Genomic DNA, 55,562 nt, shown 5'->3' with positions numbered 1-55,562 from the left:
TCAGTTGTCACGGTTGTAGCCGTGACACCGGCTTGAGCCAGCATATCGACGATGGCCCGCCCGGCTGCCACACCAGCATCGTCGGCCGGGTCAACGGCAAATTTTAATTCCGGCAATTCTTGCTTTTCGACGCCCTCCCGCAGGATTGGGGTCGCTACGCTCAAGTTGGAGCTGCGTGCGGCGCCCAAGCGCGCGGCGAGGGGCACGTCGACAAGCGAACTTAAATAGGCACGATGCTGGGGACTTAGCCGACTGGCGTTAAATACCAGCTCAAGGGTGCGTGAGGTGTCCGAGATTCGTACCTCGGTGTCAGGCACCAGGTTGAGAGTATCAACCAGGGTTTCGGTGGGTCGCAGATTCATAAATGAGCTCTGACCTGTACGTAGGTACTCCCCAGCCTTGGAAGCTGAGGCGACACTGTGGAGGGTAAGGACCTCCACCTCAGCTGGGTTTTCGCCCCAGAAGCGATCATTGCGGGAAAGCGTAATAATGCCCCGCTGACGATCAATAGAACGCACCATATAACGCCCTGCTGAGGCGGGAATTGCATCATAAAGCGCAGTGAGGAAGTTCTTCGAACCGGCAATGAGATGGCTGGGCAAAAGATTATTAAAGAGCAAATGCCAATCTGCAACCGGCGCCGAAAAAATTACATCAACAGTTTTGCCACCGCCACTAATTCGGATCTCAGAAATATTTTCATAAGCTGCGACATTCATCGCACCCTTGGTAGCGGTAATGGATCGCCAGAGATACTCAAAATCTGAACCAGTGATCGGAGTTCCATCGCTCCACTGCGCTTCCTGAGCAATGGTATAGCGCACGGTGGTGGGATCAACCTGCTCAACATTGTCCAAGAGATCCGAATTCACCTGATTGTCCACAAAGGCACTTGGCAAAACCAAGGAGGCGATATCGCGAACGACGGCCGTGTCATCGGCGATGAGATGCGGGTTAAAGCCATTGCGCAAAGGATCAATGCCAATATTGATTGTGGTACGCGAAGCCTGGGGCTCTTCCTCTTTCACTGTTGTAGTGGTGGTCGCCGTAGTAGTACTAGGCGCAGCTTCTTCTACAGGGGCGGGGCCGGGGTTGGCTTGGCACGCTACCAGGAGAACTGAACTGGCAACGACACTTAGAATCCGCAGGCTTAATCTCACCCTGAAAATACTACTGGCCCACCGCGTCCAAAGGACACAGTGGGCCAGCGCTTGTGGCAAAAAACTTTACTTGTTCATGTTCTTTGCACGGGAGCGAGCGCGTCCACGCTCAGTAGCGTTCAAGATAACCTTGCGTACGCGCAGAACCTCAGGAGTAACCTCAACACACTCGTCAGTTCCACAGAACTCCAGAGCCTCATCCAGGGAAAGGTTGTGAGCCTTAGCCAGGGTGACGGTTGTGTCCGCGGAAGCTGCACGCATGTTGGTGAGCTTCTTTTCCTTGGTTGGGTTGATGTCCATATCTTCTTCGCGGTTGTTGGAACCAACAACGACACCTTCGTAGGTCTCGGTGCCTGGCTCCACGAAGAAGGTTCCGCGGTCTGCAAGCTGGGTCAGCGCATAAGCGGTGATCTGGCCGGAGCGGTCAGCAACCAAAGAACCGTGTGCACGGCCCTTGATTTCGCCAGCCCACAGGTCCATGCCATCAGAATAGGAGTTTGCGATACCAGTACCACGGGTTTCAGTCATGAAGGTGGTACGGAAGCCGATGAGGCCACGAGCAGGAATACGGAATTCCATGCGGATCCAGTCAGAACCTGGGGTGGTGGACATGGACTGCATGAGACCCTTACGGGTTGCCATGACCTGGGTAACGTTGCCTTGGTACTCAGCAGGAACGTCGATAACCATGATTTCATATGGCTCGTGCAGCTTGCCATCGATCATCTGGGTAACAACCTGTGGCTTACCAACGGTGAGCTCGAAGCCTTCACGACGCATGGTTTCAACCAAGATGGACAGTGCCATTTCACCACGGCCCTGAACTTCCCAAGCGTCAGGACGCTCGGTTGGAAGAACCTTGATGGACACGTTACCGATGAGCTCCTGCTCCAGGCGAGCCTTGATAACACGAGCAGTCAGCTTGTCTCCGCCGCCACGACCAGCCATTGGGGAGGTGTTAACACCAATGGTCATGGACAGTGCAGGCTCATCAACGGTGATACGTGGCAGTGCAACTGGGTTCTCCAGGTCAGCCAGGGTGTCACCAATCATGATGTCTTCAATGCCGGAGATAGCAGCGATATCGCCTGCGACAACCTCAGTTGTAGGAACACGGGTCACGCCAACGGTAGCCAGAAGTTCTGCAATCTTAGCGGTCTTGGTGTGCTGGTTGCCCTCTTCATCGTAATGAATCCAAGCAACCTGCTGGCCCTTACGCAAGGTGCCTGCGTGTACGCGGACCAGGCCGATACGACCCAAGAAGGAGGAGGAGTCAAGGTTGGTGACGTGAGCCTGCAGTGGGCCGTCGATATCGGCAGCTGGCTCAGGGATGACCTTGTACAGGGTGTCAAATAGTGGCATCAAGTCTTCGGAATCAGGAACGTTGCCGTTGCCTGGGTTTTCCAAAGATGCCTTTCCTTCACGGCCGGAAGCATAAAGAACTGGAAGGTCAAGCAGCTGCTCTGCGGCCTGGGCTGCTTCTTCATCATCAAGTGCAGCAGCAAGTTCCAGGAGCAGGTCCTGAGCTTCTTCAACGACCTCGTCGATGCGAGCATCCGGACGGTCGGTCTTGTTTACTGCAATGATCACTGGCATCTTGGCTGCAAGAGCCTTGCCAAGAACGAAGCGGGTCTGAGGCAATGGGCCTTCAGAAGCATCAATAAGGAGCACAACGCCGTCAACCATGGACAGTGCGCGCTCAACTTCGCCACCGAAGTCGGCGTGGCCGGGGGTGTCGATGACGTTGATGATCAGATCCTTGCCGTCCTTGCCGGCACCCTTACGACGAATCGCGGTGTTCTTGGCAAGGATGGTGATGCCCTTTTCCTTTTCCAGGTCACCGGAATCCATCACGCGGTCTGATACTTCGCCGTGGTCGCCGAAGACGCCAGACTGTTCAAGCATTGCGTTAACGAGTGTGGTTTTTCCGTGGTCAACGTGCGCGACAATCGCTACGTTACGAAACTCTGGATGGGTCACTGGGGGCAATCTCCTGCCGGATAAATATGGAGGGCACTCAATTTCCAAGTGCCCTTTGTTTTAGAACGTTATAAGCGTACTCGCAATTGGGCATTATGCGCACATTGTGAGCCAAAATACCTGGAAAATGCCCCTGCTACGCACTCTAGGCGCACTCTCCTACCGCAGTTTTAAGAGAAAAGTGCGGGGCACGCGGAAAACTCGCGGAAAACTCGCGGAAAAAATTATTCGATAAATTCTGGACTTTTTTAAATTTTAGGTAACAATTCAGCAACTTATAGCGACAAGCTACACAAGAAGCCGAATACAGCAATTATTAAGCAACTCTAAGCGCCCAAGAGAATTGTCTGAGAATTACATATGAAGATTAGTTGAACTTGTATTGACACTTAACTTTGAGCGATTAGTGTGGCAGGAGGAACGAAAGTGAATTTGTGTTACAAATGTGACTAAAGTTTCTAGTTTGTCAGCCTCTATGAAAGGTAAGTAAAACAACCGTGTTTAAGAGAATCACTGCAGTCGCACTGGCTACCACCATTGCCTTTGCCACTCCCGCAGCGCACGCTATAAGCCCGGTTGAGCAAGCCTTCAACTACACCTCGAACCTGTCTAGTGGCTTACCACTTGATCAATGGGGTCGCCCTAATGAGCAAGTACGCCAACAAGTTCTCCAGGCAGTAAATCAGCCTTGGGTTCCACAGGACGTAAAAAATACTGTCACCCAAGCCCTCGGTCTCATCAGCGAAACTCCAGCTGAATCCGAGATTTCAATTCCTGAAAACGCACCACGCATTGCGCAATTCTTCTGGCCCACCCGCGCCGAAAATTGTATTAATGGCAATTCAGCTTCTGTAGGTTCTGTATTCGCAGTTCCTGGTCCTGCCGCACTGCCCCTTCCGGGAGCTGGGGTTGGGCAATCATCCTTTGTGTTCACCGCGCTTGGCACTGGAGCTCTAGCTCGTGATCAACACAGCACCATGCAAGTTCAGTGGGCTAACTTGAGCACTCTCAGGTATGGCACAACAACTTTGGGCAATACCGGTATTAATCCTGAAGGTCCTTCCACAATTTCTGGAGTGGCTGATACAGGAACCGGAATTATTGTCGCAATTATGTCTGGCGGACTGAGCACAACTACAGAAGGCGGTCAGGCAGAATGCAACTTTGCCCCGACCGCTGTCGTCTTTGATGTGAGGTAGAAAAATGACTGATCTACACCCGGTAAAGCAAGAGACCTTTAATACTCAAGCATCCGTAAACACTGACCCCAAGGGATTTCTCCGCGAGGTTGATACCTTCAAGGTCACTGACTTTGGCCTTTATATGGCTCGCGGCGCCAACCACCCTCGTTTTGGCTACTTGGAAAGCTGGCTCCTGCCTGAACTAGGTCTACGCGCTAATATTTTCCACTTCCGCGATGGCGCTGCTGAAAAGAAAGATTTTTATATTGACGTCGCTGAAATCAAGGTCGAGGACAATATTTGGACCACCCGCGATCTCTACGTAGATCTGGTGTCCAATGTTGGTCAGCCCGTCACTGTGCTTGATATTGATGAACTTGCAGCAGCTACCTCAGCTGGACTTATCACTGCCGACGATGCCGAGAAGGCTATCGACGCAACGCTAAATGCCGTGGAGGGAATTACCCGCCACGGCGATGATCCCATGGAGTGGCTGCGCTCCAAAGGCATTGAACTTACCTGGGCTGATGCCAGCTCAATCGAACTGGTACCAGCAGAATAAGCTGTAGAGCTCTACTTAGAAGTTGCGGCTCTAATTTGTTCTTCATTCAGATTTGAGTCATGGATATCTTTTTGCAGCTCTTTGCGCTCAGTCTCGCTCAATGATCCATCGTGGCCAATTTGCAGCAGATCAACAATGCGCATGCGGCGCTCTGATTCCTTATAAATGCGCACTCGGCCACGGAACCACGCCACCATCATGACGGCGATAAGTAGCAAACCGATATAGCCCAGGATCGGATAAACCCAGCCGACCAGGTTCTTAAAGCCAACAAAACTCAGCACAAAGCCCACGAGCACGGTCACAATGTAGACCGGCCTGAAACGTTCTGGCTTAGACGCAGTCAAGCGCTTACCCAAGGCATAAAACATGCCCAATGCGGTATTAAAGATCATGCCGTAAATAACCACGGCCATAACCTGCCCGGCAATGGGGTTGAGTTCATTAATAATGGTCAGCATGGGCATATCATCATGTCCCACAGTTTCTACGGTGGCAAAAATTGTCAAAGCGCTGATGATGATCAGGAAGCCGAGGATCACTCCGCCCAGCAAACCGCCCCGGCCTGCCACTCGAGGGTTAAACATGGAGCCACCGATCACCACTGCCATAGAAACCGCAACCATCATGTTGAAGCCTACGTAGTTGATGGCCGCAATTGCCCAGTGTGGCAAGGTCGTTCCCACAGCAAGCGCCGCTGCGTCCAGCTGATCCACAGGGCTGAAGTTGCCCTCAATGAGGGTGTAAATCGAAGCTGCGGTGATGAAAATGATGATGAATGGAGTGATCGCACCAATAACGGTGGTGACCTTATCCACATCCAACATGCCGGCAGCCAGCACCAACACCACCATCAGCACTGCACCTACCCATAGAGGCAGCCCCCACTGCTGATTAAGGTTGGAGCCCGCGCCTGCGAACATCACAAAGCCAGTAGCAAAAAGCGTAATGATCACGCCGATATCAAGAATTTTGGAAAAGACGGGGTGACTGACTCGTCGAAAAACTTCGCCGTGTTCAGCTGCATTAAAATAGCTGCCCAATTGCAAAATGACGAGCGCCATGATGGTCATGATCACCGCGGAGAGGACAACTCCCCAGATGCCATCCACACCAAAAGCTACAAAATACTGCATCACTTCCTGCCCTGAGGCGAAGCCTGCGCCAACAATAATGCCCACAAATGCGAAGGCAACTCTGAATATTTGAAGAATCATGCCATGAACATTAGTAGTCTCAGGGATATGGATGTCACTATTTATCACAATCCGCGCTGCTCTACTTCGCGAAATACCCTCAAATACCTTCAAGAACAAGGAATTGAGCCGACTGTAATTAATTATTTGAAGCAGCCCCTTAATGCGACGGAATTGCAGGAGCTTTTTAGCACCATGGGCATTCCTGTTCACGCAGGAATCCGCACTAAAGAGGCCGAATATAAGGAGCTGGGTTTAAGCCCCGAAACTCCCGAAAGTGAGCTTATCGACGCGATCCTCACCCATCCCAAATTACTTGAGCGTCCCATTGTGGCAACGCCGAAAGGGGCTCGCATAGCTCGCCCCAAAATCACTGTGATTGATGAAATGCTTTAACCCCTGATTGAGACAAAAATACCCCCAAGCATCTAGACTGACAATTATGTCTAAAGCATTGCCCCGCGCCATTTCCGCTGCTGCGCTGAGTTCTCTCCTTGTGGGATCGAGTTTCATCAATGCAGCTCCTGCTCAGGCCATCGCGGACGGGCGCAATGTTATCTCACTGCCCTCCCTCAACACTTCTTCTTCCCTGGTGCGTCTTCAGATCGGTAACGTGGCCTGCACCGGAACACTTATTACCCCAACGTGGGTGCTTACCGCGCGTCACTGCATTCCTGAAGCTGGCAATGCTGGAGCTGCCATTGGATCATCCACGATAAGCACCTTCGAGGCAGTTAAGCAGGCGATTATCCACCCCACCGCGGATCTAGCGTTAGTAGAGCTTTATTCCCCAAACAACGCAGCCACTCCGGAAATCTATGGTGCCCATGTCCAACCCGGTGAGCAAGGCACGGCCTCCGGCTGGGGCGGTTATTCAGCGCTTAACCAACAGATCGCCCAGCAGGCGGATGTCAACGTACAGCGACGTATAACAAACCTCGAGGGGCCTGATACCAGTGCGATCTTGTTGGAGGGACAAATTACCAATGGGCGGCTTATGCCTGGTGATTCCGGCGGACCGCTCTTTATCAATGGGCAATTAGCTGGTGTGCTGAGTATGTCCACCGCAGTTGAAGGTGCGGCGAACCATGCCGGAACTGTTGGTTGGTATGTTCCAGTCGCGGAATATGCTGATTGGATTACTCGTTATTCCGGCAAAGCCATGCCAGCAATCACAAATGCACCTTCCCCACTGGTCGATGCCACGGCTTTCCCCACTTATATTCCAAATCCACAAATTGTTAATATTCCAACGACCGGAAGTTCCACACTTGATGGATTTCTTCGAGACTGGGCTGCAGGCAGCGCTTAATTCATGTGGGCAACGCTACTGATTGTGCTGGCCATTGGAGTGGTCTGCATTGGACTAGCTCTTTACTTAAGCTTTCGCGACCGCAGCTTCCGCGCTAGTTCTTATAAAGTCCGAGCAGAAGTCACAGGGTTTATCCAAAACTCCGATGAACGCTATCAAACGCAATACCGCTTTACCCATGATGACCACGAGGTTTTCGGGGTGTTGGAAAAAACCACTCCCCATCCGGTTATGAATCCGGGGGAAGTGATTTTACTGCGAGTCCATAAAGATGATCCCACCAATGTTCGAGCAATGACGCCGAGGCGGGATATAACTGCCCGCGTATTCTTAATGCTTATGGGTGTATTGATGCTGCTCACAGCAATTCCGCTATTAGTTTTCGTGTCCTAAAGTTGCGGGAAAACCACATCACGGCTCAATGGTGCCAACTCGGCAGCTTGGGAATCAGCGGGGAAAAAGCGCGCCTCGGCGATTTCTTCAAACACTGCCGGAAGTTCGGTGAGGACATGGGCATAAACAAAAACATCACAATCAACGCTGAATCCGGATTCATTGGCAGCTTCAGCGCCAAAACGACCCAAATGTGACAGCTCCGTTGCCTCAAGCTTCAAATGGAGCTCTTCTGCGATTTCCCGAATTGCAGCTTCCAAACCTGATTCCCCTGCTTCGAGTTTGCCACCGGGTAGCATAAATGAGGCGGTGCCAGCTTTACGGACACTAAGGATTTCGCCTTGGGGGTTGCGGAAAACCACCGCCGCGATGCGGATTAGATTATTGTGCTGCATGTTCGGTCTCAAACACCAGCCCTTCGCTACCATCCCCGCGTCGAAAAGCAACACGCATGGCAATGCTGCGGCCGAAGCCGACCAGGTGGCGCCCAATGACGCTTTCAAAGCGTTCCACCAGATTTTCTGGTGCTTCGATATGAAGTAGTAAAACGCCATCTCCGGCAACCAGATCGCAGGAGGCGGTGCCATCAAAAGCTAGCTTCTCATCGGCAGCATCAGCACCGTCGCCTTTGAGCACGATGGAACCTCTGTTGGCTTCCCCATCCCAGTTGGTATTAAGTTTTTCCCCCAAATGGCTGGTCAATTGCTTGGCATATCGCCCTGGACGATCAAGACTGACTCGGGCCGTAGAAGAAACAATCATAAGTTTTATTCTATCCCTAAGGTTCGCTTTTCTCTGTTTTAAGCACAAGAGCTGCAAAAAGTAGGTCATGCAGTGGCGTTTTCACCCCAAATTTTTGCCCCGCTCTACAGATTGCTCCCAGCTGCGCATCAAGTTCGCTGGATTGGCCCGACAATAGATCTCGCTGCATCGAACTGGTGGAATTTTCCGGCATTTGATCAGCAAAATCCATAGTGCGCGCTACCGAATCAACCGGCATCTGCACCCCGGAAGCTTGAGCCACCTGGTAAATCTCAGTCATCAACGCCTTCAAAGAGTCGCGGAAATACGTGCGCAAGACCCCAAGAGGCTTTTCGACGAAAGCCCCCAGGCCACCAAATGCCGTCACAAACATCGCCTTCTCCCACATATCTACCCAAATATCGGAATGGGCAATTCCGTCAATACCGGCACTTTGGAGGATTTCTGCGAACTCTTGTGCACGCGGACCATCATCTTTAAAGGTGTAGGAAGTCGGACCACCTCGAAATTCCACTGCTCCAGGACCTGTGTGCACAAAAAATCCACGCACGACGCCGGGCCATACCCGCTGTTCTCCCACTACAGCAGCGGCTTCTAAAGGAGCTTCCACTGCATTTTGGGTGGTTGCAATAATCGCCTCTGGTGAAATTTCAGCGAGGAGTTCCTGTGCGGATGTGCTCTGCGCCAGGGCTTTGGTAGCAATCAGCACTACATCCACGTCACCTAATTCTTGTACCGTGGGGACAACTGGAACACGTACTAGGCGTTCACCAGCTGGATCTTTTATGAGCACACCACGCTCACGCAGCACCTTTAAAGTCTCACCTCGTGCCACCAAGGTGACATCGTGGCCTGCTTCTTTAAGGCGCGCTCCAAAAAATCCGCCCACGGCACCTGCGCCATTGATTGCAATCTTCATGACTGCCATAATGCCCCACCCCTAGTATCATTTGTATGCATTACCCCTCAATTTTAAGGAGTCAATCATGGCTGGCGGATTAGCAGCACTTTTAGATGACGTAGCAGCGATTACTCGCGCTGCTGCAGCCAGCGTGGATGATGTGACTGCGATGGCTGGAAAGACCAGCGTTAAGGCAGCCGGCGTTGTTGTCGATGATGCCGCGGTGACTCCGCAGTATGTGCAAGGTATTAAGCCTTCACGCGAGCTTCCCATGATTTGGCGCATTGCCAAGGGATCTTTAGTTAATAAACTCATCATTATTTTGCCGATAGCCCTGTTGCTCTCCGCTTTTGCTCCTTGGGCACTAACCCCCATCCTGATGTTGGGTGGCTCCTATCTCTGCTTTGAGGGTGCTGAGAAGATTTTCCATTCCATCCAGCACCGCATTAAGCATGAAGAGCATTCCACCAAACCAAAGTCTCAGGAATCTCCCCAATCAGAAGACCAGCTAGTAAAGGGGGCTATCACCACAGACCTCATTCTTTCTGCAGAAATTATGGTGATTTCCCTCAACGAGATCGCCGATCAAAGCGTTTGGATGCAAGCAGCGGTCCTCATTGTTGTTGGCATTGGCATCACCGCACTTGTTTATGGTGTGGTCGGATTCTTGGTCAAGATGGATGATATGGGTCTAGCTTTAACCCAGCGCGAATCCTCTGGAGCTAAAGCCTTTGGCCGTGGCTTGGTGAAGGCGATGCCGATTATTTTGCAGGTTATTTCCGTAGTCGGAATTTTCGCCATGCTATGGGTTGGTGGCCATATTATGGTGGTAGGTACTGAAGAATTAGGGTGGGCACTTCCCTATCACCTGGTTCACGGCCTAGAAGAATGGGCTCATCACCTTGGTGGCGGGGTACTAGGTTGGTTCGGCAATACTCTGGGATCTTTTATTTTTGGTCTCATCTGGGGAGCCATTATTTTGGCGGTAATCTTCTTGATAAAGGGATTCATTCCTAAGAAGGCTCCCGAGAAGCCTGTGAATGTTGCCGAATAGGCACACTAGGACGCCTTAATTTCCTCAGAAATCACCAGGTAGAAATGTACAAAGGTACAATTTCAATAGGCGTTAAACTCCTTGCTATCATCTCGATGGTTGCACGATCGCGCCTACCAAAATCGACATGAAGAGTCTGGAGGGATGATGACTGACACTATTAACCAGTCGGTCATCTCTATACCCCTGGATTCTCATGACCATACTCCAGTGTATCCACTGGTACCTCCCCTTTCTGGAGAAAAAATCCAACTCTACCCAGTCGAAAATATCCCCCGGGCGACACTTGAGAAGTTCGCCGCCGAGGATAAGCAGAATCGTTCTGTAAGCGCGATCTTGGTACCAGCAGACGCTGGTACCACCATCAAGGTCTATGTCTCAGGTGAAGCAGTCGGCACTCTTCGTGATCCTGAACTTATTTTTGACTCTCAATTTGCACGGATTTTCGCTTCAGGATCCGTCATTGACTGTGTTCTAAGAATCACCCTCGGTGAGTCATATTTGGCTGCCATCGCACTCGGCGATCCAGCACGATCAACTTTCCTTAACTCACCTCCAACAACCAAATGGACCCTCCTACCAGGAGGCAAAGAATGGACTGTAGAGCCGACAAAGCTTTCCCTCTTTAAGAACTTACCAGCTCAAGCAACTGTTTTATGCGAACTGCGTGAGGTTGAAGGCATTGTTTATCTATACCTTGATGGCCAAGAGTGCGGCATTCTTGATGTTGATTCCGCAGTTTCTCTTGCTGATGCAATAGCTTTTTGCCAAACTCATGATTTTCGGCCCATGGTGCGCACCTTCGTCAACCGTGAATGTGAATCCCACGTGTTGTGCATCAGGATTGATGCACTCCCCTTTATTGCATGGACCAAGAGCCAACGCCTCATCGAGACAAAACAGCTCCCGGCGCTCGTGCCTTTTTCAGAGCAGCCTTCGAGTTATCGTTCAAAGGTTGTTGCCTTCAGTAGCTCTTTGGAAAACCAAGAATCTACCTCTCCATATTCCACTTTAAGGTGCACACGCTATCAAAATTTCGCACCTAATTTATGGATTTTACTCGGCGTTATCACCGTTTTTCTGGGCGTTCACCTGAGTAGTTTTAGTCCGCGTGGCGCAGTTGGATTTTTGGGCCTCGGCATTACGGCTGTCATGATTTCGCTATGGGTTCTATTCCGTCGCAATCATGATTCCGAGAATTACATAGCACCACGGCACTGGGATTTTATTACCCCCCTGGCTTTGGGCGTAGCAATTCCCTCAATCGTTTTTGCCAATATTGGGCTTTTCGTGGATTCTGACGAATCTGCTAGTAGCTTCAAGCGGACTGAACTAACCACTCTCTCCAGCATTCCATTTGAAATTCTCATCGCCTCCCCGCCAATCACCAAAGAGTCCTCCAGTTCTAGAGGCAGCTCAAGTAGTGAAAGCACCAGCGAGAGTGACACCGGCGCAGGCGATCTAATAATGGAGTTCTTGGAAGATCCTTTCGCAGCTCTGAACCAGCGGTCTGAAACCGAGGATAACTCCCAACTAGTTCCGGGAGAAAATTCCCTGCAACTTCCGCAAGGGGCGGAGTCATTTCTAGCAGATTCGACCATAGGCTCAGAGCGAGCTAACCAAAACTCAAATAATCTAGTGATCGAAGCTCCTATTTCCCAGGCACCAAACCCGGAAGATATTCTGCCTGATTCACCGATTACCATTGAGCGCCCTGATACTGCTCCTGTCACCTTGGCAAAACCAACTCAGTCTCTTCCATCCCCAGTAGTAGAAGAAGAAACCTCCGCCGCGACTACGGTGATTCGGACTTCTGAGTCAACTCCAGCGTCAGAAACCACTTCTGAGCCTGAACCCACCGAATCCTTAGAACCAGTAGATACCACCGCGGAACCTACGGCTAGTAGCAATCCAGAAACTACAACCGAGGAAACTGCAGAACCCACTCCCTAAACAATCGAAAAAGGGCACCATCGCAATTGCGGTGGCGCCCTTAGGTTTGTATGGATTTAGTTCAGCGCAGCGATTGCAGCTTCATAATCAGGCTCGGTGGTGATTTCATCAACGAGCTGGGTGTAGATAACTTCGCCATTTTCGTCGATAACAACAACGCTGCGAGCCAGAAGCCCTTTCAGTGGCGAGCCGTCAAGGATCAGGCCGTTGTCCTCACCGAAGGTGGAACGGAATGCAGATGCGGTGGTGACGTTTTCGATGCCCTCAGCGGAGCAGAAACGGCCCAAAGCAAATGGGAGATCCTTGGAAACGCAGAGCACGGTTGTGTTTTCAAGCTGGGCTGCTTCTTCGTTGAATTTACGAACGGAAGCTGCGCAGACGCCGGTGTCTACGGATGGGAAGATGTTAATAACAACGCGACGACCCTTGAATTCTTCCAGAGAGACCTCGGAAAGATCGGTGGTCACGAGGGAAAAATCAGAAAGCTTGGAGCCTACTGCAGGAAGCTCGCCGGAGGTTGGGGTTTCAGTACCTTGAAAATGAGTTGTAGCCATGGCCACCATCCTAAGCAAAAGTGAGCCAAAGCTGCCAACAACATACCCAAGTCACCGCATAACCGGGCTTTTCGGGATCTAGGCGGAGAATTTAAGAGGCAGCGATGCCCTTTGCCGTGTCCAAAATCTATTCAATAGATAGGACGGTTGCCATGCAAAAAGGCAGATTCTCATGACTGGATTCGCGTCCACGGCGCCCACGAAAACAACCTCGAGAATGTCTCAGTTGATATTCCTAAAAGACGCGTCACAGTTTTTACTGGCGTTTCCGGTTCAGGTAAATCCTCGCTGGTCTTTGCCACCATCGCTGCGGAATCTCGCCACCTCATCAATGAAACCTACAGCACCTTTGTCCAGGGATTTATACCCTCGATGGCGCGCCCGGATATGGATCAGGAACAAATGGGAGCAAATCCGCGCTCCACCGTTGGTACTGCCACTGATGCCACCGCGATGTTGCGCATCCTCTTTTCCCGCATCGCCGAGCCCAATGCTGGCGGTCCGGGCGCTTATTCCTTCAACGTGCCCTCGGTCTCTGCTGCTGGTGCCGTCACCGTCGAAAAGGGTGGGAAGTCTAAAAAGGAGAAAACCACCTTCAAACGCACCGGTGGCATGTGCCCCGCGTGCGAGGGCATGGGCCGCGCCTCAGGCATTGACCTTAAAGAGCTTTTCGACGACAACCTCTCACTCAATGAGGGGGCTCTGACTATCCCGGGATATACCCAAGGTGGTTGGAACTATCGCATGTATGCGGAATCAGAGCTCTTTGAACCTGATAAACCCATTAAGGGTTTTACTGAGGAGGAAAGGCATAATTTCCTCTATTTGGAGCCCACCAAACGCAAAATCGCTGGGATCAATATGAGCTATGAGGGTCTAATTCCACCTATCCAAAAGTCGACGCTTAATAAGGATCGCGAAGGAATACAAAAGCATATTCGCACCTTTGTTGATCGTGCAGTGACCTTTATTCCCTGCCCGGCCTGCGGTGGAACTCGCCTGGCGCCCCACGCATTGGAATCAAAGATCAATGGCAAAGAATATTGCAGAGCTTTGCGCAATGGAAGTCCGCGACCTGGCGAAGTGGATTAAAGATGTGGAGGCTCCCTCCATCGCTCCGCTGCTCCAGGCGCTAAGCGATACCTTGGACAACTTCGTGGAAATCGGACTTGGCTATATCCAACTTGATCGTCCAGCCGGCACTCTTTCTGGTGGCGAAGCCCAGCGCACCAGGATGATTCGGCACTTAGGCTCTGCCCTGACTGATGTCACCTATGTTTTTGATAAGCCCACCGCGGGACTGCACCCCTATGACATCGAGCGCATGAATAAGCTGCTGCTGGATCTGCGCGATAAGGGCAATACCGTGCTGGTGGTTGAGCATAAGCCCGAGACCATTACCAATGCAGATCATGTTATTGATTTGGGTCCGGGTGCTGGTTCCAATGGTGGCGAGATTCGCTTTGAGGGATCCGTCGAAAAGCTTAAAAACAGTGACACCGTGACTGGCCGGCACTTTAATGACCGCGCCCAGTTAAAGGGTGCTTTTCGACGCGCCACTGGCGCGATTGAGATTCGGAATGCGCAGCGCAATAACCTCAAAAATGTGAATGTAGATATTCCATTAGTCGTGCTCACGGCGATTTCTGGAGTGGCTGGCTCGGGTAAATCTTCTTTGATTAGGGAGATTCCGCGTGATGACTCGGTGGTTTTTGTCGATCAATCCTCGATCCATGGTTCCAATCGTTCCAATCCGGCGACTTATACCGGCATGTTGGATTCCATTCGCAAGGCTTTTGCGAAGGCAAATGATGTCAAGCCGGCACTCTTCTCCCCCAATTCTGAGGGCGCTTGTCCGAATTGCAAGGGTGCGGGTTCCGTTTATGTTGATTTGGGCATGATGGCCGGGGTGTCTTCTCCTTGTGAGGTCTGCGAGGGCAAGCGTTTTGATGAGGCCGTGTTGGAGTATCACTTTGGTGGGAAAGATATTTCCGAGGTTTTAGGCCTCTCCGCGCAGCAGGCGGTGGAGTTTTTCTCAGCTGCCGAGTCTAAGATTTTGCCCGCGGCGAAGATCGCAAAGCGCCTGGTAGATGTTGGTTTGGGCTATATCACCTTAGGTCAGCCGCTGAGCACACTTTCTGGCGGTGATCGTCAGCGTTTGAAGTTGGCCACTCATATGGCGGAGAAGGCCACCACCTTTATTTTGGATGAGCCCACCACTGGCCTGCACCTTGCGGATATTAAGACCTCGTTAGCGCTTTTTGATCAATTGGTTGATGCCGGCAAATCGGTGATTGTTATTGAACACCACCTCGCCGTTTTGGCCCATGCCGATCATATTATTGATGTCGGACCTGGCGCCGGTTCCGATGGTGGTCAGATTGTTTTTGAGGGAACGCCTGCCGAGCTCATCAAGGTAGACACTCCCACTGGCCGTCACATTAAGAACTACGTGAGCTAAGCTCCGAAAACTCGGAATTTCTTGGCGTAGCCATCCTCTGTGCGCAGCACCTCTGGAATAAATTCCGCTGGTTTGGGGTGATTGGGCAGGGCTTCAAGGTAGCGTTGGTGCGCTTCCAAGGAAGCCACGCCTGCTGCCACGGACTCCGGCTTTAGCTGCATGGAGTGCGTGGGGTTATCGTGGCCGGTGATCATGATGTGGGTGGTGCTCCAGGGCTGCAAGCCCTCTGCAAGAAGTTCGCGCTGGGCCCAGGGGTTGGCTGCATCGCGGGTGCCATCAATGCCTGCGAGACCCGCCACGCGGTGGTCTGCTTGGTTGAGTCCGCCATAGGCCTCAACATCAAAATTGCTCAGGATTACTACGTCCGGTTTGCGCAGGCGAATCTCGCGGGCGATGTCCTTACGCAGCTCCAGGCCATACACCAACATGGAATCCGGGTGGTTAAGCATGGTGAGGTTTTTAACGCCAACCAAGTTACAGGCTGCTTGCTGTTCCGCTGCGCGCAAGGGGCCAGTTTCGGCTGGGTCGAGGCCCTGAATACCAGCCTCGCCGTGGGTTAGCAACAAATAGGAGACCTCTACTCCCGCGTCGCTCCATTCTTTAACCGCAGCTGAGAGGCCATATTCGGCATCATCCGGATGGGCGACTACAACCAGGACACGCTTCCAGTCCTGCCAATTTAGAGTTTCAAGTTCACTCATGTGCCCTAGCCTAGGCGAAGCTAATTAAACATGCCGAGTAGATAAGCCCCAAAAATCATGAGCAATGCTGCGCCGTGAATGGCTGTCACCTTGTGGGAGCTAAAGGCAAGCATATTAATCGCGGTGGCTGTGCCGACAAAAAGTACCTCGCCGGAGGTTGGTGCGAGCATAATCTCTTGCCCGCTAATAACTGCAATGAGCAGCACGCTGGGAATGCTCAAACCCAGCGTTGATACTAGGGCTCCGTGCACCAGATTGATCAGCCTTTGGCCTTCTCCACCCCAGGCTGCGCGCAAGGAGGTGATCGTTTCAGGCAGAAAGACGATGATGGCAATGACTAAGCCCGCCAATGCCGCCGGCGCTTTTAAATTAGTGAGCACAGTGTTCATGGAATCGGCCATTTCATGGGATAACAGCACAATAGGAATGGCCATGAGCAGCAGAATAAGAACTCTCAGCACCACATCGCGAGGTTTCGCCACGGTCTCCTTTTGAATGTGATGGGGTTCTTGAAAATCCTCAGCTTGAGCACCGGTTTGGCGATAAAGAAAGAAGCCATAAAGGCCCATTGTAAGCAGTGCAACCACGACCGCTTGTACCTTATTAAACTCCCCCAACACCAAGGGCAGCCCAAAGGCTGTCACCATCAAGGTGATAATCATGATCAGGTAAGTACTTGCGCCAATTCCATTATGTTTCAAGCCGCCAAACTTGATTCCCCCAAGTAGCAAAGCAAGACCCATGACCAGCGCCAAAATAATCATGGAGACAGCCAGCACCGAATCGCGCGCGATGGTGGCAGAATGCGCAGGTCCCAACATCACTGCTGAAATCAAAATTACTTCAATAACCACAATGGAAAGGCTGAGCAGCAATGATCCCAGTGGATCTCCCAGTATGTCCGCTAGCGATTCCGCCATTTTGACCACGCCAAACGCACAAAAAATAATCACCGCCACCACCACAACAAGGTGTAGCAGCGGCGATGGAAAAGCAATCCCGCCCAAGCCCACAACTGCCAGCCACCCCAGCACAAGGCGCAGGTAATCAATTCTGGACAATAATGGCATGGGCTTCATCCCGTCACTTCGTGGGCTATATCGCAACTCCATTCGAATCTAGCACAATTTCGATATCGGCCGGGATACTGAAATCCAGATGCTCGCGCTCCTGCTCAGCCCACATCTCCCAATAGGGCGCGTAGCTGGGGTCGCGCTGCAAAGCACGCTTCTTCCGCAACGATTCCGGCGCCGTGATCCGCACCGTCACCAAGGTGCCCAGCTTTAAAGCGCTGCTTTTCGACGCCGCACTCAGCGCCCCAGCGCCCTCCACGATAAGACTGTGGCCACGCTTTAAAGAAACCCATTCGCCTTGGCGATTAAGCTCCCAATCCCAGCGGAAGAAGCCAGGGTTTTTGGGATGCAAAACATCCCGCGCAACCATCTCAGATGCCGCGGCTAGCCCCGACCACCCGGGATAAAAATCATCAAGGTGCACCAGCTGAAAGCCCGTTATTTCAGCGAGCTCTGCAGCTAGTGTGGTTTTTCCAGAGCCTGATTGGCCATCGATAAGGATTGTGATCATGTACCCAAAAAGCGGAAATAGCCGGTATAAACCGCAATAAGAATGGCAGCAGTGGAAATCGCCAAACACACTCCAACGACGGCAAAATCTTTAACCCCCACCCGGGATTCGCGGGCCCAGGTGCGTCCGGTGGTGCGCCCAAATCCGCGGGCTTCCATAGCCGTGGCCAACTTTGATCCTCGCCTAATAGAGAGCACCAAGATGCCGAAAGTCATGGTGAAGAAGTGTTTAATCCGACCTTGATCAGCAATACCACGAGCTCTTCTGGCCCTAGCCATAGAATGCCAGTCTTCTTGGAATAAAGTCATGAGCCGAGTGCCAGCGATTGCTCCGATGACAAACCTCTCTGGCAGCTTCAAGATTTGAGCAAGGCCATCGCCCAGTTCGGTGGGGTCAATTCTGGCTATCAACACGATAACCGGCATGCCGATCGCCAGCACTCGCACGCCAATGGCCAGGGCTAAGGCCAGGGAATTGTCGGTGACATGTGCTAACAGGAAGCTGAAATACTCCTTACCTTCTGGACGTCCATAAAGCGCCATCGAGGTCGCCGCTAGAGGTGCCATGATAAAAAGTGGCCAGCCTCGTTTGAACAACATTTTCCAACTCACCCCAGCGAGAGGAGCCAAAAGCACCGTCGCAGCCAGCGCGATTGCAGCAGACACCACATCCACACTGAGCAGCAGCGGAGTGGTTAAAACCATCAGCGCAATAATGCGGGTAACTGGATTGATTCCATACAGTAGGTTCATTTTACGCTCACCTCGATGTGGTGATCGCCAAGTGCGGCAATGAAATCAGGGTCGTGGGTTACGGAAACAATGGTGGTCCCAGATTCACTAAGGCCACGCAGCATCCACACCAATTCCTTGAAGGTTTCAGAATCTTGGCCAAAAGTTGGCTCATCCAGTATCAAGAGTTGTGGCGCTGCTACCAGAGCAGTTGCAACCGAGAGTCGGCGTTTTTCGCCACCACTGAGGGTATAAGGATTTGCATTTTCCAAGTGCCTTAAACGCAAACGGTCCAGCAGCTCTTCAATGCGGTCGCTGGCATCTACCTGCATTACCTTTGGTCCCACCTCAAGTTCCGCGCGCACACTACGAGAGACAAATTGGTGTTCGGGGTCTTGGAAAACAGTGCCAATGCGTTGAGCCAGTTCTGCAGACTTCCACCGGTGCGGAGGCTTTTTTAGGCCTTGTTTGAGATTGTCGCTTAGTTCCAAGTGGCCTGATTTAGGTGCAATCAGTCCACCGATTGTTAAGGCCAGAGTTGATTTACCAGCACCATTGGGTCCAGTAATCACCGTGGAGGCAGTCGCGGGAATGTTAAAGGAACGCGCTGGTCCCCAGGAGCAAAGCAGCGTCTCCGCACTCATAAGGGATGCCGTTGACGCAGGCCGTGCCGTGGGCAGCGATCCCAAAGTGGGCAAATCCGCGGGGCTTAAGTCTTGGCCATCAGTGATATTAATAATGCGGTTGATGGAATTAAGCCAGAGCTGGTGGCGGTGTTCCACCACAATTAAGGTAGCGCCAGTTTCAGCGACAACCTTATTGACGGCAGCCACTACTTCTTGCTGGCCTTCTGGATCAAGGTTGGCCGTGGGCTCATCCAACAAAATTAAGCGGGCGCCCATGGCTATTACTCCAGCCAAGGCCAGGCGTTGTTTTTGGCCACCTGAAAGATATTTGGTGGGATGGCTTAGCGGAAGGTTGAGTCCCACCATGTCGAGAGCACGTTCCACCCGGGGCCAGATTTCCGCCCGTGGGATTCCCATGTTTTCGCAGCCGAAGGCCACATCATCGCCAATACGAGAGGCGATGACTTGCGAGTCTGGATCTTGGAGCACCAGCCCCACCGAGGAGGCGTCGCAAAGCAACTCACCGCTGCTCTCGCCTTCCTCACCTCCCCCGAGCACCCCGGCCAGCGCGGCGAGCAGGGTTGATTTGCCGGAGCCGGAGGCGCCGGTGAGCAGGACGCGGTCGCCGGGCGCAATGTCGAAGTTGATATTGCTGAGCGCGGGATTTTTGCGAGATGCGTGGCGGTAGCCGAAATTGCGCGCGATAACTCGCGTGCCGATCGCAACGGTCATTAGACCTCCTGGCGGTATTCGCGACCAGCGGCAAAGCGCTCAAGGGCGCCGGTGCGAGCCAAGGCTCGAACCAGGAACCAGCCCAAGGCGCCGGCTAAAATTGCGCCGGAGATCAGGACCGTGGAGCCATAAATGAGGTTAAAGCTCAAAGATTTTGCGGCGTTGCCATAGAAGAAAAGCTCCAGCAAAATTGCACCCAGACCTGCACCAATACCGGAGAGCACAGCTACGGAGAGGTTGAAACGGCGGTAGAGGAAGATGGCGAAGATGATTTCGGCGCCGAGCCCCTGTGCCAGGCCGGAATAGATGGTGGCAATGCCCCACTGAGAGGCAAGTGCTGCAGATACGCAGGCTGCAAGGACTTCGACGAAGATGGCGGCACCTGGTTTGCGGATAATTAGTCCGCCGAGCACTCCGCCGAGCAGCCAAATTCCGATGGCGATGCCACCAAGGCCTGGGGTAAGTGCGTCAAAAGCGGTGGTCCAGGCATAACCGATGGAATTCCACACCACAAAAATGAGGCCGCAGGCAACGCCTAGTACTGCGGCGATGACGATATCAATTACTCGCCATTGTGAAGCTTTTTTGGACATATGAGTGGTAGTCATTTTTCCTCCCTAGCGCCGGCATTATCCGGATCAGGTTCAACGGTCGCAGCTGTGCTGCATCTCAGCCCGGAATTTCACCGAGCACCCGTGCTATCAAATTGTGTACTCGATCACCCTAACGCATGGGTAGTAAAGAAGCCAAGATGAAGCCGTGCGGTGCTGCTAGCGAAGGGGCGTGTGAAGGTACCTGTGAAGGTGCTCCAAGATTGAGACCCTTAAACACACCCCTAGGTACCCCCTTAAATAGTTAAGAACTTCCACGTTCCCACAGGCTGTGACGCCCGCCATAATTTTCTTCAACGTTCGCAGGGTGAACACTTTGCCGAAAATTAGCTTTTCCAATACTTTGAGTGATGCATCACTAAAGAGCTTTAAATGCTGCCCAGCTCACCATCTCGGCGCATTGCCCAGAAAGGACTCCCCCATGACGCATTTTCCAGTCGCCATTATCGGTGCCGGACCGGCCGGTCTCACCCTTGCACACCTGCTGCACCTGCAAGGAATCGAATCAATAGTCTTTGAACAACGCACCCGAAAGGAAGTGGAAGAAACCGTCCGCGCTGGAATTTTGGAACAGGGAACCCTGAACCTCATGCGTGAAACCGGAGTTGGTGCCCGCATGGAAAAGGAAGGTGACCACGATGAAGCCATTGACATTTCCATCAATGGCGAGCGCATTCGTGTTCCTTTAACCGAGCTCACCGGGCATAAAGTAGCCATTTATCCGCAGCATGAATATCTCAAAGATTTTATTGCCAAGCGTTTAGAAGATGGCGGTGAGCTGCTCTTTTCCACGACCGTTTACGCCGTTGAAGGTTTTGACGGCGAGCAAGTCACAGTGGTTTATACCGAGGCAGACGGCAGCTCCACCACCATTACTGCCGATTATGTCATTGCCGCCGACGGCTCCAACTCTCCGTACCGCAAGATCATTACCGATGGCGAAGGTATTCGTGCCCGCCATGAATACCCCTACGCCTGGTTCGGCATTTTGGTGGAAGCTCCCAAAACTCAAAAAGAGCTCATTTATGCCACCCACCCCGAGGGTTTTGCACTGATCTCCACCCGCACGGACACCGTCCAGCGCTACTACCTGCAGTGCGATCCCAATGACACTCCCGAAATGTGGCCTGATGATCGTATTTGGGAGCAGCTGCATCTGCGTGCTGATTCCCCCGGAATCACCGTGTCCGAGGGCAAAATCTTCGACAAAGCGGTGCTGCGATTCCGCTCTGCGGTCACCGACCCCATGCAAAAAGGTCGCCTCTTCCTCGCCGGCGATGCCGCCCACACCGTCCCGCCCACCGGCGCCAAAGGCCTCAACTTGGCGGTGGCTGACGTATCCGTGCTGGCACCAGGTTTGGCGCGCGCAATTAAAAACAAAAACACAACGCTTCTCGACGAGTACACCGCACTGGCTGTCCCCCGAGTCTGGAAGGCGCAGCACTTTTCTTATTGGATGAGTTCGATGCTGCACACCGTCCCCGGTGAAGACCACTTTGCTACCCAACGCCGCTTCGCCGAACTGCGATCTGTTCTTGGTTCCGAAGCTGGCCAACGCTACCTAGCTGAACAATACGTCGGCCGCGATCTACCCCGATTTGAGGTTTAAACCATGTCTACTTCTCTGCATAACTCCCCATCTGTTCAAACAACTTCTAAAAGCGTTTCTATTGTTCTTGCCCTTTTATGGTTTGCCATCGTCCTAGATGGTTTTGACCTTGTCGTTTTGGGTGCGACCATTCCCGCCATGTTGGAAGATACCGCCTGGAATATGAGTGCTGCCCAAGCAACCCAAATTTCTACCACTGGCCTTATCGGCATGACTATTGGTGCACTAACCATTGGTTTTCTTACCGATCGCTTAGGACGCCGGCGGGTAATGCTATTTTCGGTGGCAATCTTCTCGATCTTCACCTTGCTCTTGGCTTTCACCTCAAGCATCCCACTCTTTACCCTCTGGCGTTTCCTCGCTGGTGTTGGTCTTGGTGGCGCTCTTCCAACAGCAATTGCTATGGTGACAGAATTTCGACCAGGCTCCAAAGCAGGATCCGCTTCAACCCGCTTGATGACTGGTTACCACGTCGGAGCAGTTGCAACTGCACTTTTGGGAATGTTCCTCATTGATGCCTTTGGATGGCATTCAATGTTTATCGCAGGCGCTGTCCCCGGCATTATCCTGCTTCCCTTGCTGTTCTTCTTCCTCCCAGAATCCCCACAGTTCCTTAACTCCACTGGCCGTGAAGCTGAAGCTAAGCGTATTGCAGCAGACTATGGTCTTTCCCTCGAAGATAATCTCGACCGCACCCATGCCGCCGAGATTGCTGAATCCTCTTCTCTTTCCTCCCTCTTCAAGCCTTCATTCCGACGCAACACCATCGCCATCTGGGGAACCTCATTTATGGGATTGCTCTTGGTGTACGGTCTCAACACCTGGTTGCCTCAAATCATGCGTCAAGCAGACTACGATATGGGCAATTCCCTAGGCTTCCTCATGGTCCTCAATATTGGAGCAGTCATTGGCCTCTTCGTTGCCGGTAAAGTTGCCGATACGCACTCTCCCCGCAAAACTGCCCTGCTGTGGTTTGTTCTCTCTGCTGTCTTCCTAGCGCTGCTTGCTATTCGAATGCCACTAGTCGGCCTATATGCTGCAGTATTGTTCACCGGTATCTTTGTCTTCAGCTCCCAGGTTCTCGTCTACGCCTTCACTGGTGAAAACCACCCGGCAAAGATGCGCGCTACCGCCATGGGATTCTCCGCAGGTATTGGCCGCTTGGGTGCAATTTCCGGCCCACTGCTGGGTGGCCTGCTGGTCGGCGCAAATATGGCTTACCCTTGGGGTTTCTTCGCCTTTGCTGCCGTCGGAATTATCGGCGCACTGATCTTCTCAACCTCTAAGACCTTGAGAAATCATCAGGGCTGATCCAACACTAAAGCCCCGTGTTTTCCACCTCTTAAGGAAAGCACGGGGCTTAATGTGCGTTTACATGGCGGAAAAGCTCCACATCACGCCGTACTTATCAAATACTTGACCATAGGCCCCGCCCCATGGTGCAGGTGCAAACTTCATGGTTTCTTCGCCACCGGCGGCAACCATTTTGTCGATACGCTCACGAGCTTCCTCTTGGGATTCTGCGTTGTAGAGCATGGAATATGCAGTGTCACGAATTGGGTATTCGCCGTCAATGGAGTCACCTCCAGAGATCAAACCGCCAGGCAGGGTGAGCACGCCATGTGCCAAAGAGTCTGGAGCTGGTTCAAAAGGCATGGCATCCATATTGGTGTCTCCATAGGTGAGCAAATTGAGCTCACCGCCAAAAACATCCTGCCAATGCTTGAGAACTTCTGCGGTAAATCCATTAAAGGTTACGTAGGTGGAAATGGTGCCAGCCATATTTTTACTCCCTGGAATAGTTTGGATTTCCCGCCCCATAGTACAGAATATGACCCTCCTCACAACTTGAATCTTGACGTTGCCAGGCTCCACCATGCAGGATTGGCATAACAATATTATGAGGAGTTCCAATGAGCACTGTAAATGCATTAAATAAGAAGCTTGATCCCAGCACCGGCGTTCCCCTATATCGGCAGATCAAGGAAATCTTGCGTGCCGAAATCTCAAGCGGTGCTGTCGATGCATCAACTCCGATTACCGAGGCTCTCCTCCTCGAGCGCTTTAAAGTCAGTCGAGCCCCAATCCGCCAAGCCCTCAAAGAACTCAGTGATGAAGGCTTTGTCTACAGGAAACAAGGAAAAGGCACCTTCCCGGTTCCTGGTCGTAGGATTGATCGTTCGGCCGATACCCGGGCAGGTAGCCTATTCCAGCAACTTACTGCTCAAGGTCTAGATACCTCCACTACCGTGGCTCAGCTGGAAAGGATAATTCCGCCCAGCCACGTGCAAAAAAGACTCGAGCTCGAGCCCACTGAGACGGTGCTCCACTTTGTCCGCTCCATTTTGGTGGACAATATTCCGCTGACCTATTCCAGCATCTATTTGCGTACCCCTGCGGAATTTATGCCCGCCATTGAGGAACTCGAAAGTGGGATTTCCGCTTTTGAACTGTTTGAACGCGATTATGGGATCAAACTTGAACAATCCGATAATGAGGCTTGGGCAACGGCAGCGACCGCCCAGCAAGCCGAACAATTGCAGGTTGCTGCGGGGAACCCCCTTTTAGCAATTGAAACGGTTTTTATAACTAAGGGTGGTGTGCCCACTGGATTCCGCTTTGCGATTCACCGCTCGGAGGAATTCAAGTATCACTTCACCACCACAAGCCAAGGCATTTAGACAACCAGCATCATTGGAATAATTACGATCTGCTAGATCAAGGTCACCGCAAATGTAGCCGTATATCCCGACATGATGCGGGAGTCGGATGAATGCTCGAGGGCGTATTGCAGCACGGCAGGTTGTCCCAGTAGACCTGCCACGCCACCATTGGCACGGGGCGCAGATTTTCCCATTAACCATGCAAAAAAGAGGAAGGATCCACAACCAGCCACCGAAACTGCCACCGCCAGTGCAATAGCAATGAGGCCTTGCATGGTGAATGCGGAACTTGCAAAGGCCGCGCCTGAGGCCACGCCGACTGCTGCCAGGAATAACATGAGGCCGAATTGACGCAGAGTGTAGTTGGCTGAACGTGGCAGCTGCCAGGCAACCTGACCGGTTCTTTGCAAAGCACCCAAAATCAAAATAGCGATAAGCGGTCCTGCTGCTGCACCGAGCGCAAAGGAAGAGCCGCCAGGCAAAGGAATCTCAATAAGAGTCACGAGGAAACCGATCGCCAAACCACCAGCAGTAGCTACCCAGTCCAACTCAGAAATGGACTGAATGGAGTCACCAAAGTAGGTTGTTAGTTCCTCATGGCGAGAGCCTGGATAGACAACTTCTACAATGTCGCCGTACTCCAAGTAGGACTCATCAGTAGGCAGGAATTCCTCATCGCCGCGTCGGATCTTGGTGATGGTGGCGTTATATAGATCAAAGAGTGGAAGATTGCCCACCTGGTTGCCTGCAATATCGCGGTTACTAATACGGAAACGCTGCAAGGAAACATATTTGTCACGGCCCGGCAAGGTTGGGGTACGTCGACCCATCGCTTTGATCAATTCTGGCAATGCAGCTTTGGTCGCCATGAGCGAGACAATATCGCCTTTTGTACATCGGAGGTATCGCCAACAATGCGGGTGGTGCCTTTTCGACGCACTGTTGCAACCTGGAATTGCTCAGACCACTTGTCTTCCAATTCCGCCATATCCACGTCCTTGGTCACAGAAACGCGAGCACGCACCAAGATCTTTTCATTGGCATTTTCTTGGTCATGCTTAGCGCGCCAAGAGCGTCCGATTGAAAAGGCAACCAGCAAAATGGCCAGTACCACGCTGGTTAGGTAGCCCAGAGAATAACCCACAGCCGGAAGATCTGATCCCGTTTGTTCCTGCGCAAGTGTCAGGGAAGGTGTCGAGGTCAAAGCACCTGAGAACACACCAACAGAAACCTCGCGAGCAATTCCCATTAGACCGCCGGCAACCACTGCCACCACAGCGCCAATGGTGACAGCTGCAACAGAGGCTGCCATCATGCCCATTTGTTGTTTGAGATCTTTAAAGAAGGTCTCGCCTGCTTCCAATCCGACCATATAAACGAAAAGGCCGAGTCCTAAATCTTGGAAAAGCGTCAGAGTCTCGGAGGGTAAATCCGCAAAAGCGCCAAAAGCAAAGCCCACAAAGAGAGCTCCAGCTGCACCAAATCGAATGGGGCCAAAAGGGATGGCTCCAAAAATTGTTCCCAGCGCAATGACCAGAAACAGCGTCAGAAGCGTATTATCTCCAAGTATTTCTGCCATGATATCCAGAATAAAGCAGGTTTTTCTTCGGCGCTAAGGTAGCTTAATCGATCCCAGTGCAACCTTAGTTAGCTGAAGCTCACCTTCTATAAATCCGGCGTATTATTGGAGAAATGAAACATCATTTCGAAATCAAAGTTCCGGGCGGAAAATTGGTGGTCGCGGATGTCACCACCACCGAAGACATTATTAATGACGTCCAAGTTTCGGGAGATTTTTTCCTCGAACCTGATGAAGCATTTTTTGCTATTGGCCAATCCCTTAAAGGCGCATCAACTTCGGATAGCGCTCAAGAATTAGCTGCCAAAATTGATGCCACCCTCGCCAAATTTGACGGCGTCGAATTGCATGGTTTTTCCAGCGCCGATATCGCCCAAGCGGTACGCCGTGCGGTGAGTGGAGCCAAAGACTTCACAGATTTTGAATGGGAAATTCTCGATCCAGGCCCACTCCCCACTCCAGTAAACGTGGCCCTCGATGCGCTCCTGCTCGACCAGGTAGTTAGCGGACAACGTGGCCCAACCATGCGCATTTGGAATTGGAATGACCGCGCTACCGTCATTGGTAGTTACCAGTCCTATGTCAATGAAATTAATCCTGCTGGTGTCGCCGAGCATGAGGTTACCGTGGTACGCCGTATCTCTGGTGGTGGAGCCATGTTTATGGAGGGCGGAAACTGCATTACTTATTCCCTTTATGCTCCAGAATCTCTGGTTGCAGGCCTTAGTTATGAACAGTCCTATGAATATCTGGACCGCTGGGTGCTCGCTGCACTGAAGGCACATGGTGTTGATGCTTGGTATGTTCCCATTAATGACATCACCTCCACCGGTGGCAAAATTGGTGGTGCTGCCCAAAAGCGTCGCAGTGGAGCTGTCCTTCACCATGTGACCATGTCTTATGACATTGATGCGGACATGATGACCCAGGTCTTGCGCATTGGCAAGGTAAAGATCTCTGACAAGGGAACTCGCAGTGCTAAAAAGCGCGTTGATCCACTGCGCCGCCAAACCGGTGCCACCCGCGCTGAGATTATTGAGACCCTCAAGCAGACCTTCGCAACCCGTTACGGTGCACAGGCTGCAGAACTTAGTGAAGCGGACCTAGCAGCAGCCCAGGAATTGGTGGACAAAAAATACGCCACCGAAGCCTGGACCAAGCGCGTCCCTTAAGTCAACGCTCACACCATCACGTTCAAGGAAAATAATGCCCACTGCAGATGAGTTATTGGGAAAAGGCGTTGTCACCGATCTCCACGAGATTCTTGATCACGCCTACCCCGCCGGTGAATTCCCACAACTAGCCGTCGCCAGCCAAAACCTAAAGGGCCTTGCGCTGAGGGAACGCAGCGATCACATTGCCGATGCAATTTTGGCGGATACTCCACAGCAGTGGGCAACTTTCCGCAACATCATCCTAAAAGCCCGCGACGCCGAACCCGGGCTCGATGGTTGGATGGTGTGGCCAATTACCGTTGCCGTAGCCCGGCGCGCCATTGAGGCGGACAACTCACAAGCTTTTGAAGAGGGCCTTGACCTGTTGGCATCCTTAACCTCGCGCCTTAGTGCTGAGTTTGCCCTACGCCTCATGCTGCGCGCTGATGTCACGCGCACTTTAAAAAAGGCCCAAACCTGGGCGCAATCAGCAGATGAACACGTCCGTCGATTAGCCTCGGAAGGCACACGCCCCTATTTGCCTTGGGCCTTGCGTATTCCTCAGTTGCAGGAAAATCATGGGATCACGCTGCCGATTCTGCACGCGCTATATCAAGATGAATCTGAGGATGTGCGCAGATCTGTGGCCAATCATCTCAATGATTTAAGCCGCGATATTCCAGAGGCTGTTGTGGAAACCGTACAAGAATGGTCGCAGTCCTCTACCCCAGAAACCGAGAAACTGGTCAAGCATGCTTTACGCACGCTGATTAAAAAAGGACACCCCGGCGCCTTGGCAGTTTTAGGTTTTAGTAGCCAAGCAGTGGAAATCTCTCGCCTTGAGCTCCACACGCCAAATATCAGCTTCCCAGGAGAACTTGAATTCTCCGCAGAACTGCACAATAAAGGTGCAGACACCGCGCAGGTTGCTATCGATTATGTGGTTTACCACCTCAAAGCTAATGGCACTCGCACCCCGAAAACCTTTAAGCTCACCACCCTCACACTGCAAACCGGGGAAAAGAAGCAGATGCGTCGCAGGCATGCATTCAAGCCAATTAGCACACGTCGTTATTACGATGGCACTCATACTGTCGCTTTACAGGTAAATGGTCAGCAATCCACTGAGCTGCCCTTTGAGCTCAGCGGCGCCTCACCGAGGGCCGAAACGAAGTCAGACCCCAAAGCCGAAATTTAGGAAACACCATGAGCGCTGGACCTATCAAAATCACCCGCCATATTCATGCCTGTGTGGAAATTGAATGTGGAAGCTCCCGGCTCATTATTGATCCAGGTAGCTTCGGCGCCCCGGATCTTCAAGGTGCGACCATCCTCTTTACCCACAATCATCCAGATCACCTCGATCCCACAATCCTGGATCAAAGCATGGACATCTACGCGCCGCGCTCGGTGGCACATGCTTTAGATATTGAAGTCCACATTGTCGATCATGGGCATACCTTCACCGTTGGAGATTTCACTATCGAGGTTGTCGGTTCCAAACATGCGCGCCTGATTCACGCCCAGGGCCTTGGTGAAAACATCGGCTATCTCATCAACGGCCGCGTGCTACACCCAGGCGATGCCTTCCAGCCAATTAAAGCGGTGGAACTAGCACTGCTGCCGGTAAATGGCCCCTGGCTAAAAATGCTCGACATTGAGGATTACCTCAAGAAGTACACCCCAACCAATTTTGCCGGAATTCATGATGGCATCGTCAATGACTACGGTCTGGCCATCAACAAGAAATTCCTCACGCTCCTAGCCAGCGAATATGGCTCCAACTATGTCCCCCTTAAAGTTGGAGAATCCTTCGAAATCTAGAGTCGAATAAGCGCCACACCAGCAATAATCACCAATAGACCCACAATCTGCGGGAGGCGAACAGCGCGCCGGGGGCTACCCAGCAACCCCATTGCGTCGATAAGCAAACTCGCAAGCATCATGCCGAGCAAGGTCACCACCACGGTGACCCCGGTACCGATAAGTGGCCCGAGCAGGGCCATGCTGAAAATAATTGTCGCGCCGAGCACGCCGCCCAGCCACATCCACCAGGGGTTGGGGCCGGCGCCGAGGCCGCGCCAGCGGGTGCGCGTGACCAGGAGCAGCACAAATAGCACTGAGGTGCCCACCGCAAAAGAAATCAGCGCCGCCTCCACCGCCGAGCCCAGCGCCCGCCCCAGCCGGCCGTTGACCGCAACCTGAGACGCCGAGCACATACCCATCACAATCCCCAATCCACGCCATAGCCAGATTGCAGGTCCCTGCCCCGAGGATGCTTCTCGACGTCGCCCGCCGCCGACCACGCCAACCACTGCGAGCGAGCCCAGCATGACTGCCACGGCGCCTAAAAAGCGCACTGCGCTAAGTGGAGTTTGAGGTGAGTTGAATAGGCCGAAGGTATCGATCAACAGCCCCATGATGATTTGGCCACTGATTGGCAAGATGACAGTTTGGACGCTGCCTACGCGGGGAAAGAGCAGGATATTTCCAGTCAGCAGCACCACGCCCAAAGCGCCACCGGTGAAAATCCACCAAGGTTCGCCCGCTGTGGTCGCGAAGTTTGGGATCGGGCTGCCGCTGCTAATCCAGGTGACCACCAGCAAAGACAAGGTGCCGATGAGGAAAGAAATGAAACTAGCTAAGAGCGGTGCGCCAACAGAGGAGCGTAGCCGATTATTAATCGAGGTCTGCACCGGCATCAGTGCTCCGACGCCTACCCCCAAAAGTATAGCTAACACAGTTTTCCGCCCATCATTTTTCGCTTTAACGATTAAGGGATCATTTTAACCCCTTCCCTTTGGGTAGGAATGACTATAAGATGACTGGCTAGTTAAAGTCACTTAGACCTTAAGGGGTGTGGATGTCCGAGTCCGCCGCAATCCGCATGGCCGTCTCCACGGTCATCTTTGCGCTGCGCCCCGGCAGCGACGGCGTCCCCTCCCTCTGGACCCCTTTTGTCCCCCGCACCCGCGATCCTCACCTGGGCAAATGGGCACTGCCCGGAGGTTGGCTGCCACCTGCAGAAGAACTCGAGACAGCAGCAGCACGCACCCTGGCCGAAACCACCGGCCTGCACCCCAGCTATCTGGAGCAGCTTTATACCTTTGGTCAACTGGATCGCTCGCCCACCGGCCGCGTAATTTCCGTAGTCTATTGGGCGCTGGTGCGTGCCGATGAAGTAAGCGCTGCCATTCCCGGCGACAATGTTGAGTGGTTTCCCGCCGATCACCTGCCTGAACTGGCCTTTGATCACAATGAAATCGTCAACTACGCCCTCAAACGCTTGCGTACCAAAGTGGAATATGCCGATATCGCGCATTCTTTCCTGGGCGAGACATTCACCATCTCCCAATTGCGCTCCGTACATGAGGCCGTGCTCGGGCACAAACTTGATGCCGCTAATTTTCGAAGATCCATGGCCACCTCACCTGATCTCATCGATACCGGCGAAGTCCTCGCGGGCACCCCGCACCGACCCCCCAAAATATTCCGCTACAAAAACCCGAAGCAGGCTTAACATGACCTCCACCATTGATCCCTCTGTCAACCACGCCATTCAAAGTGGGGACAGCTGCAATTCCGACCTCAAGCACGGCCCCTGGTTCCTAGACTCCCCCGCAATGCCCAGCACCTACGGCCCCGGGGCGTCGCAAAGCGATCCTATTCCGCTGCATGCCCCGCGCCAGCAGGTGCTGCCGGCCAGCTACCAGCAGCTTAGCGACGAAGAACTGCACCAGAAGATTCGCGACGCCAAAGCTACGCTCGGTGATCGAGTGGTTATTCTGGGCCACTTCTATCAGCGTGATGAGATCATCGCTCATGCCGATTTTGTGGGTGACTCCTTCCAACTCGCGCGCGCTGCTAAAACCCGCCCCGAAGCTGAGGCCATTGTTTTTTGTGGCGTGCACTTTATGGCTGAGACCGCCGATCTTCTCTCCTCCCCCGAACAGGCCGTGATTTTGCCTAATCTGGCAGCCGGTTGCTCCATGGCGGATATGGCTGATCTTGATTCTGTCGAGGATTGCTGGGAGCAACTCACGGAAATTTACGGCGATGAAGTGCTCATTCCCGTCACCTATATGAACTCCTCGGCAGCGCTCAAGGGCTTTGTCGGTGAACACGGTGGCATTGTGTGTACCTCCTCCAATGCCCGCGCGGTGCTGGAATGGGCTTTTGAACGCGGTCAGCGAGTGCTCTTCTTCCCCGACCAGCACCTGGGCCGCAACACGGCAAAAGCCATGGGCATCGGGCTGGACCAAATGCCACTTTGGAACCCCAATAAGCCCTTGGGTGGCAATACCGTGGAAGCACTAAAGGAGGCGAAAGTCCTGCTCTGGCATGGTTTTTGCTCGGTCCACAAGCGCTTTAATGTGGCTCAGATTGAAAAGGCGCGCGCTGAATTCCCCGACGTGCACGTAATTGTGCACCCAGAATCACCCATGGAAGTTGTCGACGCCGCCGATTCCGCTGGATCCACCGACTTCATTGTCAAGGCGATCCAAGCAGCTCCTGCCGGCAGTACCTTCGCCGTGGGAACTGAAATCAACTTAGTCCAGCGCCTGGCAGCACAATATCCCCAGCACAAAATCTTCTGCCTCGATCCAGTCATCTGCCCTTGCTCCACCATGTACCGCATTCACCCCGGCTATTTGGCCTGGGTACTAGAGGAATTAGTAGCAGGAAATATCATCAACCAGATCACCGTCGATACCGCCACTGCCGATCCTGCCCGCATTGCGCTGGAAAGAATGCTGGCCGTAGTTCCCCTAGCGAATGGCAATACCAAATGATGCACGCCCATATCACTGCTCTCGTTAGCGCCGCCTTGGCCGAAGATGCCCCCTGGGGCGATATCACCTCCGAAAACCTGGTCCCCGCAAGTGCTGGCCTGAGCGCACAATTAGTGGCCCGCGAGCCTGGCGTTTTTAGTGGCGTTGACCTGTTGCGCACCGCCTTCGAGCTGGTTGATCCTTCCCTCGAGGTGGAGCTTTACACTGAGGATGGCGCGCGCTTTGCTGCCGGCGAAACCCTTGCTGCAATTCACGGCAGTGCCCGCGCCATTTTGCGAGCCGAGCGCATCGCCCTAAATTTTGTCCAGCGGACCTCTGCGATTGCCACCACCACCAGCCGTTACGTAGACGCCATCGCAGGCACCAAGGCACGCATTGTGGACACCCGCAAAACCACCCCTGGCCTGCGCCTTATTGAGCGCCAGGCAGTGCGCAACGGCGGTGGTTTCAACCACCGCACCACGCTTTCCGACGCCGTCATGGTGAAGGATAATCACTTGGCAAGCCTGCTCGCTGCAGGAATCGGAGTCACCGAAGCGCTAATCCAACTGCGCCAAAAATTACCTCATACCACCCATATCGAGGTCGAGGTTGATCGCTTGGACCAAATCGACGCAGTGCTCGAAGCGGGTGTGGATACCATCATGTTGGATAATTTCTCCCTTGCTGACCTGGAAAAAGGCGTGGCTCACATAGGTGGACGGGCCTTGGTAGAGGCTTCCGGCGGAGTTAACTTAGATACTGTGGCAGCAATCGCGGCCACTGGTGTGGACATTATTTCCGTCGGTGCGCTCACCCACTCGATTAAGGCCTTGGACCTGGGGCTGGATGTTGTATAAATGCTCTATTTAGATAATGCTGCCACCACGGGGGTTCGTCGAGAAGCACTTGAGGCGATGTGGCCCTACCTGACCGGCACCTTTGGCAACCCCTCCAGCCCCCATGCCTTTGGCGTGGCTGCTGCCGCGGGGCTCAAAGGCGCGCGGGAAACCATTGCGCGGGCGATGGGTAAACGGGCCTCGCAAATTACCTTTACCGCGGGCGGTACCGAGGCCGATAACCTGGCGATTAAGGGCATTGCGCTGGCGAATCCCCGGGGTCGACACATTATCAGCACGCCTTTGGAGCATGATGCAGTACTGGAATCCTTGGACTATTTACGTCGTTTCCATGGTTTTGAGATCAGCATGCTTACCCCTGATACTTATGGACAAGTTAGTGCAGCAGAGCTAAAAGAGCTCAGCCGTGAGGACACCACTTTGGTCAGCGTGCACTATGGAAATAATGAGATCGGCACCATTCAGCCCATTGCCGAGCTCGCCCGAGCAACTTCAGCACCATTCCATGTGGATGCCGTTCAAGCTACACATCTTCCCCTTGACCTGGATGTTTCTGCCATTTCTATTTCCGGTCACAAGGTGGGAGCGCCCAAAGGAATCGGCGCGCTCTGGTGTAAAGCTCCTTTGGAACCTGTGATTCACGGAGGGGGCCAAGAAAAAGGTCGACGCAGTGGCACTGAAAATGTTGCCGGAGCTGTCGCCTTTGCCACCGCCTTAAGCTTGGCAAGGGAAGAGCAGATGCCGGACCTTTCAGGTTTTATCGCTGCCGCTTTGGAAATCGAGGGCGCCCAGCTCACAGGCCATCCCAATATGCGACTTCCGGGGCATGCTTCCTTTGTTTTTGCAGGCACCGGCGCCGAAACTGTGCTTTTGGAATTGGAGCGCCGCGGCGTTATCTGTTCACCCGGCAGTGCCTGCGGTTCCGGAGAGGTTTCCCACGTGTTGCTTTCCCTCGGATTTGCCGAAGATTTAGCACGAACCTCTGTGCGTTTTACTTTTTCTGCTTCTCATTCCGCTACAGATGTGGACTTTGTGGCGAGAGCGCTTCGGGATTCAGTAGAGGCAGTAAGAAATAGCTTTACTTAGGGGCTCGCGGTGCTACGGTGAGTGCCCCAGCACTAAAAAATAGGCCTGGCGAGCGCTGCCGGACCTATAAATAGAAAAAGTGTGCCTAATCCTACAAAAATTAGCCGGAGGTTAGTTTTTTGTAGATTCTGGGACGAAAAAGCATCCATTTTTGTGCCAGATCCTACAAGATGGAGCCTCTCCCCCACCTGCTTGTAGGTTCTGGCACACTCCTTGAATAAAACTCCCCCGGCTCCTAAAATCGCATGCCACAATTTCGCGTTTTAAGGCGTTTTCTGCAAAAGCCCTAAGCGCTTACAAGTAGCTATTTATGCTACTGACGAAAATCCTTGTTTAGCGCGCGGGGTCCGAGCGTGGGTCGCAAGGTAGAAGATCGCAGCAATGACCACGACGCCGGCAAGGATGAGGTACATCTGGGTAAATCCAGTTGCGCCGAGAATGACACCCAGGATAATTGGGCCAACGCCGAAGCCAAGATCCACGCAGAGGAAAAGGGTGGAGAAGGCGGAGCCAAATTGGGTCCTATCCACTACCCCAACGGCAATGGATTGTGCAGCTGGCATTAAGGATCCAAAGCCTAGACCTGCGAGAACGCCGGCGACAACCACTTGCCAGTTCTGGTGAGAGAATGCGAGCAGTACCAAGGAGAGGGCGAAGAATACCAATCCGAAGAATACAACAATGTTATCGCCGCGGCGGTCTTGCAGTTTACCCAGGTAAGAGCGCATAAGCAGCATCGCGATGGCATAGGCAATGAAGAAGAGGCCAGCGCCACTAATGACATCGCGTTCTTCGCCATAGGCATTGAGGTAGGAAATCACACCGGAGTAGGCAAAGGCCACAAGCAGCATAAAGATCGCGATGGGTACAACTGCAGGATTGATCACACTGGAGAAGCTAAAAGGCACCTTTGGCGCAGAGGCAGCTGGGTCGGAGGTCTTCAAATAGGTGAAGATCGCTGCACCAAGGCCAATGATGGAAACAACCATCACAACGCCAAAGAGCGTGGTGTAGTCGAAGGAACCCAGCACAAAAAGCGCCATGGCAGGTCCGATAGCTGCGGAAACAGTGGTGCCAAGGGCTAGGTAGCCAGTTCCCTCAGAGCGCCTGGAAGGAGGAATAATCTCCTGCACCATGGCCATGATGGCGGTGCCAGCAAAGGCATAAGCAATACCGTGGATAAGGCGTACGGCAATGAGCAGGTTCAGAGAGTCGGCGAAGAAGTACAGGGCACAGGCAATGGTTGTTGCCACTACGCCGAGGAGCATAATGCGTCGACGGCCGACGCGGTCAATAATGTAGCCCGAAAACACCCTGGCAATCACAGCTCCGATAACAAAGGAACTGGATGCGAGGCCACCCATCGTTTCAGAGGCCTGGAATTCCTTGATGGCATAAAGCGCCATGGTGGTGACCAGGAAATAGAAGACCAAAAATTGCAGAAAGTTTGCGATCCAACCCATGCAAAAGGTTGGACTTAGAAGCTTTGCTTCATCCATATTTTTCCCTATTCAAAAATGCAGCATAAATGAAATTGCATGATGCAATTAGTTCGCTTCACAGGCTATCAGATCAATTGCATTATGCAACTTGCCTGCTAGTATCGATTTATATCGATTGCTGCTAGGAGTGAAGATTTTGTCAAAGGGCTACACCATTTATGAAGATCTGGCGTATGAGTACATGCTCATCACCCGCTTCAGCGTCCAGGACCTCCCCACCTACGGCCGCGAAGCAATCATGGACCGCAGCGCACTGGTCCTGCTCGCCCGTCTCGAAGCCCAAGGCCCAATGTCCGTCAATGAACTTGCTGAGGCCTTTGGACTTAATTCCTCAACGGTGCACCGCCAGGTCAAGGCCGCCATGGGCCACGGCCTCATTGAGCTTGTCGACGACGTCCCCGGCGCCTCAGCAAAACTCCACCGTCCTACCGCTGAAGGTTTGGAAAAGCTGCATGCGGAACTAGCCGCACGCAGCGAGGGACATGCAAAGGTGATCGCGGATTGGCCAGAGGAAGAGATCAAAACCTATGTTCGCCTGCTTAAAAAATACAATGAAAGCCTCGAGGAGAAACTCGGGCAACCCTGGCCACGGATTTAGAAGGAATTAAGCCTTCTTCACCACGCTGGATTTGAGACGCAAATGCCCAAATCCTGGCACCTTGGCTTCAATATCGTGACCATCCACGGGCTCTTCAAGCAGGTGAATGCCGGTGACTTTGGTGCCAATTTTAATAGCTCCGCCACCCTTCACCTTGAGGCTTTTGACAATAGAAACACGATCGCCTTCCTGCAGGATATTGCCCACTGCATCTTTGATAACTGCAGCTGGGGTGGCATCATCGGCAGTTTCTACCCACTCGTGTGCGCACATGGGGCATACGAGTAGATCGCCTTCTTCATAGGTATATTCACCGGCACATTCAGGGCACGGTGGCAATTGTTGCGACATAAGTAGCAAATTCTACCTTGCACAGTGTTAACCTGCGGGTTATGTCAAAAAATAATCCAGCATCTCCCATCACCGCCCACCGTACCGCAGCAGATGAGTACACCATCACCAATAACACCGGAGCTCAGCTTCGTGTTGCTCCGCCCGGCACTCCCAATGCCTTCTCCCCTGGCGAGCTGTTGGAAGCAGCACTCGCCGGTTGTGCAGCTCTGGCAGCAGAAGCTCAGTTGGCGCACTCGCTGGGCACAGACTTTGATGCCGAGGCGAGCGTGCGCGCGACTATCCGCGAGGGATTGATTGCAGAGCTGATCTTTGAGCTGCAGGTTGATTTTGGGGAGCTGGATGCGGCAAAGCAAGAAAAACTTAAGGAAAGCGCGCTGCGGAAGATCGACAAGCTCTGCGCGGTGAAAAATTCCCTCAAACCCGGAATCCCTGTCCGCACAGAATTACTCGGCGATTAAAGCTCTTGAACTTGACCTGCCTCCACATGCCAGCGTCGATTAGTGTTGACGGCGCTGAGCATCCGGCGATCGTGCGTAACCAGCAACAGCGCGCCATCATAGGTCTCTAGCGCCTGCTCCAGCTGCTCGATGGCCTCCAGGTCGAGGTGGTTGGTGGGCTCATCCAGCACCAAAACATTCACCCCGCGGATTTGCAGCAGGGCGAGCCCGGCGCGCGTGCGCTCACCGGGAGAAAGCTTGTCGACGTCTCGATCCACATGGTTTGCATTAAGACCGAACTTCGCCAACAAGGTGCGGACTTCACTAAGCGGCAGCTCAGGGACCTGATCTTCAAAGGCCTCCATCAGCGGTTTATGTGGATCAAGGACGCCTCGGGCCTGATCAATTTCACCGATCTGCACGCTGGTACCCATGGTGGCGGAACCACTGGTTGGTGCTTGTTTGCCGAGTAATCCCCGCAAAAGGGTGGATTTACCTGCGCCATTAGGGCCCGTAATTCCAATGCGATCGCCGGCATTTACTTGCACTGACACCGGCCCCAGAGTGAAATCGCCCTGCTCAAAGGTGGCGTTGTTGAGGGTGGCCACTACCGAACTGGAGCGCGGTGCCTGCCCCACCGAGAACTGCAATTTCCATTCTTTGCGAGGTTCCTCAACTTCTTCTAGTCGAGCAATGCGGCTTTCCATTTGGCGAACTTTTTGAGCCTGCTTTTCACTTGATTCACTGGCTGCATTGCGACGCAGTTTGTCATTGTCGGGCGCCTTTTTGATGGCATTGCGCACACCTTGGCTGGACCATTCGCGTTGCACGCGCGCACGAGAGACGAGGTCTTGCTTTTTGCCAGCAAATTCTTCATATTGTTCGCGGGCATGTTCGCGAAGGACTGCGCGTTCTTCCAGGTAGGCCTCATATCCACCGCCATAAACATGGGTGGAATTTTGGTGGAGGTCAAGCTCGACAATCTTGGTGACACAGCGTGCCAGGAATTCGCGGTCATGGCTGACTAACACCACTCCCCCGCGCAGGCCTTGGACAAATTTCTCCAAACGCTCTAATCCATCAAGGTCAAGATCGTTGGTGGGTTCGTCGAGAAGCACAATATCAAAGCGGGACAGCAGCAAAGCTGCCAAACCGACGCGCGCTGCCTGACCGCCGGAGAGACCTTCCATGGGAGTGGAAATCGGCAGCTCAAAGCCTAGTTCCGCGAGAACCACGGGAATGCGGTCTTCCAAATCGGGGGCGCCACTGGCCATCCAACGGTCCAGAGCTAGAGAATAGGTATCGGCAAGCTCAGCGTCTTCGGGGTTTTCGCCATAAGCAGCTGCGGATTCATCCATCGCGGTAGTGGCTGCAGCACAGCCGGTTCGACGCGCAATATAGTCTGCGATGGTCTCACCAGGGGTGCGTTCATGCTCCTGTGGCAACCAGCCCACAAAGGCATCTGCTGGGGAAAGGGTTAGGCTTCCGGCCAGGGGCTTTTCTACCCCAGCCAGGATTTTCAGGAAGGTTGATTTTCCAGCGCCGTTAACTCCCACAACCCCGATGACATCACCTGCTGCGACTGTGAGGTTGAGGTTGTCAAATAGAGTGCGGTGTCCATAGCCACCAGCAAGGTCATGCACCACGAGGGTTTCGTTCATGGCTCTATTGTGTCATTGCTGGGGCTGGTCGTCGAAAAGCGCGGTTTTAGACCCAGTGCTTGAGCTGCTCAGCGGAAGTGGCACCCAGCCACTTTTGCCAGGTGGGGCCAAAGCTCACGCGGCGCACGCCGAGGACCTTAAGGGCTGCGAGATCGCCGGCGCCATGGCCATTGACGGGGTGCGCGGTGACGTTGACCGGGATGGATACTGCTTCAACCATGCGTGCGACCTGCTCAGCGGTCTTGAGTGCAACGGGATAAACGGAACGAGCGCCTGCTTCCTCCATGAGCTTGATGCGCTTGATGGCTTCGGCCTCTGGATCGGCGAAGACGTCGGTGCCCAGGCGCACGGCATCGGTACGACCATTGATCACAAAGTCCACACCGGCAGCATCAGCAGCGGCACGAGCTGCGGCGATATAGTCGGCATGCTCTTGGGCCTCGCGGACACGGTCACCTTCTTTGTGGACAACATCTTCAATATTGGCGCCGACGGCTCCAGCTTCCAAGAGGCGGTTAATAAGCTCGGCAGGGTCGAGTCCATAACCGGATTCCACGTCAGCGCTCACGGGCAGGTCCACGGAAGAAGTAATTTTCTTAATTACTGTGAGGTAATCGGCGAAGTCCATGTGCTCGCCATCGGAGCTGCCATTGGCATCGGCAACAGGGTGGCTACCAATGGTTAATCCAGGAAAGCCCAGTGCAGCGCCATCGGCAGCGCTCCAGGTATCCCAGGCTGTGGGAAGAACCAGGAGTTTTCCGGAGGCGTGGTCAGCTGCAAATTGGGTTGCGAGTGCTTTAATATCAGACAATTTTTCTGCTCCTTAAAAGGCGTGAGGTAGCTGTTTGTCTGCGCCAGCCTAGACCTAAAAGGGCACGCTGGCAGATTAGACCAATGGCCAGGGGAATTGTCGATGGGAACGTGGATGGGGCAAATATGGCAGTCGTACAATCCGCGATGCGCGGCGCTGCAGGGCCTCAATTTCAACCGGGTGCAAGAGCTCCAAGAGTTCTGGTGGGACTTCATCAAGTAAGGGTTCTACGGCTTCCACGAGGTGGTCTGGGATGTCAACCCCGGCAAAATCCCAGATTACGGTGCGGAGTTTGGGCTCAGCGGAAAAGCAGAGGCCGTGGTCAATGCCCCAGATATGATCGCCTTCGAGCATCACATGGCCGGATTTACGGTCAGTGTTATTACAGAGCAAATCAAAAACCGCCATGGTGAAAAATTGCTCATGTAAATCCGGGCGGGTCTCATAGAGCGGGAAATAGTGTTCGCCGTTGTTGTGAATAAACCACTGCACTGATCCCACCCCGGCAGGGCCATCGTGCCTGATCACAGTGGGTGGCACTAGGTGCCAACCCAGGTGCTCGCTGAGCACAAAGGCTGCCCTTTCGCGTCGATAAAGCCCCAGCGGGAAATCCCAAAGTGGCTGCTCCCCCAGCTCGGGTTTATAGACCGCCCAGGCGTACTCGGGTGTTGCGGTGTCTGGCGTTGCGGGAAGTTCCAGGTCCACCACAAAACCCACATTGCTTGATTCCACCAGTTGTTGCACCACACCCAGCTCAGCGGTGGAGAGCAATTCAAGCTCGCGGGCAAAAGGTGGCGTGATCATGGCTATTGTTCTTTCTGCTGTTCCCGCATATTCTCCCGCAGGTAGTCCAGGCTGCCGGTGCGGGAATTGGTCAGCAGCATCCGCGGTGGATTTTCTCCATTAAACCCCTTAAATTCCACCACCGAAATTGCGGCGGTATCAATGTGAATTTTTTGGAAGGAATCCAGCGGAGTACCCACAAAATGAGCAACAGCAGCTTTTATGGTATCGGCATGGCTAAAGGCGGCAATCACCTCGCCGGGATGTTTCTCTGCCAGGCTAGAAACCGCAGCAACGATGCGGTCTTGCATCTCCACAAAACTCTCGCCGCCGGGAAAGCGGAAGGTAGAAGGCGAATGCTGGACTTCTTTCCACTCGAGCAGCTTATTTAATTCACTTAAGCGCCGCCCGGTCCACTCCCCAAAATCGCATTCGATTAGGCCTTCCTCCGAGCCCACCTCCAGGCCTAGAAGTGCGGCGGTAGGAGCCGCGGTTTCCTGGGCACGCTCCATGGGAGAAGAATAAAGCGCTGCAATTTCTAACCCCTCTAAACGCTGCGCAACCTCCTTGGCCTGGGTGTGGCCGCGTTCTGCCAAATACAATCCCGGGGTACGCCCGGGCAAAATTTGGCCGGTGGTAGGAGTTTGACCATGGCGAATAAGCAAAACCAGGGTGGAGGGTGTGTGTTCCATGCCACGCAGCCTACACCGAGAATTCAGGGAGCCTAGACGCAAGCCACAACCTGCCAAATAAAAAAAGGACTAGCCTGAGTGAGGTGAGTCTCCCACCAAATGTATCCACGCTCGGTGAGCTGCAGGCCGCCGGCTATGTCCACCGCCCGCTGCGCCAAGAAATCCGCGATAATCTGCTGGCCAAGCTGCAAAAAGGTGAAGACCCTTGGCCTGGGTTACATGGATTGCAGCACACTGTTATCCCCCAGGTTGAGCGCGCGCTCATCGCTGGCCATGACATTGTGCTCTTGGGTGAACGTGGCCAGGGCAAAACTCGCCTCCTGCGCTCCCTAACTGGGCTCTTAGATGAATGGATTCCCGCAGTTGCAGATTCTGAGCTGCGCGAAGATCCCCTCGCACCGATTACGGATGCCACTCGCGCCCGCATAGCTTCCGAAGGCGACAGCCTGCCCATTACCTGGATTCACCGCGATGACCGTTATGCAGAAAAGCTCGCCACTCCGGATACGTCCGTGGCAGACCTCATCGGTGACGTTGACCCCATGCGCGTGGCCGAGGGCCGTCGTCTAGGCGATCCAGAAACCATCCACTTTGGCCTTATCCCGCGTTCTAATCGCGGCATCGTCGCCATTAATGAGCTGCCTGACCTGGCAGAACGCATTCAGGTAGCCATGCTCAACGTGATGGAAGAACGCGACGTGCAAATCCGTGGCTATATGTTCCGCCTGCCCCTCGATCTCCTGGTGGTGGCCTCGGCAAACCCGGAGGATTACACCAACCGTGGCCGCATTATCACCCCGCTCAAAGACCGTTTTGGCGCGGAAATTCGCACCCACTACCCCATCGAACTCCGCGATGAAATTGCCGTAATCAAGCAGGAAGCACACCTTGTTGCCGAGGTTCCGGAGGTATTGCTAGAAATCCTCGCGCGCTATACACGTGCCCTGCGTGAATCTTCTGCCGTTAATCAACGCGCCGGTGTATCCGCACGTTTTGCTATTGCCGGTGCAGAAACCATCGCCGCCGCAGCCCTCCACCGCGCCACCATCCGTGGTGAGGAACAGGCCGTTGCGCGCTTGGTCGACGTTGACGCCGCAGTCGAGGTACTTGGCGGCAAGGTGGAATTTGAGGCCGGTGAAGAAGGCCGCGAATGGGAAATCCTGGACTATATTCTGCGCACCGCCACGGCTGAAACTCTACGCTCGCGGTTGCGTCCGCTTGATCTCACTGCGCTCATCGCCACCCTTGACGGCAGCATTACGGTCTCCACCGGCGCTCAGGTTTCTGCTGAAGAATTTTTAGAAAGCCTGCCCGAGCTTGGTGAAACTGATCTTTATGAAGAAATCGCGAACGCCTTTGATGCTGAAACTCCCGGTCAGCGCGCTAATGCCATTGAGCTCGCCTTGGAAGCCCTCTTTTTGTCGCGAAAGATCGCCAAGGATTCCGGCGAGGGCGAAACAATCTACGGTTAACACCCAGTTTTAAGGAGCCAGCCATGCCATCACCTATGGGACCACGTTTTAGCCGCTATGGGCGCTATTCCGGCGGACCAGATCCCCTGGCCCCGCCTGCCGATCTGCGCCAGGCACTAGATGAAATCGCCCAGGACATCATGGCTGGATACTCTCCTGAGCAGGCACTTCGAGAATATTTAAGGCGCGGTGCCCGTGGCCAAGACGGCTTTGACGATCTGGTGCGCCGCGCGATGGAACGCCGCCGCGAGTTGCTGGCTAAAAACAACCTCGGTGGCACCCTCCAGCAGGCAAAAAAGCTTCTCGACGCCGCCCTGCGGGCTGAAAGAGCTCAGCTTGCGCGCGATATTGATTTGGATGATACCGATCGCGCCTTCAGGGAAATGACTTTGGAGAATCTTCCAGAGTCCACCGCAGCTGCCGTTGCGGAGTTAAATACCTATGATTGGCAATCCACCGAAGCCCGCCAGCACTTCGAGGACATTAAAGATCTGCTGGGCCGCGAAATGTTGGATCAACAATTTGCCGGCATGAAGCAGGCTCTTGAGGGCGCAACCCCTGAGGACAAAGCCGCCATCGCGCAGATGCTCAAAGATCTCAACGCACTTTTAGCAAAGCACCGCGCTGGCACGGATACACCTGCTGATTTTGCGGAATTTATGGCCCGCCATGGCCAAAATTTCCCCGAAAATCCCCGCGATATCAAAGAACTCATCGATATTTTGGCGGCGCGTTCTGCAGCTGCCCAGCGCATGTTTAATTCCATGTCCGCCGAGCAGCGCCAAGAACTCATGGAACTTTCCGCCCAGGCCTTTGGCTCGGCCGAGCTGCAGGAACTCTTAGACGATCTCGCGGGAAACCTCCAGGGCCTGCGCCCGGAGCTGGATTGGTCTAGTTCGGAAGAATTCTCCGGCGATGAGGGCATGGGCCTAGGCGATGGCACCGGCGTCATGCAGGACCTCGCGGAGCTCGATAACCTCACTGAGCAGCTTAATCGCGAACACACTGACCTGGCTTTAGATGCGCTGCGCCGTCAACTAGGCGATGATGCCGCCATTTCCGCGGAGATGCTGGCCAAACTCGACCGCGCCATGCGCGAGAGCGGACTGCTGCGCCGCCAACCAGACGGCTCACTTAAACTCAGCCCCCAGGCTATGCGGCGACTGGGAAAAACCTTGCTTGACGACGCCACCTCCCACCTCTCCTCCCGCAGCGGTGCGCGGGATTCCCGCTTTTCTGGTGCCGGTGGTGAACAGACTGGTGCTTCACGGGCCTATGAGTTTGGCGATACCCAGCCCTGGGATGTCACCCGCACAATTAATAATGCTCTGCAGCGAACCGCCGGATCTCATGATCCCCTGAAGATCACGCCCGCTGATATTGAAGTGGTGGAAACTGAGGTGCGCCCCCAACATGCTGTGGCTTTGTTGGTGGATACCAGTTATTCCATGGCTGCCGAAGGTCGCTGGGTGCCGATGAAACAAACGGCGCTGGCCTTGCATCACCTAATTTCCACCCGTTTCCGTGGCGATGAATTAGCGCTGATTAGCTTTGGACGTTATGCCCAGTCGATGGATATTGAGGAGCTCACCGGGCTGCCACCAGTTCATGAACAAGGCACCAACTTGCACCACGCTTTGTTGCTGGCAGAGCGCTTTTTTGCACGTAACTCCTCTATGCAGCCAACCTTGTTGATCGTTACCGATGGTGAGCCTACAGCTCATCTCGAGCCCACTGGTGAGGCCTGGTTTAATTGGCCCACTACCCCGGAGACCTTATCCAAGACGGTGCTGCAATTGGATAAGATCGCCAAGCGTGGAGCTCAAAGCACCTTCTTTAGGTTGGGTTATGACCAAGGCTTGGAGCACTTCCTTAACCAACTCTCCAATCGCGTAGGTGGCAAGGTGAGTGCTCCCGATATTGATGGTCTGGGTTCCGCTGTGGTTGGTGAATATTTGCGCTATCGGGATTAAGGTCGCAGCTCCCAGAGGTTTCCAGATTCTCCATCCTCCAAAACCCACAGGGCTCCATCGGGAGCTTGGGCCAGGGCGCGGATGCGGGCATTCATTGGCCACTGGTTTAATTCAGTGGCTGGTTCCTCTAGGGTGACCTGCACCAGGCGTTGCCCACTCAGTCCACCGATGAGTGCTGAGTGGCTGAAGGCGTCGAAAAGCGCACCGGTGTAAATGAGCAGGTTGCCCGGGGAAATGGAGGGCACCCAATAGGTGGCCGGGGCATGGAAGCCGTCGTCGCTGCGATGATCGGGGATGTCGGAGCCATCATAATTGCTGCCCATGGAGGTCTTAGGCCAGCCATAATTATCACCGCCGACAATCTTGTTGAGCTCATCGCCGCCTTGGGGTCCCATCTCAGAAATCCAAATATCGCCATTTTCAGCGGCTGCGATGCCTAAGATATTTCGATTTCCCATGGTCCAGCGCTCATTATTCCAAGGGTTACCAGGTGCTGCTTGGCCGTCCAAACTAAGGCGCAAAACGCCACCGAGATTGGAATTGATGTCTTGGGCGGGTGCTCCCAATTGGCGATCCCCACTGGTGACAAAAAGATAATTCTGAGCGATGAGCAAACGCAGGGAAAAATGGCCACTACCGGCAGCGGGGTCCTGTCCCCAAATGATTTCTAGATTGTTGAGGGCGCCGGTTGCGGTATCTAGCTGGGCGCGACCAACCACACCTTGGGCGCCTTGGGCATGTGCACGCACCCAGCTGAGGTACACCGTGCCATCAGATTCAAAAGTGGGACCGGGAATAATATCGTGCATTCCGGCTTGGCCTTGAGAATAGACCTCCGGGGTGCCACTTATAGCACGTAATTCTCCAGTAGTGCGGTTAAGTAATTGCAGACCACCGGTTCTTTGGGTGATCGCAAGGAAGTCAGTACCCGGCAGAAAAGACATGGCCCAACCATTGTTGATGGTGGCGTGGTGGATACGGGTGAACTCGGACGTTGGCGCAGCTGAGCTCGAGCTAGTTGAACTCATAATGGCTTGGGTTGGCGCTGAAGAACAGGCCACAGATGAGGAAACGATGGTGGCTAGGGCTATAAAGACGCTAAGGTGTCGTCGCATACCTTTCACCCTATAGATGTTTTTGCCGCAAAAATAGGCGCTTGCTGTTAAAGTTTTGAATCGCTAATAAGTACTCCCACGGAAAAGACACATTATGAAAAAGACCTCCATTGCTCTTCTGAGTGCGCTATCCCTGGGACTGCTCCTCTCCCCACAGGCACAAGCTACAACTTTGTCTGCTTTTAGCTCTGGCTCTTCCTCCGGCTCTGGCTCAAGTGGACAGCAAGCAGCGCCAGCTCCAGGAACTCCTTGGGCAACGGAGATCTCTGATGGACTGGTGGTCAACCTCATTGGCGATATCCTGGGCGAAGGCATCTCAGATCAAGTGGGAGTGCTCACCGGTGACCTCGGAATTATGACCTCCATTGGTACCGGAAAAGAATTTGCCATTATTTTTGGTGATTCTTTTAGCGGTGCCAATTTTGGCCAGGGCGAATGGATGAGCCCCGTAGGCGTAGTGGCTGAGCTGGATAAAGACGGAAAGATCATCATTAAACGTGTGCTAAATAATGATGAAAGCGTGGAGCAGCTTATTAACTACTCGCACAATGATCGCGGGCTCACTCTCCTGCCCTCTGATGTGATCAACGTTGATGGCACCTTATATATGCAAGCCATGTGGAATGAGGGTGTGGGCAATGTGCTTTATACCCAAATTTGGAAGTCCACCGACCAAGGTAAAAGCTGGAGGTCAGTATCCACCACACCTGCCAGCTACCTTGATGGCTATGCCAATTTGTTGACCTGGGAGCAGGGGCCAGACGGCTATATCTACATGATGTCATCAGAATTTAAACGTGCCGATGACGTTTACCTCACCCGCTTTAAGCCAACTGATTTTGGCAACCGCAATGCCTGGGAGCACTACTCAATCTATTCTGATGGTTCCGGCGGTTGGGGCTCTGCCCTTACTCCGGTGTTATCAAATGAGGTCAAAGCCGGCGAAATGTCACTGCGCTATATTGATGACCATTGGGTACTGGCTATGTTCAATGTCGAAACTATGGCTATTGAGGTGCGTATCTCCAAGGAGATCGCCACCGATTGGAATGCTATTACCCCAGCTCAGGTAATTGTGTCCGGCTATGGCGGTTGGGCCGAGGACCAGAGCGCAAGCAACTTCACCCAGCTTTATGGTGGCTATATTGTTCCCGGGTCCACCATCGACAACATGGATCTTGTAGTTTCCCAATGGAATACCAGCGACAATAGTCGTTATATGTCCACCCAATTTAATGTCAAGGGCCTTGATACCTTCTTTGGTCTTAACACCCCTGCACCTACTGCGCGCAGTCTGGCCCCACAGGTTGATCGCAGCGGTGATCAAAGTGTCATCACCGTTGAAACCAACACTGTGGACCCAACTACCGCGCAAGAATTGGCAACCGAGAACCTCATGGAAAATATGACGGAACTCTATATCGTGCCTTTGGAGGAATAGCCTCCCCCTAAATCGCTTTAGGCGTCAGAAACGGTAAAGCGCGTGTTGCGGTGCTGTGGGTTTTCCACCTCATCCACAATGGCGATAGCCATGGTGCCAGCGGTGGTGTGAGACTGACCATCTGCAGCCCGCAGCAAGGAATCGGTGCCTAGCTTTGGAGTGGTTGCTGGCCCCTCTGCTGGGTACTGCGCCTGTGGGGAGATACCAACCCACTGTACATCTTCAACGGTACGCAGGTACTCCAGCTGCTTGAACTGCTGTTCTGGGATGTTGATCCAGGCTGCAGCATCAGGAAGTCCGCGCAGAACCTCCACAAAAGGACGGCCAGTCTCAGGATTGGTCAAAGAACCTGCACCCAAGATGAAGACCAAGCGGGTATCTGCGCCTGCTGCGGCAACCAGGTTCTGGGACAGCTCAATGTGCTGCTCAGCACTATCGGGGCTGCTGGAGAAAGCGTTAACCACAGCGTCAAGACCAGCAAGTTCTTCCGCGCCGATTTCCAGGGCATCCTTTTCAATCACGGTGATGTCTGCTCCGAGCAGCTCGCGGGCCTTTGCCGCATTGCGCACGAGTGCAACAACGTCATGTCCGCGCTTGGTGGCCTCAGCGACGATTGCTTGTCCGGACCTGCCAGTTGCGCCAATAATTCCGATTTTCATCATTTCTACCAATTACTTGAAGTGTCAATTATTTTCTTTAACGCCAACGCCCGCCACTCTATTCCCTTTCCATCAACGATGAGGGTGGCGTCGACAAGCGCTTTAAAGCGGCGAGGGTGTCGCTGCCAGGCTCACCGGTCCAGATCACCAGTTGCTGCTCGGCGTCATCGGCTTCAACCAGGGTGTCCCAGTCAAGTATGAGTTTGCCCACCTTGGGGTGAAACAGCGTTTTGCGTCCGGTTGACAGGGTTGCCACCCCGCGCGCTGCCCACCAGGTACTAAATTGCGAGTCCTGCATGCTTAACTCCCCCACAATCTGCACCATGCGCGGATCATCAGGGTTCTTGGCAGCTTCCATGCGCAATTGCGCTACCGCTGTTTGAGCCACCGCCTCCCAGTCTTCATATAAATCGCGCATGCGCTGATCGCTAAAAAGCAACCGCACATAATTGCGTTGAGCAGGCGGGATCTTCCCAAAATCAAACATCATGGCCGCAGCCATGTCATTCCACGCCAAAATATCCATGCGTCTACCCATGACAATTGCCGGAATAGTGTGCAAATCCGCCAGCAGACGCAACAACTGCGGACGTACCTTTTGAGTTTTGTTCCGCGGGGCGCGAGCTGCGGGCTTTCCCGCCAGTCAAAAAAGATAGGTGCGCTGATCCTCATTGAAGCGCAGCACCTCAGCAATAGTGCCAAGCACCGGCGCTGACGCCCTTAATCTGCCCTGCTCAATGCGGGTGTAATAATCAGTGCTTATCGACGCCAACGTGGCTACCTCCTCACGTCGCAGCCCGGGTACCCGGCGCGTGCCACTGCCCTCCGGCAGTCCCACCTCTTGAGGACTAAGCTGGCTGCGACAAGCCTTGAGAAAGCTTCCAAGTTCATTCATTTTGATATCTGCGCTCATAACCCAAGTATCCCTGCTACAGCGCAATCCTGAGGCTGAGAAAACTCTCCCAGGATAAAATTCTCCCTTTTTACCCCTCTCAAAGAGGCAGAGAATAGGGAAATCCCCTCACTAATATGGCCTAATTTTTAAGGACAATCCCATGGCAGAAAATAATCCGCTCTTTTCCCTCGGTGACAGCAATGACGCCTATGCACAATATTTCATTGGGCAAAGCTACCTCAATGTGCTCTCCACAACCGGTGTCTTTATCGCCAATGTCACCTTCGAGCCAGGCTGCCGCAACAATTGGCATATTCACCATGCAGCAACCGGTGGTGGTCAAATTTTGCTCTGCACCGACGGCGAAGGCTGGTACCAGGCCGAAGGCGAAGCCGCCATCAAGCTGACTCCAGGTAGCGTGGTTAATATCCCAGCCGGTGTGAAGCACTGGCATGGCGCTGCTGCCAATTCTTGGTTTAGCCATGTGGCTTTAGAAGTTCCCGGCACCGAGAACAGCAATGAATGGCTGGAACCTGTTGACGATGAACACTACAACAACCTTTAAGGCGGAAAAATGATTTTTGAAGAAACCTATTCCCTCAGCAATGGTGTTGATATTCTCAAATTGGGACTTGGAACTTGGTTTATCGATGATGATAAAGCAGCGGCAGCAGTAGAATCTGCTATCCACCTGGGATACCGCAATATCGATACAGCACAAGCTTATGGCAATGAACGCGGTGTGGGCGAAGGTCTGCGCAGTAGCGGAATTAACCGCGAGGCAATTTTCCTCTCCACCAAGCTGGCCGCCGAAATTAAAGATTATGACGCTGCTACCGCTGCCATCGATGAATCCTTGGGCAAATTGGGGGTGGAGTATGTCGATCTCTTCCTGATCCACAGTCCACAACCTTGGGCAGATTTCCGCGGCGGCGACTACAAAGACGGCAACCTAGCTGCATGGCGTGCATTGGAAGATGCTTATGAAGCAGGCAAGGCACGTGCCATCGGCGTTTCCAATTTCCAAGAAGCAGATATTAATAACCTCCTGGAAAATGCTTCTGTTACCCCTCATGTCAACCAAATCCTGGTCCATGCCGGAAACACCCCAAGTGCCCTCATTGATTTTTGCCAAAATCACGACATCGTGGTGCAGGCATACTCCCCCATTGCCCACGGCGCGATTTTGGATAACCCAGCCGTGATCACTCTGGCTGAAAAATACCAGGTAAGCGTGCCACAACTATGTATTCGCTACACTATCCAGCTCGGAACGGTGTCTTTGCCAAAGACTGCAAACCCAGACCATATGCGCGAGAATGCGCAGCTGGATTTTGAGATCTCCGCTGCAGATATGGAGACCTTGAAGAACCTAGAGGACCGCGATTATGGCGAATTCTCCGTCTTCCCGGTGTACAACAAATAGTTTTTCACCCCGCCAAACAGCACACATGATGGGATACTTGGGAGCACATCCCGAAGTATCCCATTTTGTGATTGTGAGGAAAGGTGTCCCGTCCGGTTCACTTTGAAATTCATGCTGTTGACGTAGAAAAAGCCAAGGCCTTTTATGAAGCTGCCTTCGGTTGGAAATTTGAAGACTATTCCGGCTTAGAAGGAATGCCCTATTAGGGCGTGATCACCGGCGAAGACCCTGAAATGGGGATAAATGGTGCCATTATGCAGCGCCGAGGCGAAGCTGGCGGCGCCGGCGCCCCAGTTCAAGGCGCAGTTTTGACCATGGGCGTTGCTGATTTTGATGCCACTGCCGAGCTCATCATCGCTGCCGGTGGCACCATTGCCCTTGAAAAATATGCCCTGCCAGGCATGGCATGGCAAGGCTACTTCCTGGATACCGATGGCAATGTTTTTGGCATCCACCAGCCAGACCCGAATGCTGCTTAATCACCCGGCTGAGCGGTACGATAACGCTCCTCAGAGGTGATATTAAGGTCCAAAGAAATTGGCTGCCGAGCTTGCGGAAACGCTCGCTGCGGGCAGTTAGAGCGCGAACATTGGGTACAGCCCGGCCCAATGGGCGTTGCTGATTCAGGGCTCAGGTCCAAGCCATTGCTATAAATCAAGCGATGAGCCTGATCAAGGTCACAGCCCAAACCCACCACAAACTCTTTGCGCGGAATGCCAAAACCCAGCTGGGCGCCGTGCACAGTTCGGGCAATCCACAAATAGCTGCGACCATCAGGCATGGTGGCTACCTGCCTGGTGAATCTGCCTGGGGTTTCAAAGGCTCGGTGAATTACCCACAGCGGACAAGATCCTCCTGAGCGAGCAAAGTGAAAGCTGGTAGATGACTGCCTTTTAGAGATATTCCCGGCGCGATCAGTGCGGATAAAAAAGAAGGGGATGCCCCGCGCGCCGGGTCTCTGCAAGGTGGATAGCCGATGGCAGGTCATTTCAATGCCGCTGCCAAAGTGGGCGGCAATGCGGTCAATGTCATAGTGGTAGTCCTCGGCGATCTCCAAGAATTGGCCATAGGGCAAGACTGTGGCGGCGGCAAAATACTGCGCCAGCCCCAGCCTGCCAACGGTGCGCGAGGCTTCATCTGGCAGCGTTTCAGCAATTCTTTCCAGCACGTCATTGTGCATAAGTAGTGAATATTGCAGGGCGATTTCAAAGAGACTTTGGGTATCACTTAAGCCAGTAAGCAAATGCAGCTCGCGGGTTTGGGGGTTAAAAATGCGCCGGGGGCCGGTGTTATGCCAGCGGAAACGCACGGTGACATTGGCATCGCTGCCCAGGATCTGGGCCATGCGCGCTAGCCGGAATTGGGGTTCACCCAGTTTGCGGGCCAGCTGCTCCCCCATGCGGTCGAGTTCATCGATGTAGTTGTGGGCGTCGTAGAAGAAATCGCGAACGGCCTCATAGGGACCTTGTTCATTATCTTCTCCGCCACGGGTGCGTTCGATAATCTCAGCCACCAGGTCTGGGTAACGGGCGCAAATATCGCTGAGCTGCTCGGCTGGAACGTGTGGGAACACTCCTTGTAAATCCGCAATGCTGTGGGCATCGGAATCGGGGGAAAAGTAGGATGCCTCCACATCAAATTTGGAAGTCAGCGTCATCAAAACGGTCGCGGTGAGGGGCCGTTGATCATTTTCTAGCTGGTTGAGATAGCTGCTGGACAGGCTCAATTGGCGGGCCATTTCCACTTGGGTGAGCTGTGCGGTCCGCCGCAGGGTGCGAATTCTTGCCCCCGCGAAAAGCTTTGCCATGGTGCGCTTTAACCTCTTTCGCCTTGTTTAGCTGCAGGTTCCACAAAGTTTGCAAGTTAATCAATCTAATGACGCTAGATTACACACTTTTTACTGTGATCGCCAACACAAAAGTTGGTCATAGTATGGAGCACAACATCAAGCCACCTTTTCAAGGAGAGACACATGATTAATCACACTGTGCGAACCCACCGCTCTGCTGAGGACTTCCCCAAGTCCGAGCACCTCGCTTACAAGATCGCACAAGTTGCAGCGGACCCAGTTGAGGTTCCTGAAGACACCCGTGAGATGATCATCAACCGCATTATTGACAACGCAGCGGTATCTGCCGCTTCGGTCTTGCGACGCCCTGTCACAGTGGCTCGTCGACAAGCAGAATCCCACCCTGTTTCCGCCTCCGGCGCTGCGGTATTTGGTATCCCCGGCAGCTACTCCGCGGAATGGGCAGCCCTGGCCAACGGCGTTGCAGTACGCGAACTCGACTTCCACGACACCTTCTTGGCAGCTGAGTACTCCCACCCAGGCGACAACATTCCTCCAATCGTTGCTGCTGCACAGCAGGTTGGCGCCACCGGCGATGACCTCATCCGCGCGCTTGCAACCGGCTATGAAATCCAGGTTGACCTGGTCCGCGGCATGTGCCTGCACGAGCACAAGATTGACCACGTGGCACACCTTGGACCATCCGTGGCAGCCGGCATCGGCACCCTCCTGCACCTTGATGTAGACACCATCTACCAGGCAATTGGCCAGGCGCTGCACACCACCACCGCCACTCGCCAGTCCCGCAAGGGCGAGATTTCCTCCTGGAAGGCTTTTGCTCCAGCATTCGCCGGCAAGATGGCTATTGAAGCAGTTGACCGTGCCATGCGCGGTGAGGGTGCGCCATCACCAATTTGGGAAGGCGAAGACGGCGTTATTGCCTGGCTGCTCTCCGGACCAGATCATGAGTACACCATTCCACTGCCAGCAGCAGGTGAGGAAAAGCGCGCTATCTTGGATACCTTCACCAAGGAGCACTCCGCGGAATACCAGTCCCAGGCCCCAATTGACTTGGCTCGCCGCATGGGCGCACAGATCGAGGACACCACTCAGATCGAATCCATTGTGCTGCACACCAGCCACCACACCCACTATGTCATCGGCACCGGCTCTAATGACCCACAGAAATTTGATCCGGACGCATCCCGCGAAACCCTTGATCACTCCATCATGTACATCTTCGCAGTAGCACTTGAGGATCAGGCATGGCACCACGAGACCTCCTACTCCTCTGAGCGCGCACACCGCCCAGAGACCATCGAGCTCTGGCACAAGATTTCCACCGTTGAGGACCCAGAGTGGACCAGGCGTTACCACTCCACCGATCCTAAGGAAAAGGCCTTCGGTGCCCGCGCAGTTATCACTTTCAAGGACGGCACCGTCATGGAAGATGAGATCGCTGTGGCTGACGCCCACCCATATGGCGCCCGCCCATTTGCGCGCGAACAGTATATCAACAAGTTCAAGACCCTGGCAGCTGGTGTGGTCTCCGAAGCCGAACAAGAGCGCTTCCTCACCGCTGTCCAGTCTTTGCCAAACCTGGCTGACCTGCGCGAGCTCAACATTGAGCTGGCTCCAGAAGTTCTTGCCCAGGCACCTGAAACCCCGAAGGGACTGCTCTAATGAGTGGACTATATTCCAGCAACCGCACCCCACATGAAAAGCGCGTACAACTGCGCGAAGGACTTAACTCAGGCACTATCCAACGCCTGCCAGGTGCATTCTCCCCGCTGGTAGCACGTGCAATTCAAGAGGCTAACTTTGATGGCGTTTATGTCTCCGGCGCCGTGGTTGCCGCTGACCTCGCCCTCCCAGACATCGGCCTTACCACCCTCACCGAGGTGGCCGGCCGTGCGCGCCAAATTGCGCGCTCCACTGACTTGCCAGTGCTTGTCGACGCAGACACCGGCTTTGGTGAACCAATGTCGGCTGCTCGTTCCATCAGCGAGTTTGAAGACGCTGGCATCGCCGGTTTCCACTTGGAAGACCAAGTTAACCCCAAGCGCTGTGGCCACCTCGATGGCAAGGAAGTTGTGCCCACCGATCTTATGGTGCGCCGCATTACCGCAGCAGTAAATGAACGCCGCGACGATGCCTTTGTTATCTGCGCTCGCACCGATGCCGCAGGTGTTGAAGGAATTGACGCTGCTATCGAACGCGCCAAGGCCTATGCCGACGCCGGCGCAGACCTCATCTTTACCGAAGCACTGCACACCCCAGCAGACTTTGAAAAATTCCGCGCCGCCGTGGACACCCCACTTTTGGCCAATATGACCGAGTTTGGCAAAACCGAACTATTGTCAGCCCAAACCCTCAATGACCTGGGCTATAACGCAGTTATTTACCCAGTAACCACCCTGCGCATTGCTATGGGCCAGGTTGAGGAAGCCCTCAAAGACATTGCAGAAACCGGCACCCAAACCGGATGGATTGACCGCATGCAGCACCGCGCACGCCTATATGAATTGCTGCGCTACGAAGAGTACAACGCCTTTGACCAGCAGGTATTTACCTACTCCAAAGACGCCTACTCACCAAAGTTCTAGTTTGACCGACCCACACCACAAAAGGAGTGAAATCTCATGAGCCAAGAAAATGAAGTCCGCAAGGGTCTAGCAGGTGTTGTCGCCGATTACACCGCAGTATCCAAGGTTGTCCCCGAAACCAACTCCCTGACCTACCGGGGTTACCCCGTGCAGGAACTTGCTAAAAACTGCACCTTTGAAGATGTCGCTTACCTTTTGTGGGAGGGCGAACTTCCAACTCCAGAGCAGATCGAACAGCGCAATATCGAAGGCAAGGCTCTGCGTGAGCTAGACCCTGACCTGATCAAGCTCATCGACGTCCTGCCAACCACCTGCCACCCGATGGATGTCTTGCGCACCGTGGTTTCCTACCTGGGAACCAAGGATCCAGAGTTCTTCACCACCTCCGAAGAGCACATCCGCCGCATTGGTCTACACCTTTTGGCACAGCTCCCCACCGCCGTGGCCTATGACATTCGCCGTCGCAAAGGCCTGCCTTTCATCGAGCCTTGCGATAAGCGCAGCTTTGTAGAGAACTTCCTCTACATGGTCTTCGGCGATGAGCCAGACTCCCCTGCCAACAACCCGGAAGATATCAAGGCCTTTGAGCAGTCCCTGATTCTTTATGCAGAGCACTCCTTCAACGCCTCCACCTTCACCAGCCGCGTGGTCACCTCCACTCGCTCCGATGCATATTCTGCAATTACTGCAGCAATTGGCGCGCTTAAGGGACCACTGCACGGTGGCGCCAATGAGTTCGTGATGCACACCATGCTGGAAATCGGCGATCCTGCCAAGGCTGCCGATTGGGTGAATAATGCACTCGATAACAAGGACCTCATCATGGGCTTTGGTCACCGCGTGTACAAGAAGGGCGACTCCCGCGTCCCCACTATGGAAGCCGCCTTCAAGGAATTGGCGAGCCGCAAAGATGGTGAAAAGTGGGTTGAGATGTACGACATCATGGCCAAGACCATGGACGATCGCACCGGCATCAAGCCCAACCTGGACTTCCCATCCGGACCTGCTTATTACCTGCTCGGTTTTGATGTTGAGTTCTTCACCCCACTCTTTGTGTTGGCTCGTGTCACCGGCTGGACCGCGCACATCATTGAGCAGTACAAGAACAACTCGCTGATCCGTCCGCTGTCTGCCTACAACGGCGTGCCACAGCGTTCCATCAACGACTAGT

At 53.6% G+C, this 55,562-nt stretch carries 57 protein-coding genes, 1 pseudogene and 1 riboswitch (1 of these 59 running past the window's edge); of the genes and pseudogenes, 30 read left to right on the top strand and 28 right to left on the bottom strand.

Annotated features, from left to right (window positions below; translation table 11 throughout):
* Positions 1–1,160, bottom strand: the 5' portion of a protein-coding gene (locus SFC07_RS09825; RefSeq protein WP_411208077.1) for an ABC transporter family substrate-binding protein. 343 nt of this gene lie to the left of the window's left edge; the window shows 1,160 of its 1,503 coding nt (coding positions 1–1,160); the start codon lies at positions 1,158–1,160; its stop codon lies off the left edge, out of view.
* Positions 1,161–1,226: 66 nt separating this feature from the next.
* Complete coding sequence (gene typA / locus SFC07_RS09820) at positions 1,227–3,140, bottom strand: translational GTPase TypA (RefSeq protein WP_411208076.1); 1,914 nt, start codon at positions 3,138–3,140, stop codon at positions 1,227–1,229.
* A 497-nt stretch (positions 3,141–3,637) separates the two neighbouring features.
* Between typA and SFC07_RS09815 the strand changes: the two genes are divergently transcribed.
* Positions 3,638–4,339 carry a hypothetical protein gene (locus SFC07_RS09815; protein ID WP_411208075.1) on the top strand — a complete coding sequence of 234 codons (702 nt, stop codon included), beginning with the start codon at positions 3,638–3,640 and terminating at the stop codon, positions 4,337–4,339.
* A gap of 4 nt (positions 4,340–4,343) precedes the next feature.
* Positions 4,344–4,883 (top strand): DUF402 domain-containing protein, encoded by a 540-nt coding sequence (locus SFC07_RS09810; protein WP_411208073.1) that lies wholly within the window; start codon positions 4,344–4,346, stop codon positions 4,881–4,883.
* A gap of 11 nt (positions 4,884–4,894) precedes the next feature.
* Here the strand turns inward: SFC07_RS09810 and SFC07_RS09805 are convergent, their stop codons facing one another.
* Entirely contained in the window at positions 4,895–6,100 is a 1,206-nt protein-coding gene (locus SFC07_RS09805) for a hypothetical protein (RefSeq protein WP_411208071.1), read from the bottom strand.
* Between the two features lie 27 nt (positions 6,101–6,127).
* Between SFC07_RS09805 and arsC the strand changes: the two genes are divergently transcribed.
* The 3 genes from arsC to SFC07_RS09790 are packed head-to-tail and all read left to right on the top strand — an operon-like array spanning position 6,128 to position 7,784.
* Complete coding sequence (arsC, locus tag SFC07_RS09800) at positions 6,128–6,475, top strand: arsenate reductase (glutaredoxin) (protein ID WP_411208148.1); 348 nt, start codon at positions 6,128–6,130, stop codon at positions 6,473–6,475.
* 46 nt (positions 6,476–6,521) lie between these two features.
* Positions 6,522–7,391 carry a S1 family peptidase gene (locus tag SFC07_RS09795; protein ID WP_411208070.1) on the top strand — a complete coding sequence of 290 codons (870 nt, stop codon included), beginning with the start codon at positions 6,522–6,524 and terminating at the stop codon, positions 7,389–7,391.
* Between the two features lie 3 nt (positions 7,392–7,394).
* Positions 7,395–7,784 carry a DUF3592 domain-containing protein gene (locus SFC07_RS09790; protein WP_411208069.1) on the top strand — a complete coding sequence of 130 codons (390 nt, stop codon included), beginning with the start codon at positions 7,395–7,397 and terminating at the stop codon, positions 7,782–7,784.
* Here SFC07_RS09790 and SFC07_RS09785 read toward each other — a convergent pair.
* From SFC07_RS09785 to SFC07_RS09775, 3 genes are read right to left on the bottom strand one after another with little or no spacing between them, the layout of a single operon-like run.
* Positions 7,781–8,179 (bottom strand): NUDIX hydrolase, encoded by a 399-nt coding sequence (locus SFC07_RS09785; RefSeq protein ID WP_411208068.1) that lies wholly within the window; start codon positions 8,177–8,179, stop codon positions 7,781–7,783. The two genes, SFC07_RS09790 and SFC07_RS09785, sit on opposite strands and share 4 nt — an antisense overlap.
* Positions 8,166–8,546, bottom strand: coding sequence for a DUF2218 domain-containing protein (locus SFC07_RS09780; protein ID WP_411208067.1), 381 nt, complete (start codon positions 8,544–8,546; stop codon positions 8,166–8,168). Before SFC07_RS09780 ends, SFC07_RS09785 begins: the two co-directional genes overlap by 14 nt.
* A 16-nt stretch (positions 8,547–8,562) precedes the next feature.
* Positions 8,563–9,465: a 2-dehydropantoate 2-reductase gene (locus tag SFC07_RS09775; protein WP_411208066.1), complete on the bottom strand. Its 903-nt coding sequence runs from the start codon at positions 9,463–9,465 to the stop codon at positions 8,563–8,565.
* 67 nt (positions 9,466–9,532) lie between these two features.
* Between SFC07_RS09775 and SFC07_RS09770 the strand changes: the two genes are divergently transcribed.
* Together SFC07_RS09770 and SFC07_RS09765 are read left to right on the top strand one after the other, a co-directional pair.
* Positions 9,533–10,501 carry a DUF808 domain-containing protein gene (locus SFC07_RS09770; RefSeq protein WP_411208065.1) on the top strand — a complete coding sequence of 323 codons (969 nt, stop codon included), beginning with the start codon at positions 9,533–9,535 and terminating at the stop codon, positions 10,499–10,501.
* Between the two features lie 144 nt (positions 10,502–10,645).
* On the top strand, positions 10,646–12,454 hold the full coding sequence (locus SFC07_RS09765) for a hypothetical protein (RefSeq protein ID WP_411208064.1): 1,809 nt from the start codon (positions 10,646–10,648) through the stop codon (positions 12,452–12,454).
* Positions 12,455–12,510: 56 nt separating this feature from the next.
* On the opposite strand, the gene tpx is transcribed toward SFC07_RS09765, so the two are convergent.
* The gene (tpx, locus tag SFC07_RS09760) at positions 12,511–13,008 is read right to left on the bottom strand and encodes a thiol peroxidase (protein ID WP_411208063.1); all 498 of its coding nucleotides are present in this window, start codon (positions 13,006–13,008) and stop codon (positions 12,511–12,513) included.
* Positions 13,009–13,155: 147 nt separating this feature from the next.
* On the opposite strand from tpx, the pseudogene SFC07_RS09755 reads away from it, so the two are divergent.
* Positions 13,156–15,469, top strand: a pseudogene (locus SFC07_RS09755) (ATP-binding cassette domain-containing protein).
* On the opposite strand, the gene SFC07_RS09750 reads toward SFC07_RS09755, so the two are convergent.
* The 6 genes from SFC07_RS09750 to SFC07_RS09725 form a co-directional block, all read right to left on the bottom strand.
* On the bottom strand, positions 15,466–16,170 hold the full coding sequence (locus SFC07_RS09750) for a PIG-L deacetylase family protein (protein ID WP_411208062.1): 705 nt from the start codon (positions 16,168–16,170) through the stop codon (positions 15,466–15,468). The pseudogene SFC07_RS09755 and the gene SFC07_RS09750 overlap by 4 nt on opposite strands.
* 20 nt (positions 16,171–16,190) lie before the next feature.
* Entirely contained in the window at positions 16,191–17,249 is a 1,059-nt protein-coding gene (locus SFC07_RS09745; RefSeq protein WP_411208061.1) for a calcium:proton antiporter, read from the bottom strand.
* 16 nt (positions 17,250–17,265) lie between these two features.
* On the bottom strand, positions 17,266–17,754 hold the full coding sequence (locus SFC07_RS09740) for a hypothetical protein (protein ID WP_411208060.1): 489 nt from the start codon (positions 17,752–17,754) through the stop codon (positions 17,266–17,268).
* Entirely contained in the window at positions 17,751–18,506 is a 756-nt protein-coding gene (locus tag SFC07_RS09735) for an energy-coupling factor transporter transmembrane component T family protein (RefSeq protein ID WP_411208059.1), read from the bottom strand. The genes SFC07_RS09740 and SFC07_RS09735 overlap by 4 nt, the downstream gene beginning before the upstream one ends.
* On the bottom strand, positions 18,503–19,843 hold the full coding sequence (locus SFC07_RS09730) for an ABC transporter ATP-binding protein (protein WP_411208058.1): 1,341 nt from the start codon (positions 19,841–19,843) through the stop codon (positions 18,503–18,505). Before SFC07_RS09730 ends, SFC07_RS09735 begins: the two co-directional genes overlap by 4 nt.
* Positions 19,843–20,451, bottom strand: a complete 609-nt coding sequence (locus tag SFC07_RS09725; RefSeq protein ID WP_411208057.1) for an ECF transporter S component — start codon at positions 20,449–20,451, stop codon at positions 19,843–19,845. The genes SFC07_RS09730 and SFC07_RS09725 overlap by 1 nt, the downstream gene beginning before the upstream one ends.
* Positions 20,441–20,550: riboswitch (TPP riboswitch) on the bottom strand. It overlaps the preceding gene by 11 nt.
* Before the next feature lie 325 nt (positions 20,551–20,875).
* On the opposite strand from SFC07_RS09725, the gene SFC07_RS09720 reads away from it, so the two are divergent.
* Positions 20,876–22,063: a 4-hydroxybenzoate 3-monooxygenase gene (locus SFC07_RS09720; RefSeq protein WP_411208056.1), complete on the top strand. Its 1,188-nt coding sequence runs from the start codon at positions 20,876–20,878 to the stop codon at positions 22,061–22,063.
* A 3-nt stretch (positions 22,064–22,066) separates the two neighbouring features.
* On the top strand, positions 22,067–23,374 hold the full coding sequence (locus SFC07_RS09715) for an MFS transporter (RefSeq protein WP_411208055.1): 1,308 nt from the start codon (positions 22,067–22,069) through the stop codon (positions 23,372–23,374).
* A 60-nt stretch (positions 23,375–23,434) separates the two neighbouring features.
* On the opposite strand, the gene SFC07_RS09710 is transcribed toward SFC07_RS09715, so the two are convergent.
* On the bottom strand, positions 23,435–23,845 hold the full coding sequence (locus SFC07_RS09710) for a VOC family protein (RefSeq protein ID WP_411208054.1): 411 nt from the start codon (positions 23,843–23,845) through the stop codon (positions 23,435–23,437).
* Between the two features lie 131 nt (positions 23,846–23,976).
* Between SFC07_RS09710 and SFC07_RS09705 the strand changes: the two genes are divergently transcribed.
* Entirely contained in the window at positions 23,977–24,744 is a 768-nt protein-coding gene (locus SFC07_RS09705; RefSeq protein WP_411208053.1) for a GntR family transcriptional regulator, read from the top strand.
* Between the two features lie 32 nt (positions 24,745–24,776).
* On the opposite strand, the gene SFC07_RS09700 is transcribed toward SFC07_RS09705, so the two are convergent.
* Together SFC07_RS09700 and SFC07_RS09695 are read right to left on the bottom strand one after the other, a co-directional pair.
* A complete protein-coding gene (locus SFC07_RS09700) occupies positions 24,777–25,595 on the bottom strand; it encodes a hypothetical protein (RefSeq protein ID WP_411208052.1) in 819 nt (272 codons plus the stop codon).
* The gene (locus SFC07_RS09695; RefSeq protein ID WP_411208051.1) at positions 25,565–26,305 is read right to left on the bottom strand and encodes a hypothetical protein; all 741 of its coding nucleotides are present in this window, start codon (positions 26,303–26,305) and stop codon (positions 25,565–25,567) included. The genes SFC07_RS09700 and SFC07_RS09695 overlap by 31 nt, the downstream gene beginning before the upstream one ends.
* A gap of 113 nt (positions 26,306–26,418) precedes the next feature.
* Here SFC07_RS09695 and SFC07_RS09690 point away from each other — a divergent pair, with 113 nt between their 5' ends.
* Genes SFC07_RS09690 through SFC07_RS09680 form a run of 3 tightly spaced genes read left to right on the top strand, consistent with a single transcriptional unit; the run spans position 26,419 to position 29,283 of the window.
* The gene (locus SFC07_RS09690; RefSeq protein ID WP_411208050.1) at positions 26,419–27,477 is read left to right on the top strand and encodes a biotin/lipoate A/B protein ligase family protein; all 1,059 of its coding nucleotides are present in this window, start codon (positions 26,419–26,421) and stop codon (positions 27,475–27,477) included.
* Between the two features lie 34 nt (positions 27,478–27,511).
* Positions 27,512–28,657 (top strand): DNA alkylation repair protein, encoded by a 1,146-nt coding sequence (locus SFC07_RS09685; protein WP_411208049.1) that lies wholly within the window; start codon positions 27,512–27,514, stop codon positions 28,655–28,657.
* An 8-nt stretch (positions 28,658–28,665) separates the two neighbouring features.
* Positions 28,666–29,283, top strand: a complete 618-nt coding sequence (locus SFC07_RS09680) for an MBL fold metallo-hydrolase (RefSeq protein ID WP_411208048.1) — start codon at positions 28,666–28,668, stop codon at positions 29,281–29,283.
* On the opposite strand, the gene SFC07_RS09675 is transcribed toward SFC07_RS09680, so the two are convergent.
* Positions 29,280–30,200 carry a DMT family transporter gene (locus SFC07_RS09675; RefSeq protein ID WP_411208047.1) on the bottom strand — a complete coding sequence of 307 codons (921 nt, stop codon included), beginning with the start codon at positions 30,198–30,200 and terminating at the stop codon, positions 29,280–29,282. The two genes, SFC07_RS09680 and SFC07_RS09675, sit on opposite strands and share 4 nt — an antisense overlap.
* Positions 30,201–30,322: 122 nt before the next feature.
* On the opposite strand from SFC07_RS09675, the gene SFC07_RS09670 reads away from it, so the two are divergent.
* From SFC07_RS09670 to SFC07_RS09655, 4 genes are read left to right on the top strand one after another with little or no spacing between them, the layout of a single operon-like run.
* The gene (locus SFC07_RS09670) at positions 30,323–30,979 is read left to right on the top strand and encodes an NUDIX hydrolase (RefSeq protein WP_411208046.1); all 657 of its coding nucleotides are present in this window, start codon (positions 30,323–30,325) and stop codon (positions 30,977–30,979) included.
* A 1-nt stretch (position 30,980) separates the two neighbouring features.
* Positions 30,981–32,252: a quinolinate synthase NadA gene (gene nadA, locus SFC07_RS09665; RefSeq protein WP_411208045.1), complete on the top strand. Its 1,272-nt coding sequence runs from the start codon at positions 30,981–30,983 to the stop codon at positions 32,250–32,252.
* Entirely contained in the window at positions 32,252–33,091 is an 840-nt protein-coding gene (nadC, locus tag SFC07_RS09660) for a carboxylating nicotinate-nucleotide diphosphorylase (RefSeq protein ID WP_411208147.1), read from the top strand. The genes nadA and nadC overlap by 1 nt, the downstream gene beginning before the upstream one ends.
* Entirely contained in the window at positions 33,092–34,177 is a 1,086-nt protein-coding gene (locus SFC07_RS09655; RefSeq protein WP_411208044.1) for a cysteine desulfurase family protein, read from the top strand.
* A 308-nt stretch (positions 34,178–34,485) separates the two neighbouring features.
* Here the strand turns inward: SFC07_RS09655 and SFC07_RS09650 are convergent, their stop codons facing one another.
* Positions 34,486–35,676: an MFS transporter gene (locus SFC07_RS09650; protein ID WP_411208042.1), complete on the bottom strand. Its 1,191-nt coding sequence runs from the start codon at positions 35,674–35,676 to the stop codon at positions 34,486–34,488.
* A gap of 130 nt (positions 35,677–35,806) precedes the next feature.
* On the opposite strand from SFC07_RS09650, the gene SFC07_RS09645 reads away from it, so the two are divergent.
* Positions 35,807–36,277, top strand: coding sequence for a MarR family winged helix-turn-helix transcriptional regulator (locus SFC07_RS09645; protein WP_411208041.1), 471 nt, complete (start codon positions 35,807–35,809; stop codon positions 36,275–36,277).
* Positions 36,278–36,283: 6 nt separating this feature from the next.
* On the opposite strand, the gene SFC07_RS09640 is transcribed toward SFC07_RS09645, so the two are convergent.
* Positions 36,284–36,628, bottom strand: coding sequence for a zinc ribbon domain-containing protein YjdM (locus SFC07_RS09640; RefSeq protein ID WP_411208040.1), 345 nt, complete (start codon positions 36,626–36,628; stop codon positions 36,284–36,286).
* 41 nt (positions 36,629–36,669) lie between these two features.
* Here SFC07_RS09640 and SFC07_RS09635 point away from each other — a divergent pair, with 41 nt between their 5' ends.
* Complete coding sequence (locus tag SFC07_RS09635) at positions 36,670–37,089, top strand: OsmC family protein (RefSeq protein ID WP_411208039.1); 420 nt, start codon at positions 36,670–36,672, stop codon at positions 37,087–37,089.
* Here SFC07_RS09635 and abc-f read toward each other — a convergent pair.
* The 4 genes from abc-f to SFC07_RS09615 form a co-directional block, all read right to left on the bottom strand.
* Positions 37,086–38,729, bottom strand: coding sequence for a ribosomal protection-like ABC-F family protein (gene abc-f, locus SFC07_RS09630; protein ID WP_411208038.1), 1,644 nt, complete (start codon positions 38,727–38,729; stop codon positions 37,086–37,088). The two genes, SFC07_RS09635 and abc-f, sit on opposite strands and share 4 nt — an antisense overlap.
* Before the next feature lie 46 nt (positions 38,730–38,775).
* Positions 38,776–39,540 (bottom strand): isocitrate lyase/phosphoenolpyruvate mutase family protein, encoded by a 765-nt coding sequence (locus tag SFC07_RS09625; protein ID WP_411208037.1) that lies wholly within the window; start codon positions 39,538–39,540, stop codon positions 38,776–38,778.
* Positions 39,541–39,615: 75 nt separating this feature from the next.
* Positions 39,616–40,344, bottom strand: a complete 729-nt coding sequence (locus tag SFC07_RS09620) for an SCO1664 family protein (protein ID WP_411208036.1) — start codon at positions 40,342–40,344, stop codon at positions 39,616–39,618.
* A gap of 2 nt (positions 40,345–40,346) precedes the next feature.
* Positions 40,347–41,015, bottom strand: a complete 669-nt coding sequence (locus SFC07_RS09615; RefSeq protein WP_411208035.1) for a histidine phosphatase family protein — start codon at positions 41,013–41,015, stop codon at positions 40,347–40,349.
* 83 nt (positions 41,016–41,098) lie between these two features.
* On the opposite strand from SFC07_RS09615, the gene SFC07_RS09610 reads away from it, so the two are divergent.
* On the top strand, positions 41,099–42,487 hold the full coding sequence (locus SFC07_RS09610) for a magnesium chelatase (RefSeq protein WP_411208034.1): 1,389 nt from the start codon (positions 41,099–41,101) through the stop codon (positions 42,485–42,487).
* 23 nt (positions 42,488–42,510) lie between these two features.
* Positions 42,511–44,460 (top strand): hypothetical protein, encoded by a 1,950-nt coding sequence (locus SFC07_RS09605; protein WP_411208033.1) that lies wholly within the window; start codon positions 42,511–42,513, stop codon positions 44,458–44,460.
* Here the strand turns inward: SFC07_RS09605 and SFC07_RS09600 are convergent.
* Positions 44,457–45,575: a PQQ-dependent sugar dehydrogenase gene (locus tag SFC07_RS09600; RefSeq protein WP_411208032.1), complete on the bottom strand. Its 1,119-nt coding sequence runs from the start codon at positions 45,573–45,575 to the stop codon at positions 44,457–44,459. The two genes, SFC07_RS09605 and SFC07_RS09600, sit on opposite strands and share 4 nt — an antisense overlap.
* 94 nt (positions 45,576–45,669) lie before the next feature.
* On the opposite strand from SFC07_RS09600, the gene SFC07_RS09595 reads away from it, so the two are divergent.
* The gene (locus SFC07_RS09595) at positions 45,670–47,016 is read left to right on the top strand and encodes a DUF4185 domain-containing protein (RefSeq protein ID WP_411208031.1); all 1,347 of its coding nucleotides are present in this window, start codon (positions 45,670–45,672) and stop codon (positions 47,014–47,016) included.
* 17 nt (positions 47,017–47,033) lie between these two features.
* On the opposite strand, the gene SFC07_RS09590 is transcribed toward SFC07_RS09595, so the two are convergent.
* From SFC07_RS09590 to SFC07_RS09580, 3 genes are read right to left on the bottom strand one after another with little or no spacing between them, the layout of a single operon-like run.
* Positions 47,034–47,678: an NAD(P)-dependent oxidoreductase gene (locus SFC07_RS09590; RefSeq protein ID WP_411208030.1), complete on the bottom strand. Its 645-nt coding sequence runs from the start codon at positions 47,676–47,678 to the stop codon at positions 47,034–47,036.
* Positions 47,679–47,733: 55 nt separating this feature from the next.
* The gene (locus SFC07_RS09585; protein WP_411208029.1) at positions 47,734–48,258 is read right to left on the bottom strand and encodes a hypothetical protein; all 525 of its coding nucleotides are present in this window, start codon (positions 48,256–48,258) and stop codon (positions 47,734–47,736) included.
* A 60-nt stretch (positions 48,259–48,318) separates the two neighbouring features.
* On the bottom strand, positions 48,319–48,588 hold the full coding sequence (locus SFC07_RS09580) for a helix-turn-helix domain-containing protein (RefSeq protein WP_411208028.1): 270 nt from the start codon (positions 48,586–48,588) through the stop codon (positions 48,319–48,321).
* A 142-nt stretch (positions 48,589–48,730) separates the two neighbouring features.
* On the opposite strand from SFC07_RS09580, the gene SFC07_RS09575 reads away from it, so the two are divergent.
* From SFC07_RS09575 to SFC07_RS09560, 4 genes are all read left to right on the top strand, one after another.
* Positions 48,731–49,135: a cupin domain-containing protein gene (locus SFC07_RS09575; RefSeq protein ID WP_411208027.1), complete on the top strand. Its 405-nt coding sequence runs from the start codon at positions 48,731–48,733 to the stop codon at positions 49,133–49,135.
* A 9-nt stretch (positions 49,136–49,144) separates the two neighbouring features.
* On the top strand, positions 49,145–49,996 hold the full coding sequence (locus SFC07_RS09570; protein ID WP_411208025.1) for an aldo/keto reductase: 852 nt from the start codon (positions 49,145–49,147) through the stop codon (positions 49,994–49,996).
* A gap of 83 nt (positions 49,997–50,079) precedes the next feature.
* Positions 50,080–50,202, top strand: a complete 123-nt coding sequence (locus SFC07_RS09565; protein WP_411208023.1) for a VOC family protein — start codon at positions 50,080–50,082, stop codon at positions 50,200–50,202.
* A gap of 3 nt (positions 50,203–50,205) precedes the next feature.
* Positions 50,206–50,475, top strand: a complete 270-nt coding sequence (locus tag SFC07_RS09560) for a VOC family protein (protein ID WP_411208022.1) — start codon at positions 50,206–50,208, stop codon at positions 50,473–50,475.
* On the opposite strand, the gene SFC07_RS09555 is transcribed toward SFC07_RS09560, so the two are convergent.
* A complete protein-coding gene (locus SFC07_RS09555) occupies positions 50,472–51,803 on the bottom strand; it encodes a short-chain fatty acyl-CoA regulator family protein (RefSeq protein ID WP_411208021.1) in 1,332 nt (443 codons plus the stop codon). The genes SFC07_RS09560 and SFC07_RS09555 overlap by 4 nt on opposite strands.
* A 165-nt stretch (positions 51,804–51,968) precedes the next feature.
* On the opposite strand from SFC07_RS09555, the gene prpD reads away from it, so the two are divergent.
* From prpD to SFC07_RS09540, 3 genes are read left to right on the top strand one after another with little or no spacing between them, the layout of a single operon-like run.
* Positions 51,969–53,468: a 2-methylcitrate dehydratase PrpD gene (prpD, locus tag SFC07_RS09550; protein WP_411208019.1), complete on the top strand. Its 1,500-nt coding sequence runs from the start codon at positions 51,969–51,971 to the stop codon at positions 53,466–53,468.
* Complete coding sequence (gene prpB, locus SFC07_RS09545) at positions 53,468–54,391, top strand: methylisocitrate lyase (protein WP_411208018.1); 924 nt, start codon at positions 53,468–53,470, stop codon at positions 54,389–54,391. Before prpD ends, prpB begins: the two co-directional genes overlap by 1 nt.
* A gap of 36 nt (positions 54,392–54,427) precedes the next feature.
* Complete coding sequence (locus SFC07_RS09540; protein WP_411208017.1) at positions 54,428–55,561, top strand: bifunctional 2-methylcitrate synthase/citrate synthase; 1,134 nt, start codon at positions 54,428–54,430, stop codon at positions 55,559–55,561.
* Position 55,562: the final 1 nt, after the last annotated feature.

The organism is Corynebacterium callunae (assembly GCF_046592015.1).
Taxonomy (GTDB): domain Bacteria; phylum Actinomycetota; class Actinomycetes; order Mycobacteriales; family Mycobacteriaceae; genus Corynebacterium; species Corynebacterium callunae_A.
Note: the sequence above shows the minus strand (reverse complement) of the source record. Positions and strands in the feature narration are given on the sequence as shown.

Excerpts from the sequence above, each read along its gene's own strand:
- SFC07_RS09810 (WP_411208073.1), top strand. The coding sequence starts at position 4,344 with ATGACTGATCTACACCCGGTAAAGCAAGAGACCTTTAATACTCAAGCA.
- SFC07_RS09805 (WP_411208071.1), bottom strand. The coding sequence starts at position 6,100 with ATGATTCTTCAAATATTCAGAGTTGCCTTCGCATTTGTGGGCATTATT.
- arsC (WP_411208148.1), top strand. The coding sequence starts at position 6,128 with ATGGATGTCACTATTTATCACAATCCGCGCTGCTCTACTTCGCGAAAT.
- SFC07_RS09795 (WP_411208070.1), top strand. The coding sequence starts at position 6,522 with ATGTCTAAAGCATTGCCCCGCGCCATTTCCGCTGCTGCGCTGAGTTCT.
- SFC07_RS09790 (WP_411208069.1), top strand. The coding sequence starts at position 7,395 with ATGTGGGCAACGCTACTGATTGTGCTGGCCATTGGAGTGGTCTGCATT.
- SFC07_RS09785 (WP_411208068.1), bottom strand. The coding sequence starts at position 8,179 with ATGCAGCACAATAATCTAATCCGCATCGCGGCGGTGGTTTTCCGCAAC.
- SFC07_RS09780 (WP_411208067.1), bottom strand. The coding sequence starts at position 8,546 with ATGATTGTTTCTTCTACGGCCCGAGTCAGTCTTGATCGTCCAGGGCGA.
- SFC07_RS09775 (WP_411208066.1), bottom strand. The coding sequence starts at position 9,465 with ATGAAGATTGCAATCAATGGCGCAGGTGCCGTGGGCGGATTTTTTGGA.
- SFC07_RS09770 (WP_411208065.1), top strand. The coding sequence starts at position 9,533 with ATGGCTGGCGGATTAGCAGCACTTTTAGATGACGTAGCAGCGATTACT.
- SFC07_RS09765 (WP_411208064.1), top strand. The coding sequence starts at position 10,646 with ATGATGACTGACACTATTAACCAGTCGGTCATCTCTATACCCCTGGAT.
- tpx (WP_411208063.1), bottom strand. The coding sequence starts at position 13,008 with ATGGCTACAACTCATTTTCAAGGTACTGAAACCCCAACCTCCGGCGAG.
- SFC07_RS09750 (WP_411208062.1), bottom strand. The coding sequence starts at position 16,170 with ATGAGTGAACTTGAAACTCTAAATTGGCAGGACTGGAAGCGTGTCCTG.
- SFC07_RS09745 (WP_411208061.1), bottom strand. The coding sequence starts at position 17,249 with ATGAAGCCCATGCCATTATTGTCCAGAATTGATTACCTGCGCCTTGTG.
- SFC07_RS09740 (WP_411208060.1), bottom strand. The coding sequence starts at position 17,754 with ATGATCACAATCCTTATCGATGGCCAATCAGGCTCTGGAAAAACCACA.
- SFC07_RS09735 (WP_411208059.1), bottom strand. The coding sequence starts at position 18,506 with ATGAACCTACTGTATGGAATCAATCCAGTTACCCGCATTATTGCGCTG.
- SFC07_RS09730 (WP_411208058.1), bottom strand. The coding sequence starts at position 19,843 with ATGACCGTTGCGATCGGCACGCGAGTTATCGCGCGCAATTTCGGCTAC.
- SFC07_RS09725 (WP_411208057.1), bottom strand. The coding sequence starts at position 20,451 with ATGACTACCACTCATATGTCCAAAAAAGCTTCACAATGGCGAGTAATT.
- SFC07_RS09720 (WP_411208056.1), top strand. The coding sequence starts at position 20,876 with ATGACGCATTTTCCAGTCGCCATTATCGGTGCCGGACCGGCCGGTCTC.
- SFC07_RS09715 (WP_411208055.1), top strand. The coding sequence starts at position 22,067 with ATGTCTACTTCTCTGCATAACTCCCCATCTGTTCAAACAACTTCTAAA.
- SFC07_RS09710 (WP_411208054.1), bottom strand. The coding sequence starts at position 23,845 with ATGGCTGGCACCATTTCCACCTACGTAACCTTTAATGGATTTACCGCA.
- SFC07_RS09705 (WP_411208053.1), top strand. The coding sequence starts at position 23,977 with ATGAGCACTGTAAATGCATTAAATAAGAAGCTTGATCCCAGCACCGGC.
- SFC07_RS09700 (WP_411208052.1), bottom strand. The coding sequence starts at position 25,595 with ATGGCGACCAAAGCTGCATTGCCAGAATTGATCAAAGCGATGGGTCGA.
- SFC07_RS09695 (WP_411208051.1), bottom strand. The coding sequence starts at position 26,305 with ATGGCAGAAATACTTGGAGATAATACGCTTCTGACGCTGTTTCTGGTC.
- SFC07_RS09690 (WP_411208050.1), top strand. The coding sequence starts at position 26,419 with ATGAAACATCATTTCGAAATCAAAGTTCCGGGCGGAAAATTGGTGGTC.
- SFC07_RS09685 (WP_411208049.1), top strand. The coding sequence starts at position 27,512 with ATGCCCACTGCAGATGAGTTATTGGGAAAAGGCGTTGTCACCGATCTC.
- SFC07_RS09680 (WP_411208048.1), top strand. The coding sequence starts at position 28,666 with ATGAGCGCTGGACCTATCAAAATCACCCGCCATATTCATGCCTGTGTG.
- SFC07_RS09670 (WP_411208046.1), top strand. The coding sequence starts at position 30,323 with ATGTCCGAGTCCGCCGCAATCCGCATGGCCGTCTCCACGGTCATCTTT.
- nadA (WP_411208045.1), top strand. The coding sequence starts at position 30,981 with ATGACCTCCACCATTGATCCCTCTGTCAACCACGCCATTCAAAGTGGG.
- nadC (WP_411208147.1), top strand. The coding sequence starts at position 32,252 with ATGCACGCCCATATCACTGCTCTCGTTAGCGCCGCCTTGGCCGAAGAT.
- SFC07_RS09655 (WP_411208044.1), top strand. The coding sequence starts at position 33,092 with ATGCTCTATTTAGATAATGCTGCCACCACGGGGGTTCGTCGAGAAGCA.
- SFC07_RS09650 (WP_411208042.1), bottom strand. The coding sequence starts at position 35,676 with ATGGATGAAGCAAAGCTTCTAAGTCCAACCTTTTGCATGGGTTGGATC.
- SFC07_RS09640 (WP_411208040.1), bottom strand. The coding sequence starts at position 36,628 with ATGTCGCAACAATTGCCACCGTGCCCTGAATGTGCCGGTGAATATACC.
- SFC07_RS09635 (WP_411208039.1), top strand. The coding sequence starts at position 36,670 with ATGTCAAAAAATAATCCAGCATCTCCCATCACCGCCCACCGTACCGCA.
- abc-f (WP_411208038.1), bottom strand. The coding sequence starts at position 38,729 with ATGAACGAAACCCTCGTGGTGCATGACCTTGCTGGTGGCTATGGACAC.
- SFC07_RS09620 (WP_411208036.1), bottom strand. The coding sequence starts at position 40,344 with ATGATCACGCCACCTTTTGCCCGCGAGCTTGAATTGCTCTCCACCGCT.
- SFC07_RS09615 (WP_411208035.1), bottom strand. The coding sequence starts at position 41,015 with ATGGAACACACACCCTCCACCCTGGTTTTGCTTATTCGCCATGGTCAA.
- SFC07_RS09605 (WP_411208033.1), top strand. The coding sequence starts at position 42,511 with ATGCCATCACCTATGGGACCACGTTTTAGCCGCTATGGGCGCTATTCC.
- SFC07_RS09600 (WP_411208032.1), bottom strand. The coding sequence starts at position 45,575 with ATGCGACGACACCTTAGCGTCTTTATAGCCCTAGCCACCATCGTTTCC.
- SFC07_RS09595 (WP_411208031.1), top strand. The coding sequence starts at position 45,670 with ATGAAAAAGACCTCCATTGCTCTTCTGAGTGCGCTATCCCTGGGACTG.
- SFC07_RS09590 (WP_411208030.1), bottom strand. The coding sequence starts at position 47,678 with ATGATGAAAATCGGAATTATTGGCGCAACTGGCAGGTCCGGACAAGCA.
- SFC07_RS09580 (WP_411208028.1), bottom strand. The coding sequence starts at position 48,588 with ATGAGCGCAGATATCAAAATGAATGAACTTGGAAGCTTTCTCAAGGCT.
- SFC07_RS09575 (WP_411208027.1), top strand. The coding sequence starts at position 48,731 with ATGGCAGAAAATAATCCGCTCTTTTCCCTCGGTGACAGCAATGACGCC.
- SFC07_RS09570 (WP_411208025.1), top strand. The coding sequence starts at position 49,145 with ATGATTTTTGAAGAAACCTATTCCCTCAGCAATGGTGTTGATATTCTC.
- SFC07_RS09555 (WP_411208021.1), bottom strand. The coding sequence starts at position 51,803 with ATGGCAAAGCTTTTCGCGGGGGCAAGAATTCGCACCCTGCGGCGGACC.
- prpD (WP_411208019.1), top strand. The coding sequence starts at position 51,969 with ATGATTAATCACACTGTGCGAACCCACCGCTCTGCTGAGGACTTCCCC.
- prpB (WP_411208018.1), top strand. The coding sequence starts at position 53,468 with ATGAGTGGACTATATTCCAGCAACCGCACCCCACATGAAAAGCGCGTA.
- SFC07_RS09540 (WP_411208017.1), top strand. The coding sequence starts at position 54,428 with ATGAGCCAAGAAAATGAAGTCCGCAAGGGTCTAGCAGGTGTTGTCGCC.